Annotated in this window: 52 protein-coding genes (2 of these 52 only partly in view); 32 read left to right on the top strand and 20 right to left on the bottom strand. The window is 33.8% G+C overall.

Annotated features, from left to right (window positions below; all coding sequences use genetic code 11):
- Together ACNRYB_RS12780 and gyrA are read right to left on the bottom strand one after the other, a co-directional pair.
- Window positions 1–601 carry the beginning of a tetratricopeptide repeat protein gene (locus tag ACNRYB_RS12780; protein WP_129748571.1) on the bottom strand. It extends 668 nt beyond the left edge of the window, so the window shows 601 of its 1,269 coding nt (coding positions 1–601); the start codon lies at window positions 599–601; its stop codon lies off the left edge, out of view.
- A 37-nt stretch (window positions 602–638) separates the two neighbouring features.
- The gene (gene gyrA / locus ACNRYB_RS12775; RefSeq protein ID WP_129748570.1) at window positions 639–3,281 is read right to left on the bottom strand and encodes a DNA gyrase subunit A; all 2,643 of its coding nucleotides are present in this window, start codon (window positions 3,279–3,281) and stop codon (window positions 639–641) included.
- Between the two features lie 258 nt (window positions 3,282–3,539).
- On the opposite strand from gyrA, the gene ACNRYB_RS12770 reads away from it, so the two are divergent.
- The 4 genes from ACNRYB_RS12770 to ACNRYB_RS12755 all read left to right on the top strand — a co-directional run bounded on the left by ACNRYB_RS12770 (window position 3,540) and on the right by ACNRYB_RS12755 (window position 8,839).
- Window positions 3,540–6,086 (top strand): ATP-dependent Clp protease ATP-binding subunit, encoded by a 2,547-nt coding sequence (locus ACNRYB_RS12770; RefSeq protein ID WP_129748569.1) that lies wholly within the window; start codon window positions 3,540–3,542, stop codon window positions 6,084–6,086.
- A 140-nt stretch (window positions 6,087–6,226) separates the two neighbouring features.
- A complete protein-coding gene (rimK, locus tag ACNRYB_RS12765; RefSeq protein ID WP_343705901.1) occupies window positions 6,227–7,594 on the top strand; it encodes a 30S ribosomal protein S6--L-glutamate ligase in 1,368 nt (455 codons plus the stop codon).
- 28 nt (window positions 7,595–7,622) lie between these two features.
- Window positions 7,623–8,240 (top strand): hypothetical protein, encoded by a 618-nt coding sequence (locus tag ACNRYB_RS12760; protein ID WP_473727471.1) that lies wholly within the window; start codon window positions 7,623–7,625, stop codon window positions 8,238–8,240.
- 80 nt (window positions 8,241–8,320) lie between these two features.
- Window positions 8,321–8,839, top strand: a complete 519-nt coding sequence (locus ACNRYB_RS12755) for a DUF421 domain-containing protein (RefSeq protein ID WP_473727470.1) — start codon at window positions 8,321–8,323, stop codon at window positions 8,837–8,839.
- A gap of 40 nt (window positions 8,840–8,879) precedes the next feature.
- On the opposite strand, the gene ACNRYB_RS12750 is transcribed toward ACNRYB_RS12755, so the two are convergent.
- From ACNRYB_RS12750 to hutH, 4 genes are all read right to left on the bottom strand, one after another.
- Window positions 8,880–9,875: a WG repeat-containing protein gene (locus tag ACNRYB_RS12750; RefSeq protein WP_473727469.1), complete on the bottom strand. Its 996-nt coding sequence runs from the start codon at window positions 9,873–9,875 to the stop codon at window positions 8,880–8,882.
- Window positions 9,876–10,062: 187 nt separating this feature from the next.
- Window positions 10,063–11,394, bottom strand: a complete 1,332-nt coding sequence (locus ACNRYB_RS12745) for an anion permease (protein ID WP_473727468.1) — start codon at window positions 11,392–11,394, stop codon at window positions 10,063–10,065.
- A gap of 30 nt (window positions 11,395–11,424) precedes the next feature.
- Window positions 11,425–12,069 (bottom strand): DUF47 domain-containing protein, encoded by a 645-nt coding sequence (locus ACNRYB_RS12740; RefSeq protein WP_008462731.1) that lies wholly within the window; start codon window positions 12,067–12,069, stop codon window positions 11,425–11,427.
- Window positions 12,070–12,118: 49 nt separating this feature from the next.
- Window positions 12,119–13,633 (bottom strand): histidine ammonia-lyase, encoded by a 1,515-nt coding sequence (gene hutH / locus ACNRYB_RS12735; RefSeq protein WP_473727467.1) that lies wholly within the window; start codon window positions 13,631–13,633, stop codon window positions 12,119–12,121.
- Between the two features lie 646 nt (window positions 13,634–14,279).
- On the opposite strand from hutH, the gene thrA reads away from it, so the two are divergent.
- From thrA to ACNRYB_RS12710, 5 genes are all read left to right on the top strand, one after another.
- A complete protein-coding gene (gene thrA, locus ACNRYB_RS12730) occupies window positions 14,280–16,727 on the top strand; it encodes a bifunctional aspartate kinase/homoserine dehydrogenase I (RefSeq protein WP_473727466.1) in 2,448 nt (815 codons plus the stop codon).
- 119 nt (window positions 16,728–16,846) lie between these two features.
- Window positions 16,847–17,770, top strand: coding sequence for a homoserine kinase (locus tag ACNRYB_RS12725; protein WP_473727465.1), 924 nt, complete (start codon window positions 16,847–16,849; stop codon window positions 17,768–17,770).
- A gap of 378 nt (window positions 17,771–18,148) precedes the next feature.
- Window positions 18,149–19,438, top strand: a complete 1,290-nt coding sequence (thrC, locus tag ACNRYB_RS12720; RefSeq protein ID WP_473727464.1) for a threonine synthase — start codon at window positions 18,149–18,151, stop codon at window positions 19,436–19,438.
- A 132-nt stretch (window positions 19,439–19,570) separates the two neighbouring features.
- Window positions 19,571–20,347 carry a hypothetical protein gene (locus ACNRYB_RS12715; protein ID WP_473727463.1) on the top strand — a complete coding sequence of 259 codons (777 nt, stop codon included), beginning with the start codon at window positions 19,571–19,573 and terminating at the stop codon, window positions 20,345–20,347.
- A gap of 21 nt (window positions 20,348–20,368) precedes the next feature.
- Window positions 20,369–21,916 (top strand): hypothetical protein, encoded by a 1,548-nt coding sequence (locus tag ACNRYB_RS12710; RefSeq protein WP_473727462.1) that lies wholly within the window; start codon window positions 20,369–20,371, stop codon window positions 21,914–21,916.
- A 100-nt stretch (window positions 21,917–22,016) separates the two neighbouring features.
- Here the strand turns inward: ACNRYB_RS12710 and ACNRYB_RS12705 are convergent, their stop codons facing one another.
- Window positions 22,017–22,412, bottom strand: coding sequence for a helix-turn-helix domain-containing protein (locus ACNRYB_RS12705; RefSeq protein WP_473727461.1), 396 nt, complete (start codon window positions 22,410–22,412; stop codon window positions 22,017–22,019).
- Window positions 22,413–22,693: 281 nt separating this feature from the next.
- On the bottom strand, window positions 22,694–23,464 hold the full coding sequence (locus ACNRYB_RS12700) for a response regulator (RefSeq protein ID WP_473727460.1): 771 nt from the start codon (window positions 23,462–23,464) through the stop codon (window positions 22,694–22,696).
- Window positions 23,465–23,634: 170 nt separating this feature from the next.
- On the opposite strand from ACNRYB_RS12700, the gene ACNRYB_RS12695 reads away from it, so the two are divergent.
- Both ACNRYB_RS12695 and ACNRYB_RS12690 read left to right on the top strand, forming a co-directional pair.
- Window positions 23,635–24,141, top strand: a complete 507-nt coding sequence (locus ACNRYB_RS12695) for a GNAT family N-acetyltransferase (protein WP_473727459.1) — start codon at window positions 23,635–23,637, stop codon at window positions 24,139–24,141.
- 196 nt (window positions 24,142–24,337) lie between these two features.
- Entirely contained in the window at window positions 24,338–24,886 is a 549-nt protein-coding gene (locus ACNRYB_RS12690) for a HutD family protein (RefSeq protein ID WP_473727458.1), read from the top strand.
- A gap of 314 nt (window positions 24,887–25,200) precedes the next feature.
- On the opposite strand, the gene ACNRYB_RS12685 is transcribed toward ACNRYB_RS12690, so the two are convergent.
- On the bottom strand, window positions 25,201–25,770 hold the full coding sequence (locus ACNRYB_RS12685) for a Crp/Fnr family transcriptional regulator (protein ID WP_473727457.1): 570 nt from the start codon (window positions 25,768–25,770) through the stop codon (window positions 25,201–25,203).
- A 244-nt stretch (window positions 25,771–26,014) separates the two neighbouring features.
- Between ACNRYB_RS12685 and ACNRYB_RS12680 the strand changes: the two genes are divergently transcribed.
- Window positions 26,015–27,133 (top strand): pectate lyase family protein, encoded by a 1,119-nt coding sequence (locus tag ACNRYB_RS12680; protein ID WP_473727456.1) that lies wholly within the window; start codon window positions 26,015–26,017, stop codon window positions 27,131–27,133.
- Between the two features lie 396 nt (window positions 27,134–27,529).
- Here the strand turns inward: ACNRYB_RS12680 and ACNRYB_RS12675 are convergent, their stop codons facing one another.
- The 3 genes from ACNRYB_RS12675 to ACNRYB_RS12665 all read right to left on the bottom strand — a co-directional run bounded on the left by ACNRYB_RS12675 (window position 27,530) and on the right by ACNRYB_RS12665 (window position 29,890).
- A complete protein-coding gene (locus tag ACNRYB_RS12675) occupies window positions 27,530–27,913 on the bottom strand; it encodes a DUF3037 domain-containing protein (RefSeq protein ID WP_066032182.1) in 384 nt (127 codons plus the stop codon).
- Window positions 27,903–28,682, bottom strand: a complete 780-nt coding sequence (locus tag ACNRYB_RS12670; RefSeq protein ID WP_091130310.1) for a HipA family kinase — start codon at window positions 28,680–28,682, stop codon at window positions 27,903–27,905. The genes ACNRYB_RS12675 and ACNRYB_RS12670 overlap by 11 nt, the downstream gene beginning before the upstream one ends.
- Window positions 28,683–29,041: 359 nt before the next feature.
- Complete coding sequence (locus tag ACNRYB_RS12665; protein WP_473727455.1) at window positions 29,042–29,890, bottom strand: NAD(P)H-hydrate dehydratase; 849 nt, start codon at window positions 29,888–29,890, stop codon at window positions 29,042–29,044.
- Window positions 29,891–30,218: 328 nt separating this feature from the next.
- Between ACNRYB_RS12665 and gcvT the strand changes: the two genes are divergently transcribed.
- The 10 genes from gcvT (at window position 30,219) to ACNRYB_RS12615 (ending at window position 38,869) form a co-directional block, all read left to right on the top strand.
- Window positions 30,219–31,301 carry a glycine cleavage system aminomethyltransferase GcvT gene (gcvT, locus tag ACNRYB_RS12660; protein WP_473727454.1) on the top strand — a complete coding sequence of 361 codons (1,083 nt, stop codon included), beginning with the start codon at window positions 30,219–30,221 and terminating at the stop codon, window positions 31,299–31,301.
- A gap of 201 nt (window positions 31,302–31,502) precedes the next feature.
- Complete coding sequence (locus tag ACNRYB_RS12655; protein ID WP_473727453.1) at window positions 31,503–33,539, top strand: S41 family peptidase; 2,037 nt, start codon at window positions 31,503–31,505, stop codon at window positions 33,537–33,539.
- A gap of 314 nt (window positions 33,540–33,853) precedes the next feature.
- A complete protein-coding gene (locus ACNRYB_RS12650) occupies window positions 33,854–34,567 on the top strand; it encodes a YebC/PmpR family DNA-binding transcriptional regulator (RefSeq protein ID WP_012024626.1) in 714 nt (237 codons plus the stop codon).
- Window positions 34,568–34,695: 128 nt separating this feature from the next.
- Window positions 34,696–35,232, top strand: a complete 537-nt coding sequence (locus tag ACNRYB_RS12645) for a hypothetical protein (protein ID WP_473727452.1) — start codon at window positions 34,696–34,698, stop codon at window positions 35,230–35,232.
- A 51-nt stretch (window positions 35,233–35,283) separates the two neighbouring features.
- Complete coding sequence (locus ACNRYB_RS12640) at window positions 35,284–35,661, top strand: hypothetical protein (RefSeq protein ID WP_473727451.1); 378 nt, start codon at window positions 35,284–35,286, stop codon at window positions 35,659–35,661.
- Window positions 35,662–35,765: 104 nt separating this feature from the next.
- Window positions 35,766–36,461 (top strand): hypothetical protein, encoded by a 696-nt coding sequence (locus ACNRYB_RS12635; protein ID WP_473727450.1) that lies wholly within the window; start codon window positions 35,766–35,768, stop codon window positions 36,459–36,461.
- 53 nt (window positions 36,462–36,514) lie between these two features.
- Window positions 36,515–36,943, top strand: coding sequence for an SMI1/KNR4 family protein (locus ACNRYB_RS12630; RefSeq protein WP_473727449.1), 429 nt, complete (start codon window positions 36,515–36,517; stop codon window positions 36,941–36,943).
- A gap of 21 nt (window positions 36,944–36,964) precedes the next feature.
- Window positions 36,965–37,621 (top strand): hypothetical protein, encoded by a 657-nt coding sequence (locus ACNRYB_RS12625; protein WP_473727448.1) that lies wholly within the window; start codon window positions 36,965–36,967, stop codon window positions 37,619–37,621.
- A gap of 512 nt (window positions 37,622–38,133) precedes the next feature.
- A complete protein-coding gene (locus ACNRYB_RS12620) occupies window positions 38,134–38,445 on the top strand; it encodes a hypothetical protein (RefSeq protein ID WP_473727447.1) in 312 nt (103 codons plus the stop codon).
- Window positions 38,446–38,503: 58 nt separating this feature from the next.
- Window positions 38,504–38,869 carry a hypothetical protein gene (locus tag ACNRYB_RS12615; RefSeq protein WP_473727446.1) on the top strand — a complete coding sequence of 122 codons (366 nt, stop codon included), beginning with the start codon at window positions 38,504–38,506 and terminating at the stop codon, window positions 38,867–38,869.
- Between the two features lie 122 nt (window positions 38,870–38,991).
- On the opposite strand, the gene ACNRYB_RS12610 is transcribed toward ACNRYB_RS12615, so the two are convergent.
- The gene (locus tag ACNRYB_RS12610) at window positions 38,992–39,903 is read right to left on the bottom strand and encodes a LamG domain-containing protein (RefSeq protein WP_473727445.1); all 912 of its coding nucleotides are present in this window, start codon (window positions 39,901–39,903) and stop codon (window positions 38,992–38,994) included.
- A 357-nt stretch (window positions 39,904–40,260) separates the two neighbouring features.
- Here ACNRYB_RS12610 and ACNRYB_RS12605 point away from each other — a divergent pair, with 357 nt between their 5' ends.
- Complete coding sequence (locus tag ACNRYB_RS12605; protein WP_473727444.1) at window positions 40,261–41,280, top strand: DUF481 domain-containing protein; 1,020 nt, start codon at window positions 40,261–40,263, stop codon at window positions 41,278–41,280.
- A gap of 104 nt (window positions 41,281–41,384) precedes the next feature.
- Here the strand turns inward: ACNRYB_RS12605 and ACNRYB_RS12600 are convergent, their stop codons facing one another.
- The 3 genes from ACNRYB_RS12600 to ACNRYB_RS12590 all read right to left on the bottom strand — a co-directional run bounded on the left by ACNRYB_RS12600 (window position 41,385) and on the right by ACNRYB_RS12590 (window position 45,896).
- On the bottom strand, window positions 41,385–42,284 hold the full coding sequence (locus ACNRYB_RS12600) for a LamG domain-containing protein (protein WP_129749172.1): 900 nt from the start codon (window positions 42,282–42,284) through the stop codon (window positions 41,385–41,387).
- A gap of 364 nt (window positions 42,285–42,648) precedes the next feature.
- Window positions 42,649–43,689: a PLP-dependent cysteine synthase family protein gene (locus ACNRYB_RS12595; protein ID WP_008462690.1), complete on the bottom strand. Its 1,041-nt coding sequence runs from the start codon at window positions 43,687–43,689 to the stop codon at window positions 42,649–42,651.
- A 71-nt stretch (window positions 43,690–43,760) separates the two neighbouring features.
- Window positions 43,761–45,896, bottom strand: a complete 2,136-nt coding sequence (locus ACNRYB_RS12590; RefSeq protein WP_473727443.1) for a S9 family peptidase — start codon at window positions 45,894–45,896, stop codon at window positions 43,761–43,763.
- A gap of 69 nt (window positions 45,897–45,965) precedes the next feature.
- Here ACNRYB_RS12590 and ACNRYB_RS12585 point away from each other — a divergent pair, with 69 nt between their 5' ends.
- Window positions 45,966–46,286 carry a YbaB/EbfC family nucleoid-associated protein gene (locus ACNRYB_RS12585; RefSeq protein WP_008462685.1) on the top strand — a complete coding sequence of 107 codons (321 nt, stop codon included), beginning with the start codon at window positions 45,966–45,968 and terminating at the stop codon, window positions 46,284–46,286.
- Between the two features lie 136 nt (window positions 46,287–46,422).
- Here the strand turns inward: ACNRYB_RS12585 and ACNRYB_RS12580 are convergent, their stop codons facing one another.
- Complete coding sequence (locus ACNRYB_RS12580) at window positions 46,423–47,442, bottom strand: threonine aldolase family protein (protein ID WP_473727442.1); 1,020 nt, start codon at window positions 47,440–47,442, stop codon at window positions 46,423–46,425.
- Between the two features lie 152 nt (window positions 47,443–47,594).
- Between ACNRYB_RS12580 and prfB the strand changes: the two genes are divergently transcribed.
- From prfB to hemN, 8 genes are all read left to right on the top strand, one after another.
- A protein-coding gene (gene prfB, locus ACNRYB_RS12575; protein WP_119789908.1) for a peptide chain release factor 2 occupies window positions 47,595–48,693 on the top strand; the annotation gives its coding sequence in 2 pieces (ribosomal slippage) (window positions 47,595–47,657 and window positions 47,659–48,693; 1,098 coding nt in all).
- A 54-nt stretch (window positions 48,694–48,747) separates the two neighbouring features.
- Window positions 48,748–49,194 (top strand): peptide-methionine (R)-S-oxide reductase MsrB, encoded by a 447-nt coding sequence (gene msrB, locus ACNRYB_RS12570; protein WP_119789906.1) that lies wholly within the window; start codon window positions 48,748–48,750, stop codon window positions 49,192–49,194.
- A 333-nt stretch (window positions 49,195–49,527) separates the two neighbouring features.
- Window positions 49,528–50,526 carry a UDP-3-O-(3-hydroxymyristoyl)glucosamine N-acyltransferase gene (lpxD, locus tag ACNRYB_RS12565; RefSeq protein WP_473727441.1) on the top strand — a complete coding sequence of 333 codons (999 nt, stop codon included), beginning with the start codon at window positions 49,528–49,530 and terminating at the stop codon, window positions 50,524–50,526.
- Between the two features lie 144 nt (window positions 50,527–50,670).
- Window positions 50,671–52,299 carry an acyl-CoA carboxylase subunit beta gene (locus ACNRYB_RS12560; protein WP_473727440.1) on the top strand — a complete coding sequence of 543 codons (1,629 nt, stop codon included), beginning with the start codon at window positions 50,671–50,673 and terminating at the stop codon, window positions 52,297–52,299.
- 122 nt (window positions 52,300–52,421) lie between these two features.
- On the top strand, window positions 52,422–52,844 hold the full coding sequence (locus ACNRYB_RS12555; protein ID WP_160782503.1) for a DoxX family protein: 423 nt from the start codon (window positions 52,422–52,424) through the stop codon (window positions 52,842–52,844).
- A 97-nt stretch (window positions 52,845–52,941) separates the two neighbouring features.
- Window positions 52,942–53,289 (top strand): hypothetical protein, encoded by a 348-nt coding sequence (locus ACNRYB_RS12550; RefSeq protein ID WP_129748698.1) that lies wholly within the window; start codon window positions 52,942–52,944, stop codon window positions 53,287–53,289.
- A gap of 104 nt (window positions 53,290–53,393) precedes the next feature.
- Window positions 53,394–53,870 (top strand): hypothetical protein, encoded by a 477-nt coding sequence (locus ACNRYB_RS12545; RefSeq protein ID WP_129748697.1) that lies wholly within the window; start codon window positions 53,394–53,396, stop codon window positions 53,868–53,870.
- A gap of 120 nt (window positions 53,871–53,990) precedes the next feature.
- On the top strand, window positions 53,991–55,355 hold the full coding sequence (hemN, locus tag ACNRYB_RS12540; protein WP_473727439.1) for an oxygen-independent coproporphyrinogen III oxidase: 1,365 nt from the start codon (window positions 53,991–53,993) through the stop codon (window positions 55,353–55,355).
- Window positions 55,356–55,375: 20 nt separating this feature from the next.
- Here the strand turns inward: hemN and ACNRYB_RS12535 are convergent, their stop codons facing one another.
- The 3 genes from ACNRYB_RS12535 to ccoG form a co-directional block, all read right to left on the bottom strand.
- On the bottom strand, window positions 55,376–56,077 hold the full coding sequence (locus ACNRYB_RS12535) for a sulfite exporter TauE/SafE family protein (RefSeq protein ID WP_473727438.1): 702 nt from the start codon (window positions 56,075–56,077) through the stop codon (window positions 55,376–55,378).
- Window positions 56,078–56,084: 7 nt separating this feature from the next.
- The gene (locus ACNRYB_RS12530; RefSeq protein WP_473727437.1) at window positions 56,085–56,534 is read right to left on the bottom strand and encodes a FixH family protein; all 450 of its coding nucleotides are present in this window, start codon (window positions 56,532–56,534) and stop codon (window positions 56,085–56,087) included.
- Window positions 56,535–56,637: 103 nt separating this feature from the next.
- Window positions 56,638–57,671, bottom strand: the 3' portion of a protein-coding gene (gene ccoG, locus ACNRYB_RS12525; RefSeq protein WP_473727436.1) for a cytochrome c oxidase accessory protein CcoG. The gene runs 385 nt beyond the window's last position; only the last 1,034 of its 1,419 coding nucleotides appear in the window; its start codon lies beyond the right edge, outside the window; its stop codon occupies window positions 56,638–56,640.

Here is a 57,671-nt window from a genome sequence, read left to right as displayed (position 1 = left end):
CATCATTTCCAGAAGCTTTGTTTACAGCTGTATACATTGTTCCTTTTCCAGAATAGTTTAGTTTTTTCAACTCTTCATACATTGGCAAAGCAAGATCAAAATCTTGTGCATTTACAGCTGTAGAAGCAGCATAGTACAAGTTGATTGTATCTTTCTTATCTAAAGCATAAGCATCGTATAATTTCTTAGCTCCTTCAACATTTTTGTTTGATTGAGTATCAGCAATTGCAGAGTTAATCAATAAACCTTTAATGCTAGTAATTGATGCAGCAGCTTGAGTTGAATATTTTTGTTTTCCTGAAGTTTTTTCAACTTCAATTAATTTTTTATAGCTCTCAGCAGCAGCAGATAAGTTTTTACTTTCTTCAACTTTTTTGTTAGCCAACTCTAAATAAGCATTTCCCTGAACGAAATAATATTGTGCTTGTTCTGTATCTTTTGCATTTGCAATTAAATTTTCTGCATCTTTCAATTGTGCAAGAGCACCTTGTGCGTCTCCGCCTTTTAATGCTTTTTCAGCATTTTTAATTTGATCTTTCTGAGCAAACGTAGCTACAGAGATCAGTAATGCTGATGCAAGTATTACATATTTACTTTTCATAATGATATTTGTTTGTATTTAATTTTTTTGTTTTTACTTATTCTTCAGACTCTTCGTCTTCTGTTTCTGAATCGTCTTCATCTTCTACTTCTTCATCATCAGAGTCATCATCCTCTTCTACAGTTCCATCATCTTCAAGAACTTCCATATCGGGCTTCACTCTTTCGATTGCAGTGATTACGTTTCCGTCTTCATCCACTTCTACTTCTTCCGCATCATCTTTCATTACTGTTGTAACGGCAGCGATAGAATCTTTTCCTTTAAGGTTAATTAATCTAACACCTTGAGTAGCACGTCCCATAACACGTAAATCTTCGATTGCCATTCTGATCGTTAACCCAGACTTATTGATAATCATTAAATCGTCTGCATCTGTAACCGCATTGATAGAAATCAGTTTACCAGTTTTTTCCGTGATGTTAAGCGTTTTAACCCCTTTACCTCCACGGTTTGTAATTCTATACACATCTTCTCCATCGTCGTCAACCAATTTAGTACGTTTACCGTATCCGTTTTCAGTTACCACTAAGATTTGAGATGTAGAAATATCATTTTTATCCACTGTAACCATTCCGATTACTTCATCAGTTTCGTCTTTTAAAGTAATTCCACGAACTCCAGAAGCTGTTCTTCCCATCGGACGTGTTTTAGTTTCTTCAAAACGAACCAATTTACCAGATTTAACTGCTAAGATAATTTGACTTTCTCCGTTTGTCAACTGAGCACCAATTAACTCATCTCCTTCTTTAATTGTAATTGCAGCAACTCCATTCGCTCTTGGTTTAGAATATTTCTCTAAAGAAGTTTTCTTCACCTGACCTTGTTTCGTTACCATTACAAGATTATGTGTATTGATATAATCTTTGTCTTTTAAATCTTGTGTACAAATGAAAGCTTTTACTTTATCATCGCTTTCAATGTTTACCAAGTTCTGAATTGCTCTACCTTTTGCCGTTTTGCTTCCTTCTGGAATTTCATAAACACGCATCCAGAAACATTTTCCTTTTTGCGTAAAGAACATCATATATTGATGGTTTGTCGCCACAAACATATGCTCTAAGAAATCCTGATCTCTTGTTCCAGCACTCTTCTGTCCAACTCCACCTCTATTTTGAGTTTTGTACTCAGATAAGTTGGTACGTTTGATGTAACCTGCATGCGAAATGGTAATAACTACGTTTTCGTCAGCAATTAAATCTTCAATACTTACATCACCTCCAGAATACTCGATTTGAGAACGACGATCGTCACCATATTTATCGCGAATTTCTGTAAGCTCTTCTTTAATCAAGTCAATTCTTAAATTAACATCTGCTAATAAAGCTTTTAAGTGCTCGATTAACTTCATTAATTCTTCAAATTCAGCTCTTAATTTATCTTGCTCCAGACCTGTCAACTGACGCAAACGCATCTCAACAATTGCACGAGCCTGAATATCTGACAATTTAAATCTTTCAATTAATTTCTCTCTTGCTTCGTCTGTGTTTTTAGAACCTCTAATTAACGCAATTACTTCGTCGATATTGTCAGAAGCAATGATTAATCCTTCTAAGATATGCGCTCTTTCTTCTGCTTTACGCAATTCGAATTGAGTTCTTCTCACTACTACATCGTGACGGTGCTCAATAAAGTAGTGAATCATATCTTTCAGATTCAACAATTGAGGACGTCCTTTTACTAATGCAATATTATTTACACTGAAAGAAGATTGTAATTGAGTGTATTTATATAAAGTATTTAAAACTACGTTTGGCGTAGCATCCCGTTTTAAGATATAAACGATACGCATACCGCTTCTATCCGACTCGTCACGGATATTTGCAATACCTTCAATTTTTTTCTCGTTAACTAAATCAGCCGTACGTTTGATCATTTCGGCTTTGTTAACTTGATATGGAATCTCAGTAACAATGATGCACTCTCTTCCGTCAACTTCTTCAAAACCAACTTTAGCACGCATTACAATACGCCCTCTCCCCGTTTTAAAAGCTTCGCGAACACCTTCGTATCCATAAATAATACCTCCAGTTGGAAAATCTGGAGCTTTAATATGAGTCATTAACTCATCAACTTCAATATCATTATTGTCAAGATAAGCTAATGTACCGTTGATAACTTCAGTTAAATTGTGTGGCGGCATGTTTGTCGCCATACCAACCGCAATACCTGTTGCCCCGTTTACTAATAAAGTAGGAACTCTGGTTGGCATTACTTTCGGTTCGTAAATTGTATCGTCAAAGTTCAATTGAAAATCAACTGTTTCTTTTTCGATATCGGCCATAATCTCTTCAGAAATTTTACGCATTCTGGCCTCAGTATAACGCATTGCTGCAGGACTGTCTCCATCGACAGAACCAAAGTTACCCTGTCCGTCAACTAATAAATAACGCATACTCCATTCCTGCGCCATACGCACCATTGCATCATAAACAGAGGTATCACCGTGTGGGTGGTACTTACCCAGAACCTCCCCTACAATTCTCGCAGACTTTTTGTGGGCAGATCTCGATGTTACACCTAAATCATACATTCCGTAAAGAACTCTTCGATGCACTGGTTTCAAGCCATCTCTAACATCAGGAAGTGCTCTCGATACAATTACTGACATCGAATAATCGATGTAAGCTGACTTCATTTCATCCTCTATGTTAATAGGAATTAACTTTTCTCCTTCAGACATAAGTTGTTATATTAAATAATTATATTAGTTTTCAAAGCGTGCCAAGATACGTTTTTTTGAAATTTTTTCAGCTATTTCCTTACACTTATTTCAATGATTTATTAACAACTTTATTTTGGCTTTTAGTTAATAAATTAAACGTTTTTTAACGCTTTTATTGTCTATTTTTTCGTCTATTAGCTGACAGGAGATTTCGAAGGGTACGGTTTTTGTTTTTAAAACTGTAATTCACTAAATTTACAATACCAATTATATATTATGGATGATAATTTTTCACCAAGAGTAAAAGATGTAATTACGTACAGTAAGGAAGAGGCTCTACGTCTAGGGCACGACTTTATTGGTACAGAACATCTTATGCTAGGTATTTTGAGAGATGGTAACGGAAAAGCTATTCATATACTTAATAACCTAGCTGTCGATTTAGATCATTTACGCAGAAAAGTAGAAATACTGAGCCCTGCCAACCTGAGCGTTGAAGTAAATGCAGAAAAGAAAAACCTTCATCTTACCCGACAGGCCGAAAGAGCCCTGAAGACCACTTTTCTTGAAGCAAAAGTATTTCAAAGTTCATCGATTAGCACTGCACATTTGCTTTTATGTATCTTGAGAAACGAAAACGATCCAACAACCAAGCTGCTGAATAAACTAAAAATAGATTATGACGTAGCTAAAGAACAGTACTTAAATATGACTCCAAACGAAGAAGAATTCTTAGAAAACTTGCCAAGAAACGAATCGTACAATGACGATTCAGGACAAGATGACAGTCTAAAAGAAAGCAGCTTTAACAATCCCGCCAATAAGTCAAACAAAAAATCTAAAACTCCAGTTTTAGATAATTTTGGGAGAGATTTAACAGAAATGGCCGAAGAAGGAAAATTAGACCCTGTTGTAGGACGAGAAAAAGAAATTGAGCGTGTATCGCAAATTTTAAGCCGTAGAAAAAAGAACAATCCGCTTCTTATTGGAGAACCTGGAGTTGGTAAATCTGCTATTGCAGAAGGACTTGCTTTACGTATTATCCAAAAGAAAGTATCTCGTATTCTTTTCCATAAACGTGTTGTTACTTTAGATCTTGCAAGCTTAGTTGCCGGAACTAAATACAGAGGACAATTTGAAGAAAGAATGAAAGCCGTAATGAACGAGCTTGAGAAAAACGATGATATTATTCTTTTTATAGACGAGATCCATACTATTGTAGGAGCTGGTGGAGCAACAGGTTCACTTGATGCTTCAAACATGTTCAAACCTGCATTAGCTAGAGGTGAAATCCAATGTATTGGTGCTACTACTCTTGACGAGTACAGACAATATATTGAGAAAGATGGCGCTTTAGAAAGACGTTTCCAAAAAGTAATCGTTGAACCAACTTCTGTTGAAGAAACAATTGCCATTTTGAACAACGTAAAAGATAAATACGAAGATCATCACAACGTGACTTATACTCCAGAAGCTATTGAAGCCTGCGTTAAGTTGACGAACAGATATATGTCTGAGCGTTTCTTACCAGACAAAGCTATCGATGCAATGGATGAGGCTGGTTCTCGCGTACATATTACCAACATTGATGTTCCGAAACAAATTTTGGATTTAGAGCGTCAGCTGGAAGAAGTTCGCGAAATGAAAAATATGGTTGTTAAAAAACAAAAATATGAAGAAGCAGCCAAACTTCGCGATGATGAAAAACGTATCGAAAAAGATCTTGCTTTAGCACAAGAACAATGGGAAGAAGATTCTAAAAACAATAGAATTGAAGTTACAGAAGACAATGTAGCCGATGTTGTTTCTATGATGACCGGAATTCCTGTTAACAGAATTGCACAAACAGAAAGCAACAAATTAGCTCAATTGCCTGAATTGATTCAGAATAAAGTAATTGGTCAAAATGATGCCGTTCTTAAAATTGCACGTTCTATCCAACGTAATAGAGCTGGACTAAAAGATCCGAACAAACCAATTGGTTCATTCATTTTCTTAGGTCAGACTGGAGTTGGTAAAACACAGTTGGCAAAAGTATTAGCAAAAGAATTATTTGATTCTGAAGATGCTTTAGTTCGTATCGATATGAGTGAATACATGGAGAAATTTGCGATTTCTCGTTTAGTTGGAGCGCCTCCAGGATACGTCGGGTACGAAGAAGGCGGTCAATTGACTGAGAAAGTTCGTAGAAAACCTTACTGTGTGGTTCTTTTAGATGAGATCGAAAAAGCGCATCCAGATGTATTCAACATGATGCTTCAAGTTTTAGATGATGGATATTTGACAGATAGTTTAGGTCGTAAAATTGACTTTAAAAACACTATCATCATTATGACATCTAACGTTGGTGCACGTCAATTAAAAGATTTCGGACAAGGTGTTGGATTCGGAACTGCAGCAAGAACAGCTCAAGCCGATGAAAATTCAAAAAGCATTATCGAAAATGCATTGAAGAAAACTTTTGCTCCTGAGTTCTTAAACAGAATTGATGACGTAATTGTATTCAACGCGCTAGAAAAAGCTGATATCGATTTGATTATCGAAATCGAATTGAAAAAACTATATTCTCGCATTGCAGAGTTAGGCTACAAATTAAGCTTAACTGATAAAGCAAAAGCGTTTATTGCCGAAAAAGGTTTTGACAAACAATTTGGAGCGAGACCGCTGAAAAGAGCAATTCAGAAATATGTTGAAGATTTGTTAGCAGAAGAAATCATCACTTCAAAAATTCATTCTGGTGATGAAATCATGATGGACTTAAAAGATGATTCTCAAGAATTATCAGTAGAAATTCATAAAGCTGAAGAGCCAACCAATCAATAAATTAGTCAAAATTTATAACATTCATAATATGCCCGTTACGTTTTCATAACATAACGGGTATTTTTTTTATTAAAAATCACTATCTTTAGTAAAAGCAAATAGCTATTTTTGAATTTAAATTCTATAATAAAAAACAAAATATGCTTCAAAACAAAGTCATTTTAGGCAGCGAAGAATGGTGCTCATTTCCAGAACTAGGAATCCCGACAATTAAAGCTCGTGTAGATTCTGGTGCCAAAACTTCGGCAATGCACGCTTTAAACATAGCGCCTTTTATAAAAAATGATGCTAATTGGGTTAAATTCGACATTAATCCGATTCAGAATAATATCAAAACCATTATTCATTGTGAAGCTCCTTTGGTCGACAAGCGAATTGTAAAAAGCTCAAGCGGTTTTAGAGAACATCGCTATGTGATCCAAACCAGCTTAAAAATTGGTGATGCCAAATGGCCAATCGAAATGACTTTGACTAATCGTGATTCTATGGGTTTCAGAATGCTTTTAGGACGTGAAGCGATGAGTGGAAGGGTTTTAGTTGATCCTGAACAGAAATATCTTTTAGGACAGCCAACAGCAGAGTCTTTAAAAGAATTATACCAAAACGCTGAAAAAGCAAAAACGGGTTTAAGAATTGGTCTTTTGGCAAGTAATCCTGAATTGTATAGCAATAAAAGAATCATGGAAGCTGGCGAAATGCGCGGTCATGAAATGCATTTCCTTAACATCAAGGAATGCTACATGAAACTGGATGCCAAGAAACCTGAGATTCATTACAGAGGCGGAAAAATTCTAAACGAATTTGATGCTATTATTCCAAGAATTCGTCCGAGCATCACTTTTTATGGTTGCGCTCTAACACGCCAGTTTGAAGCATTGAAGGTATTTGTTTTAAATTCAGCTACAGCCATAACTCAATCTCGAGACAAATTATATTCTTTACAATTATTATTGAACAGCGGAATTGACATTCCAACTACAGGATTTGCCAATTCTCCGCTTGATACAGACAATTTGATTAAAATGGTTGGAGGTTCTCCTTTAATTGTAAAATTATTGGAAGGAACACAAGGAAAAGGTGTTGTTTTGGCCGAAACCAAAAAAGCTGCAGAAAGTGTTATCAATGCTTTCAAAAGTTTAAATGCCAACATTTTGGTTCAAGAATTCATTAAAGAAGCCAACGGAAAAGACATTCGCTGTTTTGTGATTGACGGAAAAGTAGTTGCTGCAATCCAGCGTGAGGCAATGCCTGGCGAATTTAGAGCAAACATTCACCTTGGCGGAACAGCTTCTGTTATCAAAATTACTCCTGAAGAGAAAAAGATCGCCATAAAAGCGGCAAAAGCAATGGATCTAAAAGTTGCCGGTGTTGATATTATTCGTTCTTCTAAAGGCCCATTATTGCTTGAAGTAAACTCTTCTCCAGGTCTTGAAGGAATTGAAGGCGCAACTAACAAAGATGTAGCTGGAGAAATGATTAGAGCTATTGAAAAGAATTTTAAATTATAATTGATTAGTCTTTTTCAATATTCCATTAATGAAAAAAATCACAATCTTTCTAATTTTAATTATAACAGGATGCAGTAAAAATGATTGCACTTCTAATGAAAAGATTAGAAAGATTGAAACTGATAAAATACTAGAAACTTTTATTAAACTAAACCGCATTGAGAATTCTAAAGACTCTTACGCAGTTTGCAACAGTTTCAAGAAACTTAAAATCAGTACTGAGGACATATACGCAAAACCTACAAAACAATCAGTTGTAAAACTTCCACCGAGGTTACCAATCATTCTCCAAAATACGGAAATTTACATCCAAATGCTATTGAACGCTAATCTGAAAGGAGAAAAAATATTCAACATCAAAGACTCAATAAATTTTGTGGAACAGAATAACTGCTTTTTAAAATATACATTACCACAAAAGATATCAAAAAAGCTAAGAATAATTCCAGTATCAAAAATAGATAAAGCTGAAGATTATATCATATTATCGATTCCAATATTCTCTGAAGACAACAAAAAAGCCTACATGGAAGTTGATTGCTATCGAAAAGAATTACCTTATGGAATATCAGTATTCTTAGAAAAAAAAGAAAATGTTTGGCAAGTAATTCACACCAAAGATATTTGGGTTAAATGTGCTGGTTAAAAAAGCATTTTTTACTTAGTAGCTTTTTCAAAGTTTAAATCTTTGGAAAAGCTTTTTTATTTAACTTTAAAATAAAAAATATGACTTTTCCTTATTTAGATATAATCATTAGAAGTGTTGCCGTTTATTTTTTCATGACAATTGCTTTACGAATATTCGGCAAAAAAGAACTTTCTCAATTAAACACTGCTGATATTATCCTTATTTTATTAATCAGCAACTCTGTACAAAATGCAATGGTTGGCCCTGATACAAGTTTAATCGGCGGATTGGTCGCCGCTTTGGTGTTGTTTGTAATAAATTTTGTCATTAAAAAACTGACTCGTAAGTACAAAACTCTTAGCAATATACTATTGGATAAACCCGAAGTATTAATTCACGACGGAAAATTAGACTTTAAAGCTTTAAGCAGATTAGATATTTCTGACGAAGAGCTTAAAGAAGCCATGAGAGAACACGGAATTGAATTTTTTAAAAATGTAAAACTGGCCATGTTAGAAATTGACGGAACGATCAGTATCATTTCTGAAGATCAAAACCAATTAAAACAGACTCATTACAAACGCAGACATAATCGTAAAAATCTTCAAAAGTTTTAATTTTTAAAGAATTAAAATCAACTACTCGTTACGGATTCGTTTATTTCCCAACTTGAATTCTAACCGCTCCTAAACCATCTTTAAAATCATCTGCTTTTTCGTATTTCGGAGTAACGATTTCCTTTCCTTCTTTGTCAATAAAACCATATTGGCTATTCAACTTTATTACAGCTATTCCATCTTTAAAAGATTCAATCAAATCATATTTTACAGAAGTGATTTCTTTTCCACTTTTATCAATCAGTCCGTATTTATCGCCTAATTTCACTTGAATTAAATCATCATTCAAAACCATGAAATCGTACTGTATTGGCACTATTTCCTTCCCTTCATTATCTAAGATACCATATTTATTTTCCTGTTTTACAATTGACACATTATCTTTAAAATAAAAATTCATATCGTACTTCGCAGGAATTACAATTTTTCCGTCTTCACTAATTACTCCATATTTAGAATTAGATTCTACTATTGCAACACCATCTTTAAAATTCTGTACGTGATCATAAGTTGGCGGAAAAACCTCTTTTCCAATCTGATCTACAATACCAAATTTGCCATTTAATTTCACAACTGCAAACCGATCTGCAAAGTCAATTATTTCGTCATATTTCGGGTTTATTTCTTCTCCAACCACATCAATAAAACCCCATTTATTATTCAGTTTTACAGCTGTTATTTCAGGTGATAAAGTTTTTGCATCATCGTATTTTTTATTTAGCAAAACATCAGAAGATTTAACCAAATACTGAGCTTTGGCGTTTTTATTGCTTACTATAATCCAATTTGGCTTATTAATTATTTCATCATAAATACAGCGAATAACTTCTTTTCCGGTTTTATCTACCACACCACTTTTACCTTTTAATTGTACGACCGCAAAACCATTTTCAAATGCAGAAATACCATCATATTTACAAGGAACGATTTCTTTTCCTGTCTGATCGACAAAACCATATTTAAACGTTTTTTCTTTTAATTGAGCAAAACTAGTTTTTACAATCAGCAACAAAACCAATACAATTATTCTCTTCATTTATTAAAATATTAAACTATCTACAAAAGTCTGTAAAATTGGCTGTTCCTATAGCCTCTAAAAGCTTTTATACTTTTATTTTAAAACAAATTAAAACAAAAAAAACCGATTTCAGATTTGAAATCGGTTTTCTATATTAACAAAATGTGATTTACTTTTCACACTTTACAAAATTCATTTTCTCAAATTACATAAAAACGCTTAGAATGAAATAAACCAAACCTGCTAGAATAGCCGAAATTGGAATAGTTAAGATCCAAGCCCAGATTAAACTCACTGTAACTCCCCATCTAACGGCTGAAACACGTTTTGTTAATCCAACTCCAATGATAGAACCTGTAATAGTGTGGGTTGTACTTACTGGAATTTTTAAGTGTTCTGTAAAGTAAAGTGTCAAAGCACCTGCAGTTTCAGCAGCAACACCTTCAAACGAACTTACTTTTGTGATTTTAGAACCCATTGTTTTCACAATTTTCCATCCGCCGCTTAAAGTTCCTGCAGCAATTGCAGAATAACAAGCTAACGGAATCCAGCTTGGCATTACGCCTTTAACACCTGTATCATCGTTTGGAAGCACCACATCTAACCAAGCATCCATGTGAACTCCTGGGTTTGTATTGATATAAACCGCTACAGCCGCAGCAATAATACCCATTACTTTTTGAGAATCGTTTCCTCCGTGACCTAAACTAAATGCCGCAGAAGACAATAATTGCATTTTCTTTAAAGCAGCATCAGCTTGATGAAGATTTAAACTGCTGAATAGTAAACAAAAACCACTTACGGTTAAGATAATAAAAGCTACTAAGAACCATTTAATATTATGAGCTTCAAAAGCAACACTCCAGAAATGTGAATCAAATCTTGGTTTTTCAATTTTTTCGTAAGGCACCATTTGGTAGTATACAAAAACAATAGTAGCAATCATTAAAGCTGCAGTAAAGATTTTAGGGCCGATAGTTTTACGAGAAGCATTTAAAAGCCAGATTGAAATTAAATAAGAAGCTAATGCTCCTAATAAGGGCGCTAAGACGATAAATGCAATGATAATAAGAACTCCCGAGGGCATTGCTCCATCTTTTCCTGCTTTGTACCAGCTTACAATTTCATACCAATAGTGAGTTGCTCCGTCTTCTCCAACATAACCAGAGAAACCGTGAACCGCAATAGCATGCGCCACAGCAGCTCCAGCAAAACCGCCGATAAGAGTATGAGAAGAACTGGAAGGAATTCCTAACCACCAAGTCAATAAATTCCAGCAGATCGCAGCGATAACTCCAGCCAAAATTACAACTAGGTTAATCTCCATGGTGTGCGCTGTTTTAGCAACAGTATCTGCAACACCAAATCCGAAAACCCAATACGCCAGAAAGTTAAAAAATGCTGCCCAGACTACCGCCTGAAAAGGTGTCAAAACCTTTGTCGCAACAACAGTCGCAATAGCATTTGCCGCATCATGAAAACCATTGATGTAATCAAAAATTAAGGCAAGTACTATAATTAATATAAGTATAGTCATAAGATTATAACTTCAGATTGAAAAATTGAATTAAGAATGTTTTACAGAAATAGATTCTAGTATGTTCGCAACACTCTTACATTTATCTGTTGCTGATTCTAAAACAGATAACACTTCTTTATATTTAATAATATTTTTAGCGTCTGTTTCGTTTTCAAAAATTTCAAAAACTGCTTTGTTATAAACGTTATCAGATTTGTTTTCTAGTTTGTTGATTCTAGCACAAGCATCTTTAATAACTTTAAAGTTTTGTAAGTTTCTCAACTCTTTTACTGCACTGTCAATGTTTTGACAAGCTTCAAGGTTGATTTCTGTCATCTTTCTGATAGATTTTGTAATCTTATCAACTTGATACAATCTCATACGGCTAGATGCACCGTGAAGGTAATCTGCAACGTTATCAATTGAAGTAATTAACGTATGAATATCTTCTCTGTCAAACGGAGTAATAAAGTTTCTGCTTAACTCTAAGTTAGTCTGACGAGTAATGTCTTCTCCTTTTTGTTCTAATTCGTCAATTTTTTGAAAAAGGATCTCTCTTTCTTTTAATGGTAAATTTACAGCTTCGTGTAAGTTAGAAGCTAATTCAATTAAATTGCTTGAAGCCTCTTCAAAAAGTGGAAAGAATTTTTTGTCTTTCGGCACTAAAAATTGGAAAATACTGTTTATTGACATTGTTTTATTTTTGATAGTGCAAAATTACCTTCAATAACACGTTCCAGTGTTAAGCCATTGTTAACAAATCGTTTTCAATTTGAAAACTCGAAAGGAATAAAACAGTGTTTTCTATGTCATTATGTAAGATTCTGTCTTCTTTTACCAAAGGCACTACTTCTCTATAGCTGTTTAAGAACATTTCGATAAAATCGCTTGATTTTAGAGGCTCTCTGTAGGCAATGGCTTGTGAAGCATTTAATAATTCAATAGCCAAAATACGCTCTAAATTATCTAAAATTCGTAAGGCTTTTGTAGCGCCGTTTGCTCCCATGCTCACGTGATCTTCTTGTCCGTTGCTCGAAACAATGCTATCGATACTCGCTGGAGTTGCCAATTGTTTGTTCTGACTTGCAATACTTGCTGCTGTATATTGCGGAATCATAAATCCTGAATTTAATCCCGGATTATCTACTAAAAATGCAGGAAGATTACGCAAACCAGAAATTAACTGATAGGTTCTTCTTTCTGAAATGCTTCCTAATTCAGCCAAAGCAATTGCCATAAAATCTAAAGCTAACGCTAAAGGCTGTCCGTGGAAATTCCCTCCAGAAATAATCTGATCGGCTTCTATAAATATATTTGGATTATCAGTTACCGAATTGATTTCTGTTTTGAGTACTTTTCTAACATAATCAATTGCATCTTTTGAAGCTCCGTGAACCTGCGGCATACAACGGAAAGAATACGGATCTTGAACGTGTTTCTTTTCTTGAGCAATAATTTCGCTTCCTTCTAAGAATTCAGTAATTCGCTGTGCCGTTACGATTTGTCCTTTATGCGGACGTATATAATGTATCAATTCATTAAATGGCTCGATTCTTCCATCAAAACCTTCTAGCGAAATGGTTCCGATTAAGTCTGCTAAATACGAATATTTATAGGCTTTAATTAAAATGTGAGCTCCGTAAGCACTCATAAACTGAGTTCCGTTCAATAAAGCCAAACCTTCTTTTGACTGTAAAACGATTGGTTCCCAATTAAAATGTTTTAAAACTTCTGCCGAAGCTACTTTTTTTCCTTCAAACAACACAATTCCTTCTCCAATTAATGGTAAAGACAAATGTGCCAAAGGAGCTAAATCTCCAGAAGCTCCAAGTGAACCTTGAGTATAAATTATCGGAAGAATATCATTATTATAAAAATCAACCAAACGCTGTAATGTGATCAACTGAATTCCAGAATGACCGTAGCTTAAAGATTGGATTTTCAACAGAAGCATCATCTTTACAATCTCAGCAGGAACTTCCTCCCCTGTTCCGCAAGCGTGCGATTTCACTAAGTTTTCTTGAAGTTTAGATAAATTTTCATTAGAGATTTTTACACTATATAAAGATCCGAAACCTGTATTGATTCCGTAAATCGGAGCCGTATGCGATGCCATTTTTTTATCTAAATAATCACGGCATTTCTGAACATTTACTTTTGCTTCTTCAGATAATTCAAGAATTTTATTCTGACTTAAAATTTCTTGTAATGTTTCTAAAGTAATCGTTTCTGAACTTATATAATGGATCTCTCTCATGATGATTGTAAATTTTAAACGCCAAAATTCAACAAATCAATATTAAAAAGCAACATTTTATCACAATAATTAAAATTTCAACAAAAACTCTTAACATACATTTAATTGCTTTTCTAATCAAAATATTTCGTTTTTACCCATTTTTCATGTCTTTTGGGGCTAAACATCAATCTTTTGCACGAGCTGAATCTTCAAAAAACGCTGTCCAAAATATAGCAAAACATCAATTTAACATATCCAATTTTAACAAATACTCAATATTGATTTATAGAGATTTGAATTATTAAAATATTCGTAAAAAAGCTTTTTAAGTTTTTAACTCTTATAAAAAGCTGTACTTTTGAAAAATCAAATAATGAAAAACAACAGCATAAAATATCAATCTTCGATTATTACAACTCAAACAGGAGTTGCAATTGCTGCTACCATTATTACTACTACAACAACTACTACCCCTTAGGGGTATACATTTTTACATATAATCCTAGGTTACCTATACTTTTTTCTTGAAAGAAGAGAGTTAATGGATACATAAAAAACATTTACAAAGAAAAAAAAGTCGCAGTTTTAAGTTTCAGTTCAGAGTTGATAATCTTTGAACCTTTGTCACTCAAAATCTCTGCTCCTTATTAAAAAATATCACAAAATGAAAGTATTAAAATTTGGCGGAACTTCGGTAGCCAATGCTCAAAATATAAAACTCGTTCTCGACATTGTTAACCAAAAAGCAAAACAAGATCAATTAGTTGTTGTAGTTTCTGCATTAAGCAAAGTAACCGATCTATTGCAATCAGCAGCGGCAAAAGCAGCGGCAAACGACGAAAGCTTTAGAGATGTTGTTGCTGAAATCGAGAAAAAACACCTTGACACACTTAAAGAACTGATTCCCGTAAGCGAACAAAGCAGTCTTTTAAGTCATGTAAAAAGAATCATAAATCACTTAGAAACTTTATTAGACGGATGTTTCCTTTTAGGTGAATTATCTCCAAGAACTGCCGATACTATTTTAAGTTTTGGAGAATTACTTTCGTCTTTCATCATCGCTCAAGCGTATCAGCAAATCAGCAAAGATGCGGTTTACAAAGACAGCCGCGAATTAATTAAAACAGATAATAACTTCGGGAAAGCTGTAGTTAACTTCGAAGTTTCGAATAAATTAATCCAAGAATATTTTGCTTCTAATCAATCAAGAATCAACATTTTGCCTGGATTTATTGCGCAGACTTTAGATGGAATCACTTCAACTTTAGGACGTGGCGGATCTGATTATACTGCAGCAATTATCGCTGGTGCAATCAATGCGGAACAATTAGAAATCTGGACTGATGTAAACGGAATGTTTACTGCAAACCCTAAAATTGTAAAACAAGCGCAGCCAATTGCAACTATTTCATATCAAGAAGCGATGGAATTATCGCATTTTGGTGCAAAAGTGTTGTATCCGCCAACAATTCAGCCAGTTTTAAGAAAAAACATTCCGATTTTAATCAAAAATACTTTTGAACCAGAAGCTGAGGGAACTTTAATTTCGAATCAGATTTCATCAAAAGATACTGTTGTAAAAGGAATTAGCCATATTGATCATATTTCGCTTTTAACTCTTGAAGGTCCGGGAATGATTGGAGTTGCGGGTTCTTCTAGAAGATTATTTGAAGTATTGTCTCAGGAAAAAATCAACGTGATTTTTATTACTCAGGCTTCTTCTGAGCACTCAATTTGTATCGGAATCTTGAATTCAGATGCTGATAATGCTGAAGCTGCAATTAACAGGGCTTTTGAAATCGAAATTTCGCAAAACAAAATCGATCCTTGTTATGTAGAAAAAGATCTTTGCATTATTGCTTTAGTTGGTGAAAACATGAAAAATCACCAAGGTTTAAGCGGAAGGATGTTCAGCACTTTAGGAAAAAACAACGTAAACATTCGTGCAATCGCGCAAGGTGCTTCTGAAAGAAATATTTCGACTGTAATTAACGAAAGAGACGTTAAAAAAGCGCTGAATACTTTACACGAAAACTTCTTCGAAGAAAACACCAAACAGCTGAACCTATTTGTAATGGGAGTTGGAAATGTGGGCGAAAAATTCATTGAACAGATTCACAATCAAAGAAAGTTCTTAAAAGATAATTTAAAGATTAATGTTCGTGTAATTGCTTTGTCTAATTCAAGAAAAATGATTTTTGACGAAGACGGAATTTCTTTAAAAAATTGGGATGCCGCTTTAGCAGAAGGCGAACCAGCAAGCATTGAAGAATTTATCAAAAAGGCAAAAGAACTGAATTTACGTAACAGTATTTTTGTGGATATCACTGCAAATGCAACGGTTTCTGAAGCTTACGAGAAATTCTTAAAAGAAAGTATTGCGGTTGTAACTTGTAATAAAATTGCTTGTTCTTCTGCTTACGACAACTATAAAAAATTAAAAAGCTTATCTCGCCAATACAACGCTCCGTTTTTATTTGAAACGAATGTTGGTGCGGGATTGCCAATTATTGATACAGTAAAAAATCTGATCGCTTCTGGCGATAAAGTGCATAAAATTCAAGCCGTTTTATCTGGAAGTTTGAACTTTATTTTCAACAATTTTGACGAAAACAACTCTTTCCACGACGTGGTAAAAGAAGCGGGAGTTCAAGGTTTCACAGAACCAGATCCAAAAATTGACTTAAGCGGAATTGACGTTGCTCGTAAAATCCTAATTTTAATTCGCGAAAGCGGTTACGAAATGGATATTGACGCCATTGCAAATGAATCATTTTTGCCTGCAGATTGTTTAGCAACAACAAACAACGAAGATTTCTTTGCATCGTTAATCAAGCACGCATCTCATTTTGAAGGCATTTACAAAGAAGCTTTAGCTAAAGATTCTAGACTGAAATACGTAGCGCAATTCGAAAACGGAAAAGCAAGCGTTGGTCTGCAATTCATTCCAAAAGATCATCCTTTCTACAATTTAGAAGGAAAAGATAATATCGTGCTTTTCTACACAGATCGTTACGTAGATCAGCCTTTATTGATCAAAGGAGCCGGAGCCGGAGCTGCGGTAACAGCATCAGGAATTTTTGCTGACGTGATTCGTATCGGTAATGTTTAGCCGCTAAGACGCTAAGTTTCTAAGTTTTTTTTTATACTTAGCATCTTAGAAACTTAGCATCTCAGAAACTATAAAAATAAACTTTGTGACTTTGTGCCTTCGTGGCAAAAACCAAAAAAATGAAAGAAATAAAACTATTTTGCCCAGCAACTATCGCCAACCTCTCATGCGGATTTGACGTATTGGGACTTTGCTTAGACAATGCGGGCGATGAAATGATTGTTCGAAAAGTCGATCAAAAAGGAGTTCGAATCACTAAAATTGTCGGTGCCGATTTGCCTTTGGAAACCGAGAAAAACGTTTCTGGAGTTGCGGCTTTGGCAATGCTTGAAACTTTAGACGAATTGGACTTTGGATTCGAAATCGAAATTTATAAAAACATAAAAGCCGGAAGCGGTATCGGAAGCAGTGCGGCAAGTTCTGCCGGAGCGGTTTTCGGAATTAATGAATTATTAGGAAGACCTTATTCTCGTAAAGATTTGGTTCAATTTGCGATGCAGGGCGAGAAATTAGCCAGCGGAAACGCTCACGCCGACAACGTTGCTCCTGCCCTTTTAGGCGCATTTACTTTGGTAAGAAGTTATTCGCCTTTGGATATTATCAGAATTGACAGCCCAGAAGAATTGTACGCAACAGTTGTTCATCCGCAGATTGAATTAAAAACGTCTGATGCACGTTCGGTTTTAAAACAAAATGTTTCCCTAAAAAGCGCTATCACGCAATGGGGAAATGTAGGCGGATTGGTTGCAGGTCTTTATACCAAAGATTACGATTTGATCGGAAGATCGCTTCACGACGAAATCGTTGAGCCAGTTCGAAGCGTTTTAATTCCAGGATTTGACCAAATCAAACAAACGGCTTACGAAAACGGCGCTTTAGGTTCTGGAATTTCAGGTTCGGGCCCGTCAATTTTCGCTTTAAGCCGAGGAAAAGAAACCGCCGAAAAAATCGCAAAAGCCATGAGCGACGTTTACGAAAAAATGAATTTGCCGTATGAAATTCACGTTTCGAAGATTAATCCTGATGGAGTTAGGATTTTGTAAAATGTAAAATGTGAGATGTATTAAGTAAAAAGAATTAAGTATTAAGACAAAGTTTGTCAGGCTGAGCCCTTCGTTCCTCAGGATAAACTCCGTCGAAGCCCACGCAAAGTTTGGACACAAAGTATAACCGTGCAGTTTGTCATTTCGAGGAACGAGAAATCTCCACGAGAAGCTCGACAAAGATTGGTTCAACGTTGCGGAGTTACTTGCGAAGATTTCTCCTTACGTCGAAATGACAAACATGGCGTGCTATACTTTGCGGGGCTTCGACTCCGCTCAGCCTGACAAAACGAAGAGATAATTAAAAATAAAAACAAAAGCTATAAGCAAACATAGGAAAAGCCTAAAGCATATTGCTTACAGCGTAAAGCCATAGAAATGAAATACTACAGTTTAAACCATAATGCCCCAAAAGTTTCTTTTCAAGAAGCCGTTATACAAGGATTAGCAACTGACAAAGGATTATATTTCCCAGAAAGCATAACACCGCTTGATCCTTCTTTTTTTGATAAAATCGAAAGTTTAAGCCATGAAGAAATTGCTTTTGAAGCAATCAAACAATTTGTTGGTGACGAAATTCCAGCAGAAAAACTAAAAGAAATCATTACTGAAACTTTAGTTTTTGATTTCCCTGTCGTAAAAATCGAAAACGGAATCTATTCGTTAGAATTATTTCATGGGCCAACAATGGCGTTTAAAGACGTTGGAGCGCGTTTTATGTCGCGTTGCTTGGGATATTTCAATAAAGACAAAAAAGATTCTAAAAACACTGTTTTAGTAGCGACTTCTGGAGATACAGGCGGAGCCGTTGCAAGCGGATTTCTTGGCGTTGACGGTGTTGATGTTGTCATTTTATATCCGTCAGGAAAAGTGAGCGACATTCAGGAAAAACAATTGACTACTTTAGGGCAAAACATTAAAGCGCTTGAAGTTGACGGTGTTTTTGACGATTGCCAGGATATGGTGAAAAAAGCGTTTTTGGATGAAACTTTAGCACACAAAAACCTGACTTCTGCTAACTCTATTAATATTGCACGCTGGTTACCGCAAATGTTTTATTTCTTCTTTGCTTACAAAGCCTTGAAAAGCCAAAACAAACCTTTAGTTTTCTCTTGCCCAAGTGGAAACTTCGGGAATATCTGCGCCGGAATTATGGCAAAGAAATTAGGTTTGCCAATTGAACATTTTGTAGCGTCTACAAACGTAAATGACACCGTGCCAAGATTCTTAGAAAACGGGAAATACGACCCGAAACCTTCTAAAGCGACAATTTCTAACGCCATGGACGTTGGAAACCCAAGCAACTTTATTAGAATTCAGGAATTGTACAATAATGATTTAAAAGCTTTTGAAAAAGACTTTTCTTCTTATAGTTATACGGATGAAGAAACGCTTGAAGCGCTAAAGAAAATCTACAATACAGACGGTTATATTGCAGAACCTCACGGTGCTGTGGGTTATTTAGGTTTGAAAAAAGAACTGGAAAAACACCCCAACGCCATTGGTATTTTCTTAGAAACAGCACATCCTATTAAATTCTTAGATGTGGTTGAACCTGCTTTGGGAATTACACTTCCTATTCCTGCTCAAATTGAGAGTGTTATTAATGAGGAGAAGGTTAGTGTGAAGATTGGGACTTATGAGGAGTTGAAGAGTTTCTTAGGATAATAAAACTTCTATTTTTAAAAATTTTAAGCCACAGATTATACAGATTTAACTCTTGTAATTTGTGGCTTTTTTATGCATGTGAGAAGTAATTTGTATGTTTGAATTAGTTATTAAAAATGATTTTTATAAAATATGGATGAATTAGAAAAACCCTGGAGGCTAACTTGGGAAATTGATCAAACATTGATTAATTCAGTAAAAGAGTTTTATAATAAACATGAAAACAACACTTTTGTAAGAATTAGAGAAAGAAGAAATATAAACAAACAAGGATTAAATCTCACAAAAGAATTTCTGTGGGAAAAAATTATTGTTTGTCTTTTAACTAGTCAGCAAAAATCTGGTCCAAATAGCAGAGTTTCTCTCTTCTGCGCATCAAAACCTTTTCCTTTAGATTTAAATTTTTGTTTAGAAAATCTAGACACTTTAGAAATTGAAGTAGAAAGGGTTTTAAAGAATTTTGGTGGCTTAAGAAGATCTACTGTTATTGCTCAACATCTTAAAGAAAACTTACAAATTTTAACTGCAAATAATTGGGAGATATTAAACAATATCACAAATAATTATAATGAAAAAACAGAAAAAGAAATCGAGTTTTTTTTAGTTAATAATGTTCAACAACAAATAAAAGGTTTTGGACCAAAACAATCACGAAATTTTCTTCAAGTTCTCGGAGTTACGAAATATGAAATCCCTTTAGACAGTAGAATTAGTGATTGGCTAAATAAAAATCGCTTTCCAATAAAATTAACAGCAGCAGGACTTTCAGACCCTTATTTTTATCAATTTATTTCAGAAGGCATTCAAGAACTTTGTGAAAAAGCAAATATTTATCCATGTTTACTCGATGCAGCAATTTTTTCAAGTTACGATAAAGATGAATGGACTGAAGAAAATTCAGTTTTTTAAATATAAAAATATATCATCAAAATGGAAACATCAGATTTTTTAACAATACTTGGGCTAGGTTTAGCTGTATGGGCATTAGTTCCTCAAAAACAAGCAAAATTCATTTTATCATTCTTTTCTAAATTTGAAATTTTAATATTTATTCTCTCCCTCTTTTTTATACATTATCTAATGTCATTTGATTGGATTTTGACTACTTGGTTTCCTTCTCTATCTATGTTTACAACCGAAAAAGGTATTCCTAGTTTAATTTGGGCATATATTGTTTCATTACTCGTAATTACATATCCTATAATCAACGTTGCTTTTGGTTTTTTTTCAAAGTCTCGTTTAAAAAATCTAATTGATCTTTATAAAACCTACTTAAAAGAATCTGAAATTGATTTACTTGTCAATTTCATAAATAAATATCATATTTTGGATATACATAAATATCTAAAAGGATTATCAAATTTACCAGAAAAAGAAAATATAGATATTGTCTTAAGACGTAGAACTGAATCAGATTGGGCTTATGAAAAATTAACTAAACCCAAGAGAATCCTTTTTGCTTCTTGGGTTTATGGAAACATACTGCAAAATGAAACATTTGTAAAAAATTCAGCAAATAAATATCCTGAATTATTTACTGTAGCATTTAGTGGCATGGAGACTGAAAAATCGTCTAATCAATCACTCGTAAAACTTTATATTGAAAGCATTTTTGAATCTAAAAACCAGTCGCTCATACAAGAACTCAAAATTCTTAATGATTCCTACGATTCAATTAAGGAGAGAAATGAACACATCAAATTACCTATTTCATATTCTTTATTAGCCCATACTCTCGCAGCTAAAGCTAATAATGTTTGGTATCCAGTTGGTGAAGGAGCAATAAAATCATTAAAGTACGATGAGGAACAAAAAGTTTTTTTGCGCCGAAAATATGATTCAGATATAAAAGACGATTTGTGGAATCAAAAAATTTATATTGCAATTGTATATTTTAATTATATGGTTAGAGAAACCATTTTTCAAAATAACAAATGGCACATGTGGTTATTTTATTACCAATATTTCTTAAAACATTTAATAGAACTTATACCAGACGATAATGAATACGATATGACTAGCAGTTACCCTTCATTTATTCATTTTGTAATAGAAGAGAAGTTCACAATTATGACAGAATGGCTAGAATTATCAAAAGAACAAAATAATGATAATCGCGTTATTGATACAATAAGATGTTTAGGAAATTGTATTTCTCAGATATGTCAAACAAATAACTCTCTTATTTCGGAAGATTTTAAAAGTAGTTTAATGAATTTAATTTTATCTAAATATTTTGATTTTTCTCATTATTCTGATAATACTGGCGCAATCACTTCAATGATATGGATAGAACAAATGTTTTTAAATCCAAAAGATCTTGATAGGGGGCCTATTAGTAGGCCACAAGACTATCTAAATATATTGCAAAAATCATGGAATGAGTTTGATAAAGTACCTTATCAAGCACATAATGATAATGGAATCATAGAACGATTTTCTGCATCAGTTTTAAGACCATTGGGACTTAATGAATAAGATATTCTTTTAAATTTCACTAGCATACTCGCACTAGTTTGATACAAAAAAAAGAGACCTTTAATAGGTCTCTTTTCAATTTAATATATCTTCAAAACGTTTATTTCCCATTCAATAACTTCTCCAAATACTCAACCTTATCTTTTTCAGCTTGCACCAAACGTTCGTAAAGTTCAACAACTTTGTCTAAAGGATTAAAAGTACAATTGCAATTGTAATCACCTGAAGCAATTGCACTATGATCTTGAAAAGTATTTCCAATAATATTAAAAACCGCTTCTTCCGAAAAGTTTTTAATAGCTTCTACAGAAACATCAAGAGCTTTTGCAACCTCAATTAATCTTTGCTCATCAACCGTTTCGCTGTTTTCAATATTCGAAACCATCTGCTGGCTTATGCCTAAAGCCAATGCCAGTGCATCCTGCTTCATATCTTTAAGCTCTCTGATACGGCTTATATTTCTGCCGATATGTCTTGGTTTAGTTGCTGTACTCATAATTCAAAGATATTTAAAATTCTTAAACGAAAATAAATTTTCAGTAAAAAACAAAATTGTTTTTGTAAGATACGCATTTCATATTTCACATAAATTATTGTTTATCAAGTTTACAAATAGACAAATCAATATTTATTTACAATATTAAAAATGAGTTGCCTCCAACTTTAGTTGGAGGTTTTATATTTTCATGCCAAACTCGGCTTTAGCCAAAAACAAGATGTTAGGCTAAAGCCATTTTCTTATTTAATTTTTTTCCTCCAGCTAAAGCTGTAGGCAATTCATTTTTTAGTTCCCAACAAATACAAAATCTTTGCAGGTCCAGATTTCACTTTTCCAACCTCCCAATTAAAACTGTCTTTGTTATCTAATTTAGAAATCAATTCATTCATTTCTTCTACAGAATAAGTTCTTAAAGACGAAACTACGCCATCCCACAAAACCAAAATGGGCACAATTGGAATGAGATATGTAAAAATGATTCTGCCAATTTTAAACGGACGAATAAAAGGTGTTGTCAGCAAAACAGAAATTGGCGAAAGTAGCATCGCTATAATACTTGGAGCGCTTCTCTCCTGCCCTTCAAAAATAGCAATCGAACTGTTTGTGTCAATTGCATTTTGCAAAATCTGCTGAGCATCCTTCGGTTTAAAATGATGAAAAGATAAAAACTGCGTTCGAAGTCCTTTTAAGTTTTCAGGAACATTTCTGGCATCGACGGAAGTTTTTACAAAATCGAAATTATCGGCTTGTTTTTGAGTATGTTCGAATGCAGGAATATTAGGAAAATAATCCGTCAGCAGAATTTTTAAGTCGGGATTGTTTTTTCGCAATTCGGCGTTTAACCAAATCAATCCACCGCCACCGCCCGAAGCCAAATCTATAATTTGATTGGTTTGGCTTTCTTTTAAAGCCTTTTCTATTACAGGAACAATTCCTCTATACATAGCAGTTTTATTAGAAAGAAACTGCAAAAAATCGGTCATGTAATTTCTAATAAACTCTGGAAGCCATTGCTGATCTTCAAACTCAAATAAGTGTATTCTACTCATACTTTATTGATTTTGTGTTCTATACAAATTTCTAGAATTTTCTTTAAATATTTACTTACATAAATTTAAAATCTTGTTTTTCATTACGCCCCAAATTGTAATTTTACATCCCAAATTTCAATTTCACATTTTACATCTCACATTTTACATCTCACATTTTACAACAATATATGATTACAAAAGCAACAATCGAAGATATTCCAGCATTAACCATCTTAATCAATTCAGCATACAGAGGTGAAACTTCAAAAAAAGGCTGGACAACCGAAGCGCATTTACTAGAAGGAAAAAGAACCGACGAACAGGAAATGACAGAAATCTTTCTTGATTCAAAAAATACTATTCTGAAATTTACTGAGAATGATAAAATCATCGGTTCGGTTTTATTGGTCGAAAAAGGACATCAATTGTATTTAGGAATGCTAACCGTTTCGCCAGAACTTCAAAACAGCGGAATCGGGAAAAAACTTTTAGCTGAAGCCGAAAATCATGCTAAATCTTTAGGATTGTCGAGTATTATTATGACGGTTATTTCGGTTCGCGAGGAACTTGTGGCTTGGTACAAACGTCATGGTTATGTAGATACCGGAAAACGTGAAGCTTTCCCTGAGAGTGAAATTCATACGACCGTTTCTGCTGAACCTTTGGAGTTTATTTATTTGGAGAAAAGTATTTAAGTTTTTTTTGCCACTAAGGCGCGAAGACACGAAGTTTTTTTAATGATGCTTTCCATACAGTTTGTCTTCCTGAGCGAAGTCGAAGGATTGCCAAGCTATTCAGCAAAGTTTAGTTTCTTTGTCGAGCTACTTATGATCCTTGGACTTCGCTCAGGAGGACAAAAAATGAGAATAAAATCATTTTAATATTTAATAAATGAACATACAACTTTTCTCTAAAAAAGACACAAAACCCTCTATTTGGAGCGGCGGATTGACGTATGAATATATGATTTATCCAAAAACCGCAATTTATGCCGATAGAGATTTTGGTTTTAGGATAAGCAGTGCTACAATAGAGCAAACGCCTTCAGAGTTTACCAAATTTAAAGGCTATCACCGATATTTGGTTATGCTCGATAACCGCTTAAATGTTGAGGTAAACAAACAAAAAAAGGCATATGAGAAATATGAAATCATGGAATTTAATTCGGATGATGAGGTAACTTCTTTCACCAAGGGCACTGATTTTAATTGGATGCTTTCTGAAAAAATATCCGATCATAAACTGGAAATAGCAAATAGCAATCAGAATTGTAATGCTGAAATAGCGATTGTATTTTCTTTGCATTCAACAGTTATCACAATCAATGAAAAACCATACCGTTTAGAAATCAATGATTTATTGGTTATTGAAAATCAAGAAAAGGAAAATGTAATGCTTCATTTTTCTAATGAATGTCTGTTTGGAATATTGGATTTTTAATTACGTTTTTAGCCACGAAGGCACAAAGACACTAAGTTTTTTTAATCTCGCAATCCCGATAGCTATCGGGAGCAGAGGCGCAAAGTTTTTTGATAAAGTTCCCATACAGTTTGTCATTTCGACGAAGGAGACCCGAGCGACAGCGAACAGGCGAAGCAAATCTCCACAAGTGGCTCCGTAAAGTATTTCGCCAATCTTTGTAGAGCATCTTGCGAAGATTTCTCCTTCGTCGGAATGACAAAAATGAGATTAGTGCTTTAATCTCTATAAAATCTGCGTGAAATAAAAACTTAGAATCTCAGAATCTTAGCACCTTAGCATCTCCTTTTTATCTTTGAAAGAAACTCATGAGAAACGCCTAAATAGGAAGACAAATTCTTATTGTTAATCGAGCTCACTTTTTGCGGGTAACGCTCTTTAAAATCAAGATAACGCTGTTTTGAGGTTTTATGCAGCACATCTAAAAGCCGTTGCTGAATGGCAACATTGGCGCGTTCGATCATTAAAACATGAAACTTAATCAGTTTTGGAATTACGGCAAACAAATACGCTTTTTGCATTTTACTGATAACTACGATTTCGCTGTCCTCAATTGCTTTAATGTTGTATGTGGTTGGTTTCTGGTGATAAAAACTTTCCAGATCGCACATCCATTCGTTTTCAAATGAGAAGAAAATGACAGTTTCGGTTCCGTTTTCGTTTAAAATGTAGGTTTTGAACGATCCTTTTAAAATAAATCCTTCGTAACTGTTGTTCGAATTTTGGATTTGTAGGAATTGATTCTTTTTAAGTTTAATGAGTTCTGCTTTTGAGACAATAATGTCCCATTCTTCATCTGTGAGCGGAATCTTTCGCTCAATGTTTGTTCTTAGTAGGTTGTACATCTTGTGGTTTTTGTGGTTTTGTGAGGTCTAAATTTGTTTTTTCAACTCGTTATTAATTAAGGGCTTAAATTAATGTAATCGATTACGTAAAAATAGACATAAAATACATTTTTGTAAATTTAGAACTGTTAAAAAAATTAATTTCGCTGATTTTTTTGCGAAAGTTTGAACTTGTTCAACTTTTTTCCTCCAAATAATATTGAGTTTTGCGTTGTTAAACTTTTATAAATAACCAAACTTAATTATGAACTTAAAATCAACACTTTCAATGTTCGCTGCAGCATTGATTTTCGGATTTACGGCGTGTAACTCCGAAGAAATCGCTTCAAACTCAGAAGCTAGTATTCAACCAACAAACGAAACAGCGGCTGAGGTCTCTGCAACCAATCCGACAGGTAAAATCGGAAATTGCGCTGAGGTTCCTGGTTGGGCTTCGCAAAACGGAGGTACAACCGGAGGAGGTTCTGCTGCCGAAACCACAGTTACCACTTACGCTCAGCTTAAATCGGCTATTGAAAACACTTCTGTAAAAGTGATTAAAGTTTCAGGAACAATCACAGTTACTACAAGATTGTCATTTCAGGATCAGACCGGAAAAACGATTTATGGCGCAAGCGGAGCAAAACTGGTTTCGACAAATCAGACCAAAGATGCTTCTGGAATTATCAACATCAAAAGATGCAAAAACATCATCATCAGAAACCTGATTTTTGAAGGCCCTGGCGCTTATGATACTGATGGTTGGGATAATGCCATTTTGGATGAATGTACTAATGTTTGGGTAGATCACTGCGAATTCAGAGATGGCGTTGACGGAAACTTCGACATCAAAAATAAATCAGATTATATATCGGTTACGTATTCTAAATTCCATTACCTAAAACCACCAAAAGCAGGAGGTTCTGGCGGAACTGACGATCATAGGTTTTCTAATTTAATTGGTTCTAGCGACGGCGCAACTGCAGATCGCGGAAAATTAAGAATCACATTTGCAAGATGCTGGTGGGCTCCAGGATGTAAAGAAAGAATGCCTAGAGTTCGTTTTGGACAAGTTCATATTGTAAACAGTTTCTTTAACAGTACGGTAAGCAACAAATGTATCGCAGCAGGATTTGAAGCAAATATTCGCGTAGAAAGCAATGTTTTTGAAGGCGTAAAAAATCCAATCGATTTAATGACGGGTTATACTGCAGTTACAGCTACTGATAATGTATTTACAAATGTAACGGGAACTCAAGCAGGAAGCGGTACGGCTTTTACTCCTCCATATTCTATCGTGAAATTGGCAAAAACTGCTGTTAAAGCTGATATTTCTGCTAACGCAGGACCTACTTTGGGCGGTAATGTTTGTGGTTCTTTTTAAAAGAAATCACATTTAAAAATAAGTTATTTTTTAGTTTTTAAACCACGAATTGCATTTAGGTATAGTTCGTGGTTTTTTATTTTCTTGCCACGAGGACGCGAAGACACTAAGTTTTTTTTTTAATCTCGCAAAGTCGCAGAGCCGCAAAGTATTAGATAAAGTTCCCATCCAGTTTGTCATTTCGACGAAGGAGAAATCTCCGCTAGAAGCTCTACAAAGATTTGGATTATCGTTGCGGAGTTACTTGTGGAGATTTCTCCTTCGTCGAAATGACAAGATTGAGAAACAAAAATTATTTTAATCCATTTAATCTGTGGCAAACAATTAGACGCACCCCAGTGCGTCTCTACAGAAAAACCTTTGTCCCTTTGAACCTCTGCACCTTTGAACCTATCCTTAAAGAACCAACTCCTCAAACAAACGCTGAACGGTTTTCTCCAAATCCTGAGTTAACCCCGGATGTGGTCTCGAGGTTTGGATTGCCGAACTTCTAATGGCCGTTAACCATCGAAAACGCTCTGGAATTTCAAATTCAGCGATTGGACCGCCATCTTTGGCTCCGTTGGCTATTTTTACTAATGAAGTCAGATTGCATTCTAATTGTTCGATGTCGAAATCATTAGAAAGCGCTTGAATTTTTTCTTTATTTAAATGAAAAAGAACCTTTATAAATTTGGCTTTTTTGCAAAACAAAATGATTCCGATATTCAGGAATTCTTCGCGCTCTACCCTTGGCACAACACGAATCACAGCATATTCGTATAAGTGATTATCTTGCATTTTGCGCCTGATTTACAAATATTTCTGAATTCTCTAATCTTGTCTTTAAAAACTGCAAATAAACGTTTCGCAATCCTTCTGGTGTTTCATCCGCATCTTCCCATTGCAACCAGTCTAATGGAATTGTATTGACAATTTCTTCTAAAATTTCAGGTGTTAGGATCGCTTTAAACTCAGCATCGACTTCTTTTAACATTGAAGCTTGAGGCAACAAAACGTGATCTTTTATCAATGCAAACGGACTTTTAGCGTGTTGTTCCCAGTTGTTCCAAGAATGATGGAAATACAAACATGCTCCATGATCAATCAGCCATAATTCTTTATGCCAGATGAGCATATTGGTATTTTTGAAAGTTCTATCTACGTTTGTGATATATGCGTCTAGCCAAACAATTTGTGAAGCCAATTTAGCATCGACAGTTGTTACTGCAGGATCAAAAGTAATGGCTCCTGATAAAAAGTGAAGCGCCAAGTTTAAGCCTTGACTTCCTTGCAGCAAATCTTGAATTTCTTCATCGGCTTCGGTTCTTCCGAATGCTTCGTCTAGATTTGCGAAAACTAGTTCTGGCAATTGCAGTTTTAAGGCTTTGGCTATTTGTCCGCCAACTAATTCGGCTATTAGGGCTTTTACGCCGTGTCCGGCACCTCTAAATTTTAATACGTATTTAAAGTCGTCATCGGCTTCTGCTAAAGCGGGTAAAGATCCGCCTTCGCGCAGCGGCGTTATATAACGCATGACGTTTACTGTTCTTAAGTCGAAATTTTTCATTTTTAAAGATTCAAAGATGCTAAGAAACTGAGTTGCTAAGTTTCTAATCTTTGATATTACAAACTTACAATTTTTGATTTTAGATTTTATTTTTTACCGCAAAGTTCACAAAGGTTTACGCAAAGAAAACGAAGTTTTTTTTGAGTTTGTATTGCTTTTTTAAGATCACAAAGATTTAATTACATAGTAACGCATTCGGCTTGTCACCCTGAGCGAAGTCGAAGGGACACAAGTAGCTCGACGAAGAAACTAAACTTTGAGGAATATCTTTGTGTTCCTTCGACTTCGCTCAGGATGACAAAAAATGAAAATATTCTTTGCGAACTTTGTGAAAAATCTTTGTGCTCTCTGCGTTAAAATTACTTTTCTAAACTCAAAAAAGCTTTTCCAAGATACTTTATAATCGTAGAAGCCGTAAAAGACTCATAACCTGTTTTTGGCAAGGCTAAATCGGCTGTTAAACCGTGGAGGTAAACGCTCATTTTAGAAGCGTATTTGGGTTCGTATCCTTGCGCTAGAAGACTTGTGAGGATTCCGGTTAGAACATCGCCGCTTCCTGCGGTTGCTAGTGCAGCGTTTCCGCTTGTGTTTTCGTAGACTGAAGTTCTGTTGATAATGTAGGTTGGCGCACCTTTCATGACCACAATCACTTTATATTTTTCAGAAAAAGCAATCGTTTTTTGGAATTTCTCGGCTTCTGAATTCCACTTTCCTATTAAACGTTCTAATTCTTTTGGATGCGGTGTTAGAATCGTGTCTTCTGGAACTAATTCCAACCAAGATAAATTTTCGGAAATAATATTTAATGCATCTGCATCGAGAACTAAAGGTGCTTTGTTAACTCTTAAAAATTCGAATAATGCTTTTTGTGTTCCTAGCTCCTTTCCTATTCCTGGGCCAATTCCAACGGCTTGCGGAATAAACGGAAGATGGATATTGGTAATAAAATTGGTGTTTTCGTCGGTTACGGTCATTACTTCGGGAATAGAAATTTGGAGTATTTGATAACCGCATTTGGGTATAAAAGTCGTTACGAGTCCGCAGCCTGTTTTGAGGCAGGATTTTGAAGCTAAAACCGCCGCTCCTATTTTGCCGTAACTTCCAGCAATAATCACCGCATGACCTTGTGTTCCTTTGTGAGTTTGAAGGTTTACAGGTTTATATAATTTCTGAATTTCTTCTTTATTAATTAAATACGGTGATTTCATTCTTTAGTTGGTGTTAATTTTAAACACATAGAATCATAGCTTTTCTTTACACATAAAGGCGTTTCACTTACTTAAATAAACATAGCTAAATGTAAAGGTTTAATTTTTATACTAAAATTACATAAAAAATTGAAATCATGATTCTTCTTTTGAAACTGTCGCCCCTAGCCCTGATAGTAGCGGCATCCTTTTTGTTTTTTCTTTAAAAACAAAAAGATATAGCGGATAGCAGGAAATAGCTCCAAATTATTGCGAAATTTATAATTTAAGGTCTTTTAATTTGATATTTTTTGAATAGATTTGCAAAACAATTTTATAAAACAACACAATGAAAAATACTGCGCTTACGCACATACATGAAGGTTTAGGAGCTAAAATGCTTCCTTTTGCTGGTTATAATATGCCTATCACTTATGAAGGGGTTAATGCTGAACACGAAACGGTTCGTAATGGTGTTGGCGTTTTTGACGTTTCTCACATGGGTGAATTTTTGTTATCGGGTCCAAATGCATTGGCTTTGATTCAGAAAGTGACTTCAAACGATGCATCTACTTTGACAATTGGAAGAGCGCAATATTCTTGTCTTCCAAATAATGAAGGCGGAATTGTTGACGATTTGATTATTTATAAAATGAAAGAGGAAGAGTATTTACTGGTTGTAAATGCTTCTAATATTGAAAAAGATTGGAACTGGATTTCATCTCATAACGATTTAGGAGTTGATATGAAGAATCTTTCTGACGAATATTCTTTATTGGCAATTCAAGGTCCAAAAGCGGTTGAAGCTATGCAGTCTTTGACTTCTGTTGATTTGTCTGCTATTGTTTATTATCATTTTGAAGTAGCTGATTTTGCAGGATTCAGTGATGTTATTATTTCTGCTACTGGTTATACAGGTTCTGGCGGATTTGAAATTTACTGCAAAAATGCTGATGCTGAAGCTATCTGGAACAAAGTTTTTGAAGCTGGGGCTGCTTTCGGAATTAAACCGATTGGTCTTGCTGCTCGTGATACTTTACGTTTGGAAATGGGATTCTGCCTATACGGAAATGATATTAACGATACTACTTCTCCACTTGAAGCTGGTTTAGGATGGATTACAAAATTCACAAAAGACTTTACTAATTCTGAAGCTCTTAAAAAACAAAAAGAAGCTGGTGTTACAAGAAAATTAATTGCTTTTGAAATGCAAGAGCGTGCAGTGCCAAGACACGATTACGAAATTGTTGATGGTTCTGGAGCGGTAATCGGAATTGTAACTTCTGGAACTATGTCTCCTTCTATGAATAAAGGAATTGGTTTAGGTTATGTTACAACTGCAAACGGTGCTGTTGATAGCGATATTTTTATTAGAATCAGAAAAAATGATGTTCCTGCTAAAGTGGTTAAATTACCATTTTACAAGAAATAAGTTTTGAACTTTATAAAATTAAAGAATGCGTTACGGTTGTAACGCATTTTTTTTGCTGTAAAATAAGCAGATTCAGGTTAATTTATTTGTTGTGTATTCGTTTAACGGTTAAATGCTTTTCGTTGTCGATATTTTGCTAAAAATACTACAATTTCTAAAAAAATTAGTGTAACTTTAATCATGAACCTTGAATTTCCATTTATGAAAAAGATTTCACTACTCCTTTTTTTGCTGACATCAACTATATCCTTTGGTCAAAACAGCGCTGAAACTTGTGAAATATTAAACAAAATAAATGCGCTTATTCAAGCTGAACATTTGAGACCCAAACCAGTTGATGACAGCTTATCTGTGTTCGTTTTTGACAATCTCATTAACGAACTTGACCCTTCTCGCAATATCTTTTTTAAAAGCGAATATGACGAATTGGCTCAGAAATACCGATACAACTTAGACGATTTGATTCTAAAGAACGATTGCAGTTTTCTTACTGATATAAAAGCAAAATACGTAAATGGCCTCATACGCACTAAAAAGGTTTTAGAAAAGATTCAGACCATCCCGATAGATTACACTAAGAAAGATACAATTCGTTTTTATAAAAAATCTTTTGCCTTTTATTTAAAAAAAGAAGACATAGAAAAGGTTTGGATAAAAAAACTACGCTATCAAATCTTAGACGATATTGCTGAAATGAGTGAAAATCTAGATTCTTTAAAAACGAATTTTAAATCGATAGAACAAGCTTCTAAAAATCAAATCGTTTCAAATGAAATCTGTCGTTTCAATACATTAATAGAATCGAATACGAAACAGGAAGAAAAACTGTATAATTTCTTTTGCACGTATTTTGATCCACATACGGCTTATTTTAGTGATGATTCTAAAACTAGTTTTGTTGCTTCTTTATCAAAAGAGCATTTGTCGCTAGGAATGACGGTAAACCTCAACGAGAAAAATGAAATTATCATTGATGAAATAGATCCAAATGGTCCAGCATATCAAACAGGACAGATAAAAAAAGGCGATCAGATTATTTCGATTTCCAATCAGAAAGAAACGCTTCAGGTTTCGTGTGCTTCTCTAGAATCTATATCGTCTATGATTTTGTCTGAAAATAACAAGCATATCACGCTTACCTTAAAACGCAATTCAGGTAAAAGTTTTGATGTTTATATTGAAAAACAGATGATGAAGGATGAAGAAAATTCGGTTTTCAGTTTCATCATTGGCAAAGACAGCAAAATTGGTTATGTAAAAATTCCGAGTTTTTATGCTGATCTTGATGGCACAAGCAGAAAAGGCTGTGCAGATGATGTGGCACGCGAAGTTATAAAACTGCAAAGAGACAGCATAAAAGGACTGGTAATTGATCTTATTGACAATGGCGGCGGTTCTATGGAAGAGGCTATAAAATTGGCAGGAATGTTTGTAGATTATGGTCCACTTTCGATTGTAATTGACAGCAAAAAAGAAAAATCTGTAATTAATGATCCTTTTAAAGGCGTAATTTATAGAGGTCCCATTGTGGTTTTAGTAAACAGCAATACGGCTTCGGCAAGCGAGTTTTTCTCTTCGATCATGCAAGACTACAATCGCGCACTTTTGTTAGGAAGCTCTACACTTGGAAAAGCTACCATGCAAACTATTCTTCCACTTGACGAAGAAAAAAATACCGATTTCTTAAAAATTACAATCAATAAATTCTACAGGATTACAGGGAAAAGCCATCAATACGTTGGAGTAAAACCAGATGTTGTTCTTCCTGAATTTTATGAAGATATTTACCAGAAAGAAAGCGATTTCCCGACGGCAATAAAAAACGACAGCATTGAACCTTTCTTAAAATACAAGACGTATGTGAAACGAAATTTGATTGATAAAATTGCTAAAAACAGTTCGGAAAGATTAGCAGACAATTACTTTTTTAGCAACATAAAAAAGATCAATCTCAAGATAGATCAACTTGTAAATACTCCAAAAGCAGAGATTCCGCTGACATTAGATGCAGTTTTTAAACAGAAAAAAACATTGAATGCGCTTTGGACAGAAATTAATACTTTTAATGACGAAAATAATCCGCTAGATGTATACAATTCTAGCGTCAATCAGTTTCTTTTAGGAGCTTATCCTAATGATAAAACGATTAACCAATACCAAATGGATAATCTTAAAACCAACCCTTACTTGAATGAGGCTGTAAATATTATTAATGAATTTAATGGAGGGGTTAAGTAGTTTTCTTTTAAAAGGTTCTAAGATACTAAGATACTGAGATACTAAGATTCTAAGTTTTTTTTAGCAATCCCGATAACTATAGTGCGCAAAGTTTTATTTATATAGCTTTGTGAACTTTTTTATTTTATCGCTTAATTTAAAAATTTCTTTGTGAGCTTTGCGTTCCCGATAGCTATCGGGATTGCGTACTTTGCGGTTAAATTCAACACAAACTAAGTAACTTGAAACCTAAAACCTGAAACAAAAAAGAACAATTTTGTTTTTGTAAAAATTAGGAAAACCGTATTTTTGCATCACAAAACTAAAAATTAGAAATGGGAAGAGCGTTCGAATTTAGAAAAGGAAGAAAAATGAAACGTTGGTCAGCAATGGCCAAAACATTTACCAGAATTGGTAAAGATATCGTAATGGCTGTTAAAGAAGGCGGACCAAACCCAGACGCCAATTCTAGATTAAGAGCTGTTATTCAAAATGCAAAAGCCGCTAACATGCCTAAGGACAATGTGGAGCGCGCGATTAAAAATGCAAGTAATAAAGATACTGCTAACTATAAAGAAATTTTGTTTGAAGGATACGCTCCTCACGGAATTGCAATCTTAATTGAAACTGCTTCTGATAACAACAATAGAACTGTAGCAAACATTCGCAGTTATTTCAACAAATGCAACGGAACAATGGGAACTCAAGGTTCTGTTGAGTTTATGTTTGACCACACTTGCAACTTCAGAATTGCAAAAGATGGTATCGATGCTGAGGAATTAGAATTAGAATTAATTGATTTTGGTGCCGAGGAAGTTTTTGAAGATGAAGACGGAATCTTAATTTATGCTCCTTTTGGAAGTTTTGGTGCTTTACAGAAGGAATTAGAAAACAGAGGTCTTGAAATCCTTTCTTCTGGTTTTGAGCGTATTCCGCAAATCACTAAAGAATTAACGGAAGCTCAAATTGCTGACGTTGAGAAATTGATCGAAAAAATCGAAGAAGATGATGACGTAATGAACGTTTATCATACCATGAAAGAAGAATAGTCTTTCTATAAAATATATTTTAAAAAGCTCTGGAGTTTTCTGGAGCTTTTTTGTTTTTCGGAATTTTCCCTTAATTCAAATAAAAAATTATATTTGTTCATAGAGCAAATGGTAACCAAATCTTCCAAATGAAATTAATAGAAAACTTCTACTGCATCCAATCTGAAATCTTTGGTAATGGAACCACAAATAATACTGAAGGAATAAGTTCAATCAAAACAGAATTAGTAAGACCTTCTATAAAATTATTAGATGTAGAATATTCTGAGAAAAAAACCTATACAAAAAACTTAGTCGCTGAATCACGCGCGGCTTCTGATGAATATTTTACTTTAGGTGAATTATTGTTTTTATCAAAAACATACGGATTCGAAATTGAAGAAGACAATAATCATAAAGGATATTACAAAAGTGTTTTAAAAATTCATAAACTGTATGACTGCCCTGGTTATATCACTTTGATGGAATTAGACGGGAAAGAGTATTTAAGAATCGAATTTCTTCGCTGGCAATTTGATTGTCAACCGAGAGGCGCTGGAGAAGATATGCTGGGAGAAGATATCACCTATATTCTTGGCATTTGGGAGTCTCCATTATTAACAGATGAAATAGTGGCTAAATTAAAGATCCCTAGAGGGATTTATCACAAAGAAATAACCATTTAAAATGCTCTCCATTTACGTTTCTTCTTATTTACAAATCGTTATCCGTCCATTATGCCCAAAATTTCGATTACAAAAAAAATACAATTAGGTGGCAAAAGATCGTTTCCTACTGAAACACCCGATTTTGAATTGCCTTTTAGTTTTTACTGCGGAAATGGAGGAATAAAACATGAAGCTATTATTTCTTTTAAAAACTCTAATTTTTTAAGTTCATTAATAGAAACGGGACAAATCACAAATAAGGATCTGGCTCAATTTCATATTAATAAACTAGAAAATTTAGAAGATCCAAATAGAACATTTCTGTACCGATATCAAGTTTGCAATTTTAAAGATTGCCAGAACACTTATCTTTTAATTTTTGATATTGATGAATACAGAGGTTATTACGGCTGTTTTATATATGGGGTTTTACAGATCGAAAAATAATTATTACGCAAGATCTATTGTAGAGGAGCACTGCAGTGTGCCTCTACAGAATATTGGCATGAGAATTAATCGCATTTTATTTTTACAAAGGAGCCACATAATCTATGATTCAATTAAAGAAAACAGAAAAATTAGAACCTCATAAAATTCTAAACAAAAAAATAGAACTCGTTTACAAAGGCTGGGAAGAACCTAACAGAGGTCAGGAACTTATCTATTATGCTTTGCTGATTGATGGAAAAGATAAAACCAAAGAATTGTTTTCTGTTGATACAATTCAGTGTGTAATAAATGAAAAAATTGAAGTTGAACACCCGGATAAAAATTTCGCATTCATTCCGTGCACTGATTTTCTTTTATTAAATACTGTAGATTTTACTAAGAAAAGTTTAAAAGTATATTTTAGAGAAGATGGATATACATTTCAAGACAGTCTGGTCGGGAGTTTCTTTTATCCAGAAAATCACTTATTAATCAATAAAAGAAGTTTGGTTTTGACCGATCTTCGAACTTTAGAAAGTAAAAAAATAAAGTTTGGAAACGATGTAAATATTGAATGGGCATATTTAATTGATTCTAACCAAATTCAAATAATTCAGGCATTTTCGAATATGTCTTTTGTATATCATTTAGAAACAAACGAAATCACTGATAAAAAAAACATTGCAGACGAATTACTTTATACTGATATTTTTAGATGGATATACAGAAGGCAGGAATACAAATCTAATGCATTACAAATGGAACTGTTGCAAAAAATTGACAATACATTTATAAGTACTTATTTTAAAATAAACTAAAAATGAAAAATGTACCTAAAGCATATTTCGGAATAACAACATATCCATAAAAAATGAGAAAATTAAATCTATATCCAAGAATGGGCGACTCAAATTTGAGGCACATCGAGAGTATTGTTAACGAAAACTTACCTGAATATTTTAAGGGTTTTTTAAAATTAAATGGAGGATTGAGTCATTATGAAAGATATTTTGTAGATCATGACGAAACTGTCTGGGAAGTTAAAAATTATTTAAATTACGCTGATTTATTCAAACTTACTGAGGAGTTTATTCAAAATTATCGTCGTAAACTCGTTCCTTTTGCTTTAGATATGGGAGGATGGCATTTTTGTTTGTGTCTAGATGAAGGTCCTGATTATGAAACCATCTTAGTTAACCGTTGGACAGATTATCTTCCTGAAGAACAATTTTTAAAAATTGCAGCTAATTTTGAAGATTTTATAAATAAGCTAAAAACTGAAGAGGAAATAAATTTATAATGATTTATTAATTTTTAAGTTATGACACTTTATTCACCACTAAAATTAAGAGGGAGTTGGCATTTTGACAGTAATAAATACGGTTATGATTATGAAATAGCACCATACCCGGAAATTAGATCAGATTTAAAAACTTTACTAACTATTCTCATCGAATCGAAACTATTGATTCCAAAATCATTAGACGGTAAGAATGAAAAATTGGATTATATTGACATAGAAGATTTAGTCTCTTTAATAGAAAAAGACAATTTTTTACAAACATGTTTTGAGTTTGATATTAACGGAGACACCGTAATATACACTGAAAAGGGTGAAGAAATACACTCAGGTATATTTTGTCTGCACAGCTTTCGTACATTTCAGCAAAGTTTTGTATTATCAACAAAATCTGATATTTGGATGCCGATGTCTTTTGATGAAGACAGTTATACATATGTTTGGAATCTGGAACGATATAATTTAAACAATCATAGATTATCATCTGTTTTAGAAAAAGTAAATAAAAGTTTAGACTGGGAAAATGAAAATCTATTACAGAAAGAATTTAATGAAAGAGGCAGTTTACAAATAGGATACAACATTTTTCTATCTAAAGAAGTATTAATAAGAGAATATGAAGGGAATCCAAATCCTGATTTTAACATAAACGAATACTTAGCAAAAATGGAAACTTAAACTTTTACTTTTTCTAATTCTCAATAAAAACATCTATTTGAATTCATTTTAAACTAAGATTAAATACTTCTAAAGATAACATTTCGATTATATTTGCAACACCTCAAATAAAATTAAAACTAAAAATGCAAACATCAAAAATCACTCGAATTGCTGTAGTAGCCCTAGTACTTTTGTTCTTAGTACTAAGTGTAATCAGTTGCAGCACGCATGTACACACTCACGGCCACCCTCACCCTGCACCAGGTAAAAAAATACCACCAGGACAAGCAAAAAAAATGAATGGAGACCAAAGTGCGAAAGCTTATGCTCCAGGTCAGCAGAAAAAGAGATAATAAAATACCTTCTGAAATTCAGAAGGTATTTTATTTTTATCTTAATTTTAAACAACTTCATCATTTCCATCCAGAAAATTATGAGGAAGTTTGCATTAGAAAATTCAAAGAAAGTCCTAATTATACTTTCAAAATAGATAAATACTTAAAAAAAATGGCTCTCTAAATAATTTTGAAATGAAAACTTTAAAGTATAAAATCAAACCAACGATTTATTTTGAAAATAAGGAACTTTGGATTTTTAATAGTGAAATTCTAGAAATGCCTTTTTCAATGATAGAAGATGGAATTACAAGCTGTAAAAAAGTAATGACCGGAGAACATACAGAAATATCATGGGGCTTGGAAGTGCCTGAATTATTGATAAATAAAGAAATGAGCACTTTACAATATCACGGAAAGTTTGTAGTAGAGATACCAACAAAAGAGATTTGTGAAATGCTTGAAAAACATCGAGACAAATTGAAGGAATATGAAAGCTTAATATAAAATTCTAAAATTTATTTAAACGAAGACCAATTTTATCATCCAAAAAAATGATACATTAATGAAGTATAAATTTGAAAAATACAATTACTTTGATGAAAGAGATAATTTTAAAAAAATACAGAATGTAATGGGATTAAACAATTTTGAATTAGAAAAATTCAAGCTAACTATAAAAAAGGCAGCAGAAGAGTTGGGTACAAATGAAATATTATTTTCTTCTGAATGGATTTATGATTTACCAACGCAATCTATAAAAATTAATGAAATACCTCTTCATGAAAAATATGATATTCCCTTAGCTTGGGATGGCTACGGAATTGAGGATCTTCTTAAACTAGAGAAAATGGGATTTTTATTAAAAATTTATGAATCTGATGAAGATCCAATCACGTTTGAAAAGACAATAAAATTTCTAATAATATAAGCGTGTTTTAAATTCACAATAAAATCTATCTGTCAAATTATTTAAAAAAATATGACTTAATCAAAAAAGCCTTCTGAAAATATTCCCAGAAGGCTTAGTTTTATATATAAAACAAGAGTGATTTACTTCTTCCCATTCGTATTAATAACCTTAATCAAATAAGTACCTTCTGGCAAATCTGTAATATTAGAAGCATTCGCACTCATTATTTGTCTTCCTTGTGAGAAAACCTCAATAATTTTACCGCTTTTATTTATTTCAACAGAAGCTGCAGGTGCCGGTACAGATGCTTTTACAGGTGTTGCAACAGTCTTTTTAGATGCACTTGATGTCGCAGGACTTGAAACAGGCACACTTTCTGTTACTGGCGCTCCATTTGGTTTTGAGCTATTGTATGCTTCCCTAACCTGCTCGTCTGTCATAGCTACACTATACAATCTTAAATCATCAATATCTGCGTTGATACTCGTTGAGGTACTTAATTTACCAACATTTAAAATATATCCTTTTGCAGAACGTTGAATTCCTTCTACAGATTTAAGCAATTCACCATTTCGGTAAATTTTCGAAACATTTCCGTCATAAGTTATACTATAGAAATACCAGACCTCTTTTACTAATGGCACTGAAACGATCACATTATTTGCATCTCCCCAGCCTACCAGACTCAAATCTGAATTACTTCCAGACACAGGCTGTTGCACTAAACCAAAATATTGTCCGTTTACCGCTGCACCGTATCCTAAAATGTAATTTGGAATATTGACTGCATTGAATTTTACCCAAATCGATATTGTTTTTGGCTTATTATCCTGAGGAAGCTCTCCTACTACAGCCTGATAAGCTTTATTTGCAAGTCGCAAAGCACTTTTAGGACTTCCCATTCTATCGCTTACAAAAACTGGAGCACCTAAAAAAGAAATCGTGTTATCTGCACTGTTTAAATTTCCATTGAAATTAAATTCCTGCACTGGATTTTGCGCATTGGCTGTTAAAAAATTTATAAACATTAAAGTGAGTACTATTTTTTTCATAGTGGTAGCTTTTATCAGAATAGTTCGTTTTAAGGCAAATAGCGATAGATTACAAATTTTAAATATTGTATAGTTTACAATTTCAAAATTTCATTCAATATTTTTAAAAATTTTGTTAAAACTATAATTAAAATTCAGCATATCCAAGAGATTCCTACACACAAATACAGAATTCTCACAAAAACAATTATACGACTTAAAAAACTTTCTTTTGCAAAAAAATTTCAAATCTAATCCTACTTTCTTGTAGAGCTAGATGGCAGTAAAATCAGGTTTTTTTCACGATTCTGCCTTACATTGCATTTTTATTTTTAACTTTAACAGTATGGGCTGTAAATCAAAGAAATAAACTTAAATATGAAGAAAACTTTACTTTTATTTTTTCTTTTATTTTTCTTAAAAATCAGTGCGCAGATTTCCGACACTCTTGTTTTGAAAAACAATGATGTCATTGTTGGCGAGATAAAGACAATGAATAAGGGAATTTTACAGATCGAAACCGATTACAGCAAAGAAGATTTTAAATTAGAATGGAAATATGTCAGAAACATTAGTTCTGAGAGGGTTTATATTATTAATCTTTCTAACGGTACTTTACTAAACGGAAAAATTACAAAAATCAAAATTACTAATAAATGCGAAATTACTAATATCGATACGCAAAATAAAAGCATTATTGATCTTTCTGATATTGTACGCATAAAACCTGTTGACGATAGCTTTTGGGCTAGACTAGACGCCAGTTTTGATGCAGGAATAAAATTAACTAAAGCTCAAAGTTTACAACAATTAACCGTAAACGTAAACTTAGGCTACACTGCAAAAAAATGGTACGGAACGGCTACATACAAACAGCTCCAATCTATACAAGACGAGAGCGATCCCATACGCAGAATAGATACTGACGTAAGCTATATACACCTTCTTCCGCGAGATTATTTTATTCCTCTGTCTGTTGTTACTTTAAAAAATACCGAACAAGACATCGACCTTCGTGTGGTTTCAAAAGCCGGATATGGAAAATACTTAATACATAGCAATAAAAAATATTGGGGAATTGCTTCTGGAGTATCTTTTAATAACGAACGTTTCACAGGAACAAGCGAAGCCAACAAAAGTTTGGAATTATTCCTTGGGAGCGATTTAAACTTATATGATATTGGAGATTTTAGCATTCAGTCGAAAGTAAATGTTTTTCCTAGTTTAACAGAAAGCAAAAGGGTTCGTACCGATTTTTCTGTAGATACCAAATACAACTTGCCATTAGACTTTTTCATCAAGCTGTCATTTGTTTATAACTATGATAACAAGCCTAAAGAAGGAGCATCAAAAGATGATTATGTTTTCCAGACTACTTTTGGATGGAAGTTAAATTAAAAAAAGCCTCCTGAACACAGAAAGCCTTTCTTACTATTCCAAAAACTCAATTGCTTACGCAATAAAAAAACTAACTAACATTTAAAAACAAACTAAAAAACCATTTATTTTGAGGTAATTTTTTTTGATGGAGTACTGGTAATTTTTAATAAATAAGTCCCTTCAGGAAGATCGGATATGTTTGTTGCATTGCTTCCTACTATTTTCTGCCCTTGAGAATAAACTTCTACATTTTTTATAGCACCATTCACTTCGCTTGAAGCAATAATTGTTTCGTTTGCCGTTTTTGTTTTTACAGCTACTTTTACTGTTTTAGCTTCTGCAGGCGCCGCAACAATCAAATTCGCTGTCTTTTCGCTCTCATATAATGCATTAATCTGATCTGCAGTCAGAGCTATGTTGTAAATCTTTAAATCATCTATATCAGCATTTATTCCAACCATTGTATTGATTTCTCCCAATCTAAAAATATTTCCATTTGTAGATCTTATCATGCCTTCAAGATACTTCAGTAATTTACCGTCACGGTATATCTTAGAAGTAGTTCCTTCATAAGTAATAATATAATGGTACCAAATATTTTTTTCTAGCGGTGTAGATACAATAACATCATTAGAAGCTCCCCAAGCTGCTAAGCTTAGGTCAGAGTTAGAAGAAGTTGTTCCTTGCTGCAATAAACCGCAATATTGAGCATTTAAAGGATTTCCGTAGCCCCAAATATAATTTGCATTGGAAATATCATTGAATTTAACCCAAATACTGATTGTTCGTGAGCTTTTTCCCTGAGGAACGTCATCGATTACGGCTTCTAAAGCTTTATTATTTAATCGTTGAGCTCCTTTTGCCACTCCTGCTCTATCAGCTACAAAATTAGTCGTACCAATAAATGAAATCGTATTTGCTGTATTGTTTAAAGTACCATTAAAATTAAATTCCTGAATCGGTGTTTGTGCATTCACATTCAAAAAACTTACAAACAATACTGTTAGTAGTAATTTTTTCATAATAGTAGATTTTAGGGATTAAACAACTTTCATTGTCTTAACACCTCAAAACTAGACTATTATAATTTTTACAAGAAAAATTTCCGATAAAATGCCTAAAAACTCGTTAAAATAACGTTTTTCATTCATTTTGACGGTAAAAGCATTTTTAAAAAATTATAAATAACATTAAAATATTAAACTTAACTCAAATAAAGTCACAATTTCTTACGTATAAATACGGTATATTCAACAAAATAATTATTTTTAACTTTTTACAAAAAAAAAAAAAAAAAAAAAAAAAACTTATCACACAGAAAAGTTTATCACAAAAAAAACTCCATTCAAGAACGAATGGAGTTGTATATTTTGGAAAGTACTTTTATTACTTTACGAATTCAATTTTTTGAGCTTCTTCTTCATTAACACTATCAAAGAAACCTTGCTCGTTCATCCAGTCATCACTAAATACTTTACTCATGTAACGAGAACCATGATCTGGGAATATGGCAATAATATTGCTGTCTTTTGTAAATTCTCCTTCTTCAGCATATTGCTTAATGGCCTGCATTACTGCTCCAGAAGTATATCCAACAAACAAACCTTCTTTTCTGGTGATTTCTCTAGCAGAGTGAGCACTTTCCTCGTCGGTTACTTTCATGAATTTATCAATGATATCAAAATCTGTAGCAGACGGAATTAAGTTTTTACCAAGACCTTCTATACGATATGGGTAAATTTCTTTACTGTCAAACTCTTTTGTTTCATGGTATTTTTTCAATACAGATCCAAAAGCATCAACTCCTAAGATTCTAATATTTGGATTCTTTTCTTTTAAGAATTTTGCAGTTCCAGAGATAGTTCCTCCTGTTCCGCTGCAAGCAACTAAGTGCGTAATTTGTCCTTTTGTTTGTTCCCAAATCTCTGGACCTGTAGTGTTGTAGTGGGCATCAATATTTAACTGGTTGAAATATTGATTAATGTAGACTGACCCTTTTGTCTCTTCGTGCAAACGTTTGGCTACATTATAATAAGATCTTTCATCATCTGCAGAAACATGAGCAGGACAGACATACACTTTGGCGCCTAAACTTCTCAACATGTCAATTTTGTCTTTAGATGATTTTGAGCTTACAGCCAAAATGCAATTGTAACCTTTAATAATGCTTACCATTGCTAAACTAAATCCTGTATTACCAGAGGTTGTTTCGATAATGGTATCTCCCGGCGATAGAATTCCTTTTCTCTCGGCTTCTTCAATAATATATAATGCTATTCTATCTTTTGAGGAATGACCTGGGTTGAAAGCTTCTACCTTTGCGTAGAAATTCCCTTCTAACTCTTCGGTGATTTTATTTAGTTTAATAAGAGGGGTGTTTCCTATTAACTCTAAAACATTATTATAAGCGGTTATTTCTTCTTTCATAAAAAAATAGTTAATCAAAGGCCTTTTTAAATTAACCTTGATAGGTTGCAAATTTAACAAAAAATTTCTAATTAGCTTTTAATTTTTTCTAAATCTAATAAAAAACTAAATTCTTTTGCTAAGTCTTTTAAAGCCTCAAAACGTCCCGAAGCCCCACCATGACCTGCATCCATATTGGTATCTAAAAACAAAAGCTTATTATTTGTTTTTAAATCCCTCAATTTCGCAACCCATTTGGCTGGCTCCCAGTATTGTACCTGCGAATCGTGTAATCCGGTAGAAACATACATATTAGGATATTCCTGTGCTTTTACATTATCGTAAGGCGAATACGACAACATATAATCGTAATATTTTTTATTGTTTGGATTTCCCCATTCGTCATACTCTCCTGTTGTAAGCGGAATACTGTCATCTAACATCGTGGTAATTACGTCTACAAAAGGCACCTGAGCAATAACGCCATTATACAATTCAGGAGCTTCATTTACAATTACTCCCATTAAAAGTCCTCCAGCAGATCCTCCTTCTGCATACAGATGTTCAGGAGAAGTATACTTTTGGTCAATTACAAATTTAGAGCAATCGATGAAATCTGTAAAGGTATTTTTCTTTTTTAACAGTTTTCCATCTTCATACCATTGTCTTCCTAAATCTTCTCCTCCTCTAATATGCGCTATAGCGTAAACAAATCCGCGGTCTAGAAGCGATAATCTTGTTGAAGAAAAATACGTATCCATTGTTATTCCGTACGAACCATACGCATAAAGCAACAACGGATTTTTACCGTTTTTCTCTAATCCTTTTCTATAAACCATAGAAATTGGCACTTTTACGCCATCTCTAGCAGTTGCCCAAACTCTTTCCTCTATATAATTCTCTTTATCAAACTTTCCACCTAAAACCTGTTGCTCTTTTAAGATTTCTTTGGTTTTAGTCTTCATGTTAAAATCAATTATAGAAGATGGAGTTGCCAATGATTGATAACTGTAACGCAAAATATCGGTGTCAAAATCAACATTGGTTGTAGTGTACGCATTATAGGTTTCGATGCCAAAAGGAAGATAATAATCTGGTTCACCGTTCCAAGGCATTATTCGAATATGATTTAATCCATTAGAGCGTTCTTCAACAACTAGATAGTTTTTAAATATTTCAATATCTTCCAACAAAACATCTTCTCTGTGCGGAATAAGATCTACCCAGTTTTTCTTTCCTGTTTTTTCTTCAGGCGTTTTCATCAATTTAAAATTGGTCGCCTTATCTTTATTTGTGAGAATGTAAAACGAATCCTCGTAATGAGAAATGCTATATTCCAATCCGCGAACACGTGGTTGGAAAACCGTAAATTCTCCATCTGGATTATTAGAATTCAAAATTCTATATTCAGTTGTCAAAGTACTTCCGCAACTAATAACAATATATTTTTTTGATTTTTCTTTACTGATAGCCACATTAAAAGTATCGTCTACTTCATTGTAAACTAAAACATCATTATCTGAAGAAGTATTTAATTTATGTTTAAAAACTTTGTCGGCTCTTAATGTCACCTCATCTTGTCTAACATAGAAAATAGTATTATTATCATTTGCCCAAACAGAAGCTCCTGTAACATTTTCTATTTTATCGGCTAAGATTTCACCTGTTTCCAGATTTTTTATTTGAATAGTATAAATTCTTCTCCCTACGATATCTACTCCAAAACTGGCAAATTTGTTATCTGGGCTAATACTCAAACCTCCTAATTTGAAATAAGCATGTCCTTTTGCCATTTCGTTACAGTCAAAAAGAATTTCTTCATCTGCGGAAAGGCTTCCCTTTTTTCGAGCGAAAATTGGATAATCTTGACCTGTTTCAAAACGCGTAATGTAAAAATATCCATTGTAGAAATAAGGAACCGAAGAATCGTCTTCTTTTATTCTTCCTTTCATTTCTTCAAATAGATTATCTTTTAATTTTTGGGTGTGAGAAGTCATGCTTTCGTAATAAGCATTCTCCTGATTTAAATAATCTATTACCTCTGGGTTTTCTCTGTCATTAAGCCAGAAATAGTTGTCAATTCTAGTTTCTTTATGTTTTTTTAATGTCTTTGGAATTATTTTAGCCTTTGGGGCCGATATATCATTTTGCATTGATTGAGCATTAATTTTTAAATATGAAGACGCAAAAATAGCACAAACCCAACAGAACAAAATTAATTTTTTCATAAAATATTCTATTGAATTAACACAGCAATATACTAATTTTGTCTGAAATAATTTAAAAAATCAACAAAAATGGATTTAATGGGAATGATGGGTAAACTTAAAGAAACCCAACAAAAAATTGAAGATACAAAAAAGCGTTTAGATACTGTTTTGATTGATGAACAAAGCGCTGACGGATTATTAAAAGTTACTATTACAGCAAGCAGAAAAATAAAATCTCTTTCTATTGACGATTCTCTTTTAGAAGATAAAGAGCAACTGGAAGATTACTTAATTGTGACGCTAAATAAAGCTATAGAAAAAGCAACAAGTGTAAACGAAAGAGAATTAGATGCTGTTGCCAGAATGGATATGCCTTCTATTCCTGGAATGGATAATTTATTTAAGTAAGGGACAAAGATACAGAGATACAGAGAGGCAAAGGTTCAAAGGTTTTCTTTATTTGTCATAAAAAAAAGAGGATGTTTTTACATCCTCTTTTTTTATCCTTTGTTCCTCTGAACCTTTGCAACTTTGAACCTTTCTTTCAAAACTTCGAAAGTGTTTCCAACACATAAGTATGCATCACTTCTTTGTAATCCAAATGCGTTACAATTCTGAGTTTATTATGCCCTAAAGAACTTATTAGTATATTTTTCTGTTTCAATTTTTCAATCAATAATTGATCACTGTAACCTTCAGCTAATGAAAAAATCAAAATATTAGTTTCTACAGGCTCAATTGACGCAATCCAAGGTTTTGTGCTTAAGATTTTTGCAATTTCTTTTGCTCTGCGGTGATCTTCTGCCAATCTTTCGATATTATGAGCCAAAGCATATAATCCAGCTGCAGCTAAATAACCAACTTGACGCATCCCCCCACCCAATATCTTTCTGATTCTCAACGCTCTGTGAATATCAGCTTTACTTCCAAGCAATACAGAACCAATTGGAGCACCTAATCCTTTTGATAAACAAACTGAAATAGTATGAAAAATAGCTCCGAATTCTCTAGGATTCTGTCTTTTAGCTACCAATGCATTCCAAATTCTTGCTCCATCTAAGTGAAATTTCAAATTATGAGCATCGCAAACCTTTTTTATTTCTCTTAAATCTTCCAATTCATAACATGCGCCACCACCTTTATTGGTCGTATTTTCTACACAAACCAAACTTGTTAGCGGACTATGATAAAATTCTGGATCGTTTATTGCCGCTTTTACTTGCGCCGCCGTAATCATTCCGCGATTTCCATCCAGGAGGCAGCAAGAAACGCCACTATTAAAAGAAACTCCTCCTCCTTCATAATGATAAATGTGAGCATATTTATCAGCTATTAGCTGTTCGCCAGGCTGCGTATGCAGTTTTATTGCAGTCTGGTTTGCCATAGTTCCAGACGGAAAGAAAAGACCAGCTTCCATACCAAAAAACTCTGCTGTTCTGTTTTCCAATTCAATCACCGTTGGGTCCTGTTTGTATACATCATCGCCAACATGAGCGTTAAACATATACTGCAGCATTTCATAAGTAGGCTTTGTTATGGTATCGCTGATTAAATTTATTTCCATATTCTAAAAACTATATCTTATTTTTGTATGCAAAATTACGTATTACTTATAGTTATTCTCAGCAAGTTTTGGTAAAATTTAACTCGCTGGTTTCTCTAGACCAAATTAACGTAATAATTCTAAAAAACATATAAAAACCTATTAATTAATTTATGACAACAGCCGAACAAGTAAAAGGTATTGTGGAGCGCCTTGGTGCGTTGAGGAGGTATCTTTGACGTTGATGCCAAGCTAATCGAAATTGCAAACGAAGAAGAAAAAACGTTCGCACCAGACTTTTGGAACAATCCGAAAGAAGCAGAAAACATTGTAAAAAATCTTCGAAACAAGAAAAAATGGATTGAAGATTATGATAAAGCAGTTTCTCTCACTGAAGAATTACAGCTTGCTTATGATTTCTACAAAGAAGGCGAACTTTCTGTAGATGAATTGGATGAACAATATAATGTTGCTCAAGCACACATTGAAAACATCGAATTCAAAAATATGCTTTCTGACGAAGGAGACAGTTTAAGCGCTGTGGTTCAGATTACAGCTGGAGCCGGAGGAACAGAAAGCTGTGACTGGGCAGGAATGCTCATGCGTATGTACATGATGTGGGGAGAAAGTTATGGCTATAAAATAAAAGAACTTAACTTTCAGGAAGGTGACGTAGCTGGAATTAAAACCGTAACTTTAGAATTCGAAGGAGATTATTCTTTTGGGTATCTTAAAGGTGAAAATGGTGTTCACCGTTTGGTTCGAATTTCGCCTTTTGACAGTAATGCAAAACGTCATACTTCATTTGTTTCTGTGTATGTTTATCCGCTTGTAGATGATAGTATCGAGATTGACATTAACCCTGCCGATATCGAAATTACAACTTCTCGTTCGAGTGGTGCTGGAGGACAAAACGTAAACAAAGTTGAAACGAAAGTACAGCTTGTTCACAAACCAACCGGAATCCAGATTCAGTGTTCTGAAACAAGATCACAGCAGGATAACAGACAGCGCGCTATGCAAATGCTTCGTTCTCAATTGTATGAAATCGAATTAAAAAAACAGCAAGCACAACGTGCTGACATTGAAGCAAGCAAAATGAAAATCGAATGGGGTTCACAGATTCGTAACTACGTGATGCAACCTTATAAATTGGTAAAAGATGTTCGTACAGGTTACGAGACCAGCGATGTTGACGGCGTAATGAACGGAAATATCGATCCTTTCTTAAAAGCTTATCTGATGATGATGGGACAAAAGGAAGAGGAATAGTGTTCAGTCGCAGTTTGCAGTCACATTGAACTTGAAACTTTAAAACAAAAAGTTATGATAAAATGGGCAGATGTAATTCATTTTACAAATAAAGGAAATCCAACTCCAGACAAAAAAGTGGAGAAAACGGAAGAAGAATGGAAACAGATTCTTACTCCAGAAGAATTTCAGGTAACTCGTTTAAAAGGAACTGAAAGATCTTTTAGTTCCGAATTATGCAGCTTGTTTGATCCTGGAATTTATGAATGTAAATGTTGCGGAACAGTTCTTTTCGATGCAAGCGAAAAGTTTGAATCTGGCACAGGATGGCCATCATTTACCCAACCTGTAAAAGAAAATGCTATTGCTTATCATGCTGACAAATCATACGGAATGATTCGTGTTGAGGTAGTGTGCAATGTATGCGACTCGCATTTAGGACATGTTTTCCCTGACGGGCCTCCTCCGAGTGGTCTGCGTTATTGCATCAATGCAGTTTCATTATCAAAAATTAAAGAATAATTTATAAAAAGCGATTCCTGAAAAGTGAATCGCTTTTTGTTTATTAATCATCACTTATAAAAATGTTTTAACAAAACAAATGTAAGCCATCACTTAACAATTATTTTTTTAGTTTTTAATCATAAATTTTAGTTTTTCAAATTAGAAATCTAAACAATGACCACTTCAACACATTGAAAAACTTTTATTTAATTAATATTTTAAATGTTAATTTTATAAAAATAACTCCTAAATTTTAAATAATTATTAAGAAACAAAAATAATTAATTAGGTAATTAAAATCTATTTCATTTTATTTGGCAAAAAATAAACTAAGTCGATTAAAATTTGTCAATGAGATCCTATTCAATTCAAGAAATTAATGAAGTTATAAATGGCGTAATTTACGGCAACACTTCGCAAGGCATTACTGCCACAGAACAACTAGAAAAAGCAACAACTTCAGAAATTTCATTTATTGGAAACAAGAAATATGAGAAATACTGGTCGGCTTCTAATGCTTCAATAGCAATTGTAAATGAAGACATTTCAATTGAGCCTGGAGAAAATCGAGCTTTTATAAAAGTCAAAAATGCCGATTTGGCAATGTCACAAATCCTTGCATTTTTTGCACCTCCTCCACCAATATTTCATAACAATATTCATAAAACTGCAACTGTAGACGAAACAGCCATAATTGGCGAAGGTGCTAAAATTGGCGCTGGCTGTTACATCGGCCCAAAAGTTGAAATTGGAGCTAATGCCATAATTTATCCAAATGTGACCATTTTAGATGAATGTACGATTGGAAGAAACACAACTATCTGGTCTGGAACCGTTATTCGTGAGCGCTGTCATATTGGCAACGAATGTATTATTCATCCAAATGCCACCATTGGAGCAGACGGTTTTGGTTTTCGTCCTTGCGAAGAAAATGGCTTAGTAAAAATTCCGCAAATCGGTAATGTAATAATTGGAAACAGAGTTGAAATCGGAGCTAATACTTGCGTAGATCGCGGAAAATTTAGTTCAACTATTGTTGGAGATGGATGCAAAATTGACAATTTGGTGCAGATTGGGCATAATAGCAAACTCGGAAAGTTCTGTATCATGGCAGGAAATAGCGGTTTAGCAGGTTCCGTAACTTTAGGAAACGGAGTTATTATTGGCGGAAGCGCCTCTATAAAAGATCATACTACAATTGGAGATGGCGCTATAATTGGTGCTGGATCTGGCGTCACTGGAGATGTTCCTGCTGGAAAAACTATGTTAGGATATCCTGCCGTTGAAGCTCGTGATGCTTTAAAACAATGGGCTTTGCTAAAACAAATGGTTTGTGGTCCTAAAAAATAATATCACTTAAAATCTAAAAAAGAAACATCCGCTAAACGGATGTTTTTTTTATTTAATACTATTTCTTAATTCATAAAGCAACTCGTTTATTTCAATTGATTTTGTAAATTAGCCAACACTATTTTATTAAATCAATACTATATCATGGATTTAAACTTCAATAAAAACGAAGATCACAATAAATTACTTCTTTCTGAACTAAAACAAAAATTTGCCAAAGTAAAATTGGGCGGAGGCGAAAAAAGAATCGAAAAACTGCATGCCGAAGGTAAAATGACCGCTCGCGAAAGAATTGCTTATTTATTGGACGAAAATTCTAAAAGTATTGAAATCGGAGGTTTTGCTGGTGACGGAATGTATCCGGAACACGGCGGATGTCCTTCGGGAGGTGTAGTGGTAAAAATTGGCTACATCAGAGGAAAGCAATGTATAGTGGTTGCCAATGATGCTACTGTAAAAGCTGGAGCCTGGTTTCCGATAACGGGAAAGAAAAACCTACGAGCGCAGGAAATAGCAATGGAAAACAGGCTTCCAATTATTTATCTTGTAGATAGCGCAGGAGTTTATTTGCCAATGCAGGATGAAATTTTTCCTGATAAAGAACATTTCGGACGCATCTTTAGAAACAACGCCCAAATGAGCAGTATGGGAATCACACAAATTGCTGCCGTTATGGGAAGCTGTGTTGCTGGTGGCGCCTATCTTCCAATTATGAGCGATGAAGCTTTAATAGTTGACAAAACCGGGAGTATTTTCCTTGCTGGAAGTTATTTAGTAAAAGCTGCAATTGGTGAAACTATCGATAATGAAACTCTTGGCGGAGCAACAACTCATTGCGAAATTTCAGGTGTTACCGATTATAAAGCTAAAGACGATAAAGATGCTTTAGATAAAATTAAAAATATTGTAGATAAAATTGGCGATTTTGATAAAGCTGGCTACAGCAGAATCAAAGCCGAAAAACCTGCTTTAGATGCAAATGAGATTTACGGAATTCTTCCAAAAGCAAGAACTGAGCAATATGATATGATGGAAATCATCAAACGTTTGGTGGATAATTCAGAATTTGAAGCATATAAAGATGGTTACGGACAATCTCTAATAACAGGATATGCCAGAATTGATGGTTGGGCTGTCGGAATTGTTGCCAATCAAAGGAAAGTCGTAAAAACTAAAAAAGGCGAAATGCAGTTTGGTGGGGTAATTTATTCTGATAGTGCCGATAAAGCTACCCGTTTTATTGCCAATTGCAATCAGAAAAAAATTCCATTAGTATTTTTACAAGACGTTACTGGTTTTATGGTTGGTTCAAAATCTGAACACGGCGGCATCATAAAAGATGGTGCCAAAATGGTCAATGCGGTGAGTAATTCTGTTGTTCCTAAATTTACAGTTATTGTTGGAAATTCATACGGAGCAGGAAATTACGCGATGTGCGGAAAAGCATATGATCCTAGATTGATATTCGCATGGCCAAGTGCAGAACTTGCCGTTATGGGCGGAACTCAAGCGGCAAAAGTATTGGCGCAAATTGAGGCTTCTTCTCTTAAAGCAAAAGGAGAAACAGTTGATGAAGCAAAAGAAGCTGAATTATTCGATAAAATAAAAGCCCGTTATGATGAGCAGACTTCGCCATACTATGCTGCTTCAAGACTTTGGACAGATGCCATTATTGATCCGTTAGAAACCCGCAATTGGATTTCGATAGGAATTGAAGCTGCAAACCACGCTCCAATTCAAAAACCATTTAATTTAGGAGTCATTCAGGTATAACGATTTAAGAATTCTCAACAAGACGTTAAATAAAAAGTAAAAAACTTATTTTCAAGGTGTTAAAAATAAATATCTGATTAAAAATTAGTAACTTAGTACATAATTTTTAATCACACAGCATCATGGAAAATGTAAAAAGTTTGAATAAATGGGCAAATTCGCACACTTATTTACCAGTTGATTTAGTACGTATTGTTTTGGGTGGATTTTTATTTATGAAAGGTGTCTCTTTCGTCACCAATGTTCAATACCTGCATGATTTGATTTCCCCGATTGATAAGTTTGGAGGAGGTATGTTTATGCTGCATTACATTGCTCCAGCTCACATGATTGGTGGTATAATGATTATTTTCGGGCTTTTGACCAGATGGGCAATCGCAGCTCAATTACCCGTTTTATTCGGCGCTGTTCTTGTAAATTCTATGGGAAGAATGCATTCTGAAAGTTTAGTTTTAGCTATAGTCGTTTTATTAGTCTCTATATTCTTCCTCTTTTATGGAAGTGGCAAACATTCTGCTGATTATTATTTTAAAATGCAGCAATAAACTCATAAGTCCTCAGTTACGCTGAGGACTTTTTTTTGAGTGTTAATTAATTCTATAAAATTTCTTTAATTGCGTTTTATGACTTAAATTCGCCGACATGAATTGGATTCGTAAAACCGTTATTCTTATTACACTTATACTTGCAGGGTTGTTTGCTTATCAGGCAGACCAAGCTTCTGTTCGCGTAATTGAAACGGAAAAATCCGATACCAACTTCAGCAAAGACATTCCCGATTCGTCTGCATTTATACAGCCGCAGGGAAGTTATCAGCTTGCGGCAAACATCAAAACAAATCCTACCGGAATAATTAAATGTTTTGACAACCTTTTACCGCTAATTCCTCAGCATCAAACCGTTACACACAATACAGCATATACTAAACTCTTTACAACTCAAAGTAAAAAGGTTTTAGTCATACTCTATGCTTTCCATTTTTTCTGGTAAATAAATACTTGATTTTTCATTAGAAGACCTATTCTTTGTCACGCTTAAACGTTTTCAAACCGAGAACTGTTTTGCATATCATTTATTTATTACATTAAAACATTATGGAAACTACTACCACAATAATGGGAATTGTGATTTTAATTATTGTTGCTATCCCAATCTATTTTTCTGCACGTTCATCAGCAGCAAGTAAATCGAGAATTTTAAACATCAAAAAAAGATTTAACCCAAATCATCCAGAAGATTTTGATTTGACAGAATCAATCAACAATAAGACTTTAACGATTGATCAGAAAAACAATAAGTTTATTTTGATGAATTTCAATCCAAATCAGCAAGAGTCAATATATGTCGATTTAAATACAATTGCTTCATGCAAATTAGTTCCAACAACAGATGCTGGTTCTGATACTATTGTTAAAATCGACTTTGATTTTCAAGAAAAAGAAACTGGTAAAAAAATAATAATTCCATTCTATGATTTTGATGATGACCGCATCAAACAGATTAGCGTCTATCAAGATCATCAGTTTGCGAAAAAATGGCTTAAAATCATCCAAGATTCTATATCACGTTAGTTATTTAATTCAGAAAAGAGGCTCTATTTTAGGCCTCTTTTTTTTTGTTCCTTACATGATATTTGTCATTTTATGTCTTAGTTTGAAGTTCTAATTTTGATGTAAACTAAATCCGTCATTATGAAAATTTCTTTGACTCAAAAGTATAATGTCCCAGGTCCAAGATATACTAGTTACCCGACAGTTCCATATTGGAATGAAGCTGACTTTACATCCGAAAAATGGATTACTACTTTAAAGCAATCATTTTCTGAAAGCAATTCAAAAAACGGAATAAGTTTATACATTCACCTGCCTTTCTGTGAAAGCATGTGCACTTTCTGCGGATGCAATAAACGCATTACAAAAAATCACTCAGTAGAAGAAAAATACATTCAAGCAGTTCTGAAAGAATGGAAAATGTATTGTGATTTACTTCCAGAAAAGCCTATAATCAAAGAAATTCATTTGGGTGGAGGAACACCAACCTTCTTTTCAAAAGAAAATTTAGAATGTCTTATTAACGGAATTTTTGATCATGCTGTAAGAGCAGAAAATCACGAATTTAGTTTTGAAGGACATCCAAACAACACTACTCACGAACAGCTAAAAAAACTATATGATTTAGGCTTTCGCAGAGTGAGTTTTGGCGTTCAAGATTATTCTCCTACAGTCCAAAAAGCGATTAATAGAATTCAACCTTTTCATAATGTTGCCAAAGTAACTTTTTGGGCAAAAGAAATTGGTTATACTTCAATTGGGCACGATATTATTTTCGGACTTCCATTTCAAACTATCGAAGATGTAGTAGATACAGTCGAGAAAACCAATTCTTTAAAACCAGATAGATTGGCATTTTACAGTTATGCGCATGTGCCTTGGATAAAAGGAAACGGACAGCGTGGCTTTAATGATGAGAATCTGCCAAAAGATGCCGAAAAGAGAAAATTATATGAAATTGGTAAAAAGCTTCTGATTCAAAATGGCTATCACGAAATCGGAATGGATCATTTTGCTTTAAAAGCCGATAGTTTATACAAGGCAGCTCACAACGGAAATCTGCATAGAAATTTCATGGGATACAGCGCTTCCAAAACTCAAGTTATGATTGGTTTAGGTGTTTCTTCAATAAGTGACAGCTGGTACAGCTTTGCTCAAAACACTAAAAGTCTAGAAGAATATTATGAAATTTTAGAATCTGATACACTTCCTGTTGTAAAGGGTCATATTTTAAACAATGAAGATCTTATCATTAGAAAACACATTCTGAATTTAACCTGCGAATTGGAAACTTCTTGGGCTGCAGAATCTTTAAATTTTGCTGAACTACCTCAAACTTTAGTTGCTTTGAAAGAAATAGAAAACGATAATTTAATCATTATTGAGGACAATAAAATCAAGATTACAGAAGAAGGAAGACCTTTTGTTCGTAATATCTGTATGGCATTTGATTTACATCTAAAAAGAAAGTCACCGGAAACAAATCTGTTTTCGATGACTGTATAATAAATCTTAAATTATATTTTCTAATGGCAGTTTGGGGTCTGCTGTACAAATAAACTCATATTTGAAGGAGAAATATATGGAATTCCCAATCCTAATCCGCGAAGGATAAATAAAACGCCAATTATAACCGCAACATAAGGAATTGCCTTTTGGATTTTGTTTCTGAAAGGCAATTTTAATAATGAGTTAACGTAAACCACAACTGTCATTAACGGTATCGTTCCTATTCCAAATAAAAGCATGTAGAGAACACCAAGACCTGCGCTCTGCATGGCAATCGCTCCAAATAAAGCAACATAAACCATTCCGCATGGCAGAAATCCATTTAAAAGACCAATAGTAAACAGCGATTTATAACTCTTATTTTTAAACTGGCTTCCAAGATTGGTTTTAATTTTAGAAATGATTTTATAAACAGGTTTAGAAAAATTGTATTGTGCAAATTTTTTCTCCGGAATCAAAACCACAACAATCATAATTACACCAATAATTATTGACATTTTCTGCTGTAATCCCGCCAAAAAAAAACCTCTTCCCAATAATCCAAAAATCAATCCAATTGTTGAATAAGCAGTTAATCGTCCAAAGTGATACGTCATAATCTGCATTGCCTTTTTAGCTTCATTTTGCCTATCTACAGGAAGCATCATAGCAATTGGTCCACACATACCAACGCAATGCAGACTACTAATCAAACCTAAAAAGAAAGCAGAGAATAACATTTTATTTTTAGTTTACGTAAATAACCTCTTTAGTGAGATATTTTTTGCCTTCGTACTGCCATTCCATATTAACATCCCAGCGTCCTTTTATTAATTTTTTCTGCGGAATAATGATTTCTGAATTGGTTAAAGCAATTTGAGTATTAAAGTCAAATTTTTTGTTTGAAGGTCTGTATAATTGAATATTTCCTTTTACTTTATCACTTTCAAATCCTGCAGGAAAAATTATCACAACACCTTCTCCAGTATATTTGATTGATGGTTTGTGCTGCAAATCATGTGCATTCTGAATTCTTGCCATTTCTTCTTGAAAGTGTGTATCGTGTTTGTAATATTCTTCTACAACCAAATCATTATCGTATTTAGAGTTTGACTGTACTTCAAAAACAAAATATAAAATAAAGGTCATAAACAATCCGAATGCAATGACGATACCTGTGCCCCAATTAAATTTCATATTTGTAGATTTTATTTGTTATTTGTCAAATATGTTATCGCCTTTATTCTTTTGTTTTGATTTTACAAAGTTTATTTTGTGGCGATTTCATAATAATATATTTTTAATTAAAACTGCGCGGTCCTAAGAAATTTGTAGTAGTTGTTTGCAAAAGTTCAGAACCATTATAAACTCCAATTTTTACTTTTGTTTTATCGCTTTCAAGCAGAACTTCATCAATTTCTATAAACAATGTTCCTTGAGAAATTCCTTCTTTAGCAATTTTAAAGTGTTTTTTGCCAACGTTTTTAATTTCTCCTTTCTGATCAATTAATTCGAAATGAATATCATTGTAATCTTTCATTGTTTTGTTTACGATTTTATAGGTGTAAACATTACTGATTTTTTCTCCATTATGTTGGAACAGCTGGCCAGGCAAGCGTAAAACTACTGCCTGTACATCTGTTCTCAAAAACAGCATTCCAACAAAAATACTCAATAAAATCAAGAGAACGGCTGTATATCCTTTCATTCTCGTGGTAAACTTGAAAGGTTCTTTTTTGGCAATTTCATCTTCAGATGCATAACGAATAAGTCCTTTTGGCAATCCAACAGATTCCATAATATGATCACATTCGTCTATACAAGCTGTACAGTTTGTACATTCCAACTGTGTTCCATTTCTAATGTCAATTCCCATTGGACAGACGTGAACACATTGAAGACAATCAATACAATCTCCTTTTCCTGTTAATGCTCTATCTTCATTTTTTTTGAATTTTGCGCGTCCTTCTTCTTTTTCACCTCGAACAAAATCGTAGGCAACATTTATAGATTTATTGTCTAAAAGAACACCTTGCAACCTTCCGTATGGACAAGCGATAATACAAACCTGTTCACGAAACCATACAAAAACGAAATAGAAAACACTAGTAAAGATAAGCAGTGCAATAAAATTGCTTGCCTGTTTTACAGGCCCTTGCTCAATCATTAAGAATAAGGTATCACTTCCTACCAAATAAGCTAAAAAGACATTAGCGATAAGAAAGGAAATTATGAAAAATATAGTCCACTTTAAAACTCGCTTTCTAATTTTTTCAGCATTCCATTCCATTCTTGCTAAACGAGACTGAGAACCTCGATCTCCATCAATCCAAT

This window comes from Flavobacterium sp. CR10 (genome assembly GCF_055814415.1).
The sequence above is the reverse complement of the archived record's forward strand: the minus strand, read 5'-3'. Positions and strand labels throughout refer to the sequence as shown.

Excerpts from the sequence above, each read along its gene's own strand:
- gyrA (WP_129748570.1), bottom strand. The coding sequence starts at position 3,281 with ATGTCTGAAGGAGAAAAGTTAATTCCTATTAACATAGAGGATGAAATG.
- ACNRYB_RS12770 (WP_129748569.1), top strand. The coding sequence starts at position 3,540 with ATGGATGATAATTTTTCACCAAGAGTAAAAGATGTAATTACGTACAGT.
- rimK (WP_343705901.1), top strand. The coding sequence starts at position 6,227 with ATGCTTCAAAACAAAGTCATTTTAGGCAGCGAAGAATGGTGCTCATTT.
- ACNRYB_RS12760 (WP_473727471.1), top strand. The coding sequence starts at position 7,623 with ATGAAAAAAATCACAATCTTTCTAATTTTAATTATAACAGGATGCAGT.
- ACNRYB_RS12755 (WP_473727470.1), top strand. The coding sequence starts at position 8,321 with ATGACTTTTCCTTATTTAGATATAATCATTAGAAGTGTTGCCGTTTAT.
- ACNRYB_RS12750 (WP_473727469.1), bottom strand. The coding sequence starts at position 9,875 with ATGAAGAGAATAATTGTATTGGTTTTGTTGCTGATTGTAAAAACTAGT.
- ACNRYB_RS12745 (WP_473727468.1), bottom strand. The coding sequence starts at position 11,394 with ATGACTATACTTATATTAATTATAGTACTTGCCTTAATTTTTGATTAC.
- ACNRYB_RS12740 (WP_008462731.1), bottom strand. The coding sequence starts at position 12,069 with ATGTCAATAAACAGTATTTTCCAATTTTTAGTGCCGAAAGACAAAAAA.
- hutH (WP_473727467.1), bottom strand. The coding sequence starts at position 13,633 with ATGAGAGAGATCCATTATATAAGTTCAGAAACGATTACTTTAGAAACA.
- thrA (WP_473727466.1), top strand. The coding sequence starts at position 14,280 with ATGAAAGTATTAAAATTTGGCGGAACTTCGGTAGCCAATGCTCAAAAT.
- ACNRYB_RS12725 (WP_473727465.1), top strand. The coding sequence starts at position 16,847 with ATGAAAGAAATAAAACTATTTTGCCCAGCAACTATCGCCAACCTCTCA.
- thrC (WP_473727464.1), top strand. The coding sequence starts at position 18,149 with ATGAAATACTACAGTTTAAACCATAATGCCCCAAAAGTTTCTTTTCAA.
- ACNRYB_RS12715 (WP_473727463.1), top strand. The coding sequence starts at position 19,571 with ATGGATGAATTAGAAAAACCCTGGAGGCTAACTTGGGAAATTGATCAA.
- ACNRYB_RS12710 (WP_473727462.1), top strand. The coding sequence starts at position 20,369 with ATGGAAACATCAGATTTTTTAACAATACTTGGGCTAGGTTTAGCTGTA.
- ACNRYB_RS12705 (WP_473727461.1), bottom strand. The coding sequence starts at position 22,412 with ATGAGTACAGCAACTAAACCAAGACATATCGGCAGAAATATAAGCCGT.
- ACNRYB_RS12700 (WP_473727460.1), bottom strand. The coding sequence starts at position 23,464 with ATGAGTAGAATACACTTATTTGAGTTTGAAGATCAGCAATGGCTTCCA.
- ACNRYB_RS12695 (WP_473727459.1), top strand. The coding sequence starts at position 23,635 with ATGATTACAAAAGCAACAATCGAAGATATTCCAGCATTAACCATCTTA.
- ACNRYB_RS12690 (WP_473727458.1), top strand. The coding sequence starts at position 24,338 with ATGAACATACAACTTTTCTCTAAAAAAGACACAAAACCCTCTATTTGG.
- ACNRYB_RS12685 (WP_473727457.1), bottom strand. The coding sequence starts at position 25,770 with ATGTACAACCTACTAAGAACAAACATTGAGCGAAAGATTCCGCTCACA.
- ACNRYB_RS12680 (WP_473727456.1), top strand. The coding sequence starts at position 26,015 with ATGAACTTAAAATCAACACTTTCAATGTTCGCTGCAGCATTGATTTTC.
- ACNRYB_RS12675 (WP_066032182.1), bottom strand. The coding sequence starts at position 27,913 with ATGCAAGATAATCACTTATACGAATATGCTGTGATTCGTGTTGTGCCA.
- ACNRYB_RS12670 (WP_091130310.1), bottom strand. The coding sequence starts at position 28,682 with ATGAAAAATTTCGACTTAAGAACAGTAAACGTCATGCGTTATATAACG.
- ACNRYB_RS12665 (WP_473727455.1), bottom strand. The coding sequence starts at position 29,890 with ATGAAATCACCGTATTTAATTAATAAAGAAGAAATTCAGAAATTATAT.
- gcvT (WP_473727454.1), top strand. The coding sequence starts at position 30,219 with ATGAAAAATACTGCGCTTACGCACATACATGAAGGTTTAGGAGCTAAA.
- ACNRYB_RS12655 (WP_473727453.1), top strand. The coding sequence starts at position 31,503 with ATGAAAAAGATTTCACTACTCCTTTTTTTGCTGACATCAACTATATCC.
- ACNRYB_RS12650 (WP_012024626.1), top strand. The coding sequence starts at position 33,854 with ATGGGAAGAGCGTTCGAATTTAGAAAAGGAAGAAAAATGAAACGTTGG.
- ACNRYB_RS12645 (WP_473727452.1), top strand. The coding sequence starts at position 34,696 with ATGAAATTAATAGAAAACTTCTACTGCATCCAATCTGAAATCTTTGGT.
- ACNRYB_RS12640 (WP_473727451.1), top strand. The coding sequence starts at position 35,284 with ATGCCCAAAATTTCGATTACAAAAAAAATACAATTAGGTGGCAAAAGA.
- ACNRYB_RS12635 (WP_473727450.1), top strand. The coding sequence starts at position 35,766 with ATGATTCAATTAAAGAAAACAGAAAAATTAGAACCTCATAAAATTCTA.
- ACNRYB_RS12630 (WP_473727449.1), top strand. The coding sequence starts at position 36,515 with ATGAGAAAATTAAATCTATATCCAAGAATGGGCGACTCAAATTTGAGG.
- ACNRYB_RS12625 (WP_473727448.1), top strand. The coding sequence starts at position 36,965 with ATGACACTTTATTCACCACTAAAATTAAGAGGGAGTTGGCATTTTGAC.
- ACNRYB_RS12620 (WP_473727447.1), top strand. The coding sequence starts at position 38,134 with ATGAAAACTTTAAAGTATAAAATCAAACCAACGATTTATTTTGAAAAT.
- ACNRYB_RS12615 (WP_473727446.1), top strand. The coding sequence starts at position 38,504 with ATGAAGTATAAATTTGAAAAATACAATTACTTTGATGAAAGAGATAAT.
- ACNRYB_RS12610 (WP_473727445.1), bottom strand. The coding sequence starts at position 39,903 with ATGAAAAAAATAGTACTCACTTTAATGTTTATAAATTTTTTAACAGCC.
- ACNRYB_RS12605 (WP_473727444.1), top strand. The coding sequence starts at position 40,261 with ATGAAGAAAACTTTACTTTTATTTTTTCTTTTATTTTTCTTAAAAATC.
- ACNRYB_RS12600 (WP_129749172.1), bottom strand. The coding sequence starts at position 42,284 with ATGAAAAAATTACTACTAACAGTATTGTTTGTAAGTTTTTTGAATGTG.
- ACNRYB_RS12595 (WP_008462690.1), bottom strand. The coding sequence starts at position 43,689 with ATGAAAGAAGAAATAACCGCTTATAATAATGTTTTAGAGTTAATAGGA.
- ACNRYB_RS12590 (WP_473727443.1), bottom strand. The coding sequence starts at position 45,896 with ATGAAAAAATTAATTTTGTTCTGTTGGGTTTGTGCTATTTTTGCGTCT.
- ACNRYB_RS12585 (WP_008462685.1), top strand. The coding sequence starts at position 45,966 with ATGGATTTAATGGGAATGATGGGTAAACTTAAAGAAACCCAACAAAAA.
- ACNRYB_RS12580 (WP_473727442.1), bottom strand. The coding sequence starts at position 47,442 with ATGGAAATAAATTTAATCAGCGATACCATAACAAAGCCTACTTATGAA.
- msrB (WP_119789906.1), top strand. The coding sequence starts at position 48,748 with ATGATAAAATGGGCAGATGTAATTCATTTTACAAATAAAGGAAATCCA.
- lpxD (WP_473727441.1), top strand. The coding sequence starts at position 49,528 with ATGAGATCCTATTCAATTCAAGAAATTAATGAAGTTATAAATGGCGTA.
- ACNRYB_RS12560 (WP_473727440.1), top strand. The coding sequence starts at position 50,671 with ATGGATTTAAACTTCAATAAAAACGAAGATCACAATAAATTACTTCTT.
- ACNRYB_RS12555 (WP_160782503.1), top strand. The coding sequence starts at position 52,422 with ATGGAAAATGTAAAAAGTTTGAATAAATGGGCAAATTCGCACACTTAT.
- ACNRYB_RS12550 (WP_129748698.1), top strand. The coding sequence starts at position 52,942 with ATGAATTGGATTCGTAAAACCGTTATTCTTATTACACTTATACTTGCA.
- ACNRYB_RS12545 (WP_129748697.1), top strand. The coding sequence starts at position 53,394 with ATGGAAACTACTACCACAATAATGGGAATTGTGATTTTAATTATTGTT.
- hemN (WP_473727439.1), top strand. The coding sequence starts at position 53,991 with ATGAAAATTTCTTTGACTCAAAAGTATAATGTCCCAGGTCCAAGATAT.
- ACNRYB_RS12535 (WP_473727438.1), bottom strand. The coding sequence starts at position 56,077 with ATGTTATTCTCTGCTTTCTTTTTAGGTTTGATTAGTAGTCTGCATTGC.
- ACNRYB_RS12530 (WP_473727437.1), bottom strand. The coding sequence starts at position 56,534 with ATGAAATTTAATTGGGGCACAGGTATCGTCATTGCATTCGGATTGTTT.